Genomic DNA, 57,671 nt, shown 5'->3' on the forward strand with positions numbered 1-57,671 from the left:
TTCGTCTATAAACCCTACCTTTTTACCAGGAAGATATAATAATTTAAAAGTATCAAGAACGTACTTTAAAGAAGGAAATGTAACACAGATTCCAGCGTCTGTATCTCCGAATTTCAGGGTTCCTTTGTTCTGGTTAAGTTTTCATAATTTCCCTTTGTCAATCTATAAGAAACTCGCTTCAGATGTCCTGAAAAAGGATAAATATCTCAATATTTATTTCCACCCCTGGGAATTTGCAGAGATCAAGGACGAAGCATTCAAATTACCTGGTTTTACCGTAAAAAACTCAGGAAAAGATATGGTGGAAAGGTTTGACTCATTTGTAGGCTGGCTGAAAAGCAAAGGGCATACTTTCGGGACATTCCAGGAATTTCAAAAATACGTACAACGATGAAGATAGCTTTTGATGCCAAACGTTTTTTCCATAATACATCCGGATTAGGTAATTATTCAAGAGATCTTGTAAGAATACTTTCCGAATATGAACCGGATAATGAATACCTACTGCTCAATAAGAATAAATCTGAGCGCGGAAAGGATATTCTGGAGCATTCCAATGTGAAATTTATTCCAACTTCAAAAGGAAAGTTTTCCCGTCAGCTTAGGATGGGAAAAGACGCTCAAAAGCAAAATGCAGATATTTTCCACGGTTTATCCGGTGAATTACCTTTAAAATGGGACAAACAACCTATTAAAAAGATCGTTACCATCCATGATCTGATCTTTGTAAGATATCCGCAGTATTATTCCTTTTTTGACAGAAAAATACACTTTTGGAAGTTTAAAAAAGCCGCTGATATGGCTGATAAGATCATTGCTATTTCAGAACAGACCAAAAGAGATATTATTGACTACTTAAAAGTTCCTGAAAATAAAATTGAAGTTATTTATCAGGGTTGCCATAAAGCTTTCAAAGAAGAACAGTCTAAGGAATTGATTCAGGCATCGAAAGATAAATTCAATCTTCCGGAAAGATTTATTCTGAATGTTGGAACCATTGAAGACCGTAAAAATCTTCTGAATGTTGTAAAGGCAATCCATGGAACAAACATTCCTTTAGTTGTAGTAGGAAGAAAAACAAAATACTACCAAAAAATAGAAAGTTTCCTGAAAAAAAATAAGATGGAAAAGCAAGTGCTGTTTCTGGAAGGTGTTTCTATGGATGAACTGGCTGCGATCTATAAACTGGCTGATATTTTTGTGTATCCAAGCTTCTTTGAAGGCTTCGGAATTCCTATTATAGAGGCACTTTTCTCGAAAACTGTCGTCGTGACGAGCAATACAAGCTGTCTACCGGAAGCAGGCGGAAAAGACTCTGTTTATATTGATCCGAAAAACGAACTTGACATCAGAGCTAAAATAAAATTTCTTTGGGAAAATGAATCTGAGAGAAAACGCCGTGAGGAAAAGGGTTTCGAGTTTGTTCAGAAGTTTAATGATGAACCTATCGCCAAAGAACTGATGCATCTTTATCAAAAAATTATCTGAAAAAACTTTGCATTTTAAAAATAAATCCTACATTTGCATCATAATTCAATACAATGAAACCAATTTTTTTAGCATTACATCATTATTATCATCATCTCTGTTAGGCGGAATTGATTGATATAAGTTTGTGCTAAATCAAAAATAATTAAAAACCGTCTGAGTAAATAGGCGGTTTTTTTGTTTCCTGAATTCACCTCAGAATTTTCAATAGATCAGTTTTTATTTACTCGGGCTCAAAAAAGACGAAATGAGTAAATTAAAAATTGCAATTCAAAAAAGCGGACGACTTTACGAAGAATCTCTACAACTTCTCAAAGATTGCGGAATATTGGTCAATAATGGAAAAGACCAGCTGAAGGTTTCCGTAGACAATTTTCCGATGGAGATTATGTATCTCAGAAATTCGGATATTCCTCAGTATCTGGAAGATGGGGTAGTAGATATTGCCATTGTAGGAGAAAATCTTTTAATAGAAAAACAGAAAAATATTCAGACTGTTGAGAAGCTTGGCTTTTCAAAATGTCGAGTATCCATTGCTGTTCCAAAAGAGATTGAGACCGATGATCTGGCTTATTTTCAAGGAAAAAAGATTGCCACTTCCTATCCAAATACTCTTAGAAACTTCTTAAATCAAAAAGGTATTGAAGCTGATATTCACGTTATTTCAGGCTCTGTGGAAATTGCCCCAAACATAGGATTAGCAGACGGAATTTGTGATATTGTAAGTTCAGGAAGCACCTTATTTAAAAATGGATTAAGAGAAACAGTTACCATCCTAAAGTCAGAAGCTGTGCTTGCCCAAACTCCACAATTATCATTTGAAAAAGCAGCTGTTCTTGATAAATTTCTTTTTAGAATTAAAGCTGTTTTAAAGGCAAAGAACTCAAAATATATCCTGATGAATGTCCCCAATGACAAGATTCAAAAAATAGCTAATGTACTTCCGGTACTTAAAAGTCCTACCGTTATCCCATTAGCAGAAGAAGGCTGGAGCAGTATTCATTCTGTGATTGATCAGGAACGATTCTGGGAAGTTATTGATGAACTGAAAGAAAATGGTGCGCAGGATATTCTCATCATTCCAATCGATAAAATGGTTATTTAGAAAAACAATAAGAGTGAATATTGATTAACGAAAAGGTAAAAGTGAAAATAAAATCAATATTGTTTTAAAGCACAAAGATTTTCTCAGATAAGCTTTAATAACACCTATTAAAACATTCCACTTGCTGTAAATCCCTTTGCGCCTTAGCATTTATCAAAAATATAACGTAACAATCAACTGTTCAAAAAGTTTAAAAATAATAGAATGAAAATATACACATATCCCACAAAAGACACCTGGTTCGATCTTATAAAGCGTCCGGTGTTAGAACAACAGGAAATTTCAGCGTTGATTGCCGGGATTTTTAAAGAAGTTAAATCTAATGGTGATCAGGCTTTAATAGAATTCAATAAAAAGTTTGATAAAGCAGATACTCAAAGCATTACCGTTACCGAACAAGAAGTTCAGATTGCTGAAAATCAGATTAGTGATGATTTGAAAAAAGCAATTCAGGAAGCGAAAGAGAATATTTCAAGGTTTCACAGTGCTCAGATTCCGGATATATCTAAAATTGAAACAACAAAAGGCGTGGTTTGCTGGAGAGAAAACCGTGCGGTAGAAAGTGTGGGAATTTATATTCCCGGAGGAACAGCTCCTTTATTTTCAACGGTATTAATGCTTGCTGTACCTGCCAATCTGGCGGGATGTAAAGAAATTGTTCTTTGTACGCCACCGGATAAGAATGGCAATATTAATCCAGCTATTTTGTATGCAGCAAAACTTTGCGGAATTACGAAAATATTTAAAACAGGTGGAGCTCAAGCTATCGCAGCCATGACTTTAGGAACGGAAAGTATTCCCAAAGTTTATAAAATATTCGGTCCCGGAAATCAGTTTGTAGTTGCCGCAAAAGAATATGCCCAGCGTTATGGAGTTGCTATCGATATGCCTGCAGGACCAAGTGAAGTTCTTGTTATAGCTGATGAGCATGCCATCCCGGAATTTTGTGCGGCAGATCTTCTTTCACAAGCAGAACACGGAAGTGACAGCCAGGTTGTTTTTCTTACCACAGACCTTAAAGTGCTTAATCAGACAATCGATGCTGTTGAACAACAAATCAAAGACTTACCTAGGAATGAAATGGCAGGAAAAGCATTAGGAAACAGTAATTTTATATTATTGAACAGCCTTGAAGAAGCGTTGGAATTCAGTAATCTGTATGCTCCGGAGCACCTTATTTTAGCCATTGCAGATTTCGAAGAATATATTCCAATGGTTCAGAATGCCGGTTCAGTTTTCCTTGGAAATTATTCCTGCGAAAGTGCCGGAGACTATGCAAGCGGGACCAATCACACCCTTCCTACTAATGCTTATGCCAGGAATTATAGCGGTGTTTCTCTCGATAGTTTTGTGAAGAAAATTACATTTCAGCATTTATCAAAAGAAGGATTGATGAATTTGGGAAAAACAATAGAAGTAATGGCAGAAGCAGAAGGATTGCTTGCTCACAAAAATGCAGTGTCAATACGGTTAAAATCTTAAATTTTAATTTGTTGGAAAGCATAAGCACTTAAAAAGAAAACATTATTTAAATAAACATCAGTACAATGAACAATACAACAATCAATATCAATAGTTTAGTAAGAGAAAATATTCTGAAACTACAGCCTTATATCAGTTTCAGAGACCACAATGAATTCAATGCACCTACATTTCTGGATGCTAATGAAAGCCCGTTTGGTGAATGTAACCGTTACCCGGATTCTACGCAGAAAACACTTAAAAGTAAATTGGCAGATCTTAAAAATGTCTCGCCCAAGCAAATTGCAGTAGGAAATGGAAGTGATGAGCTTATTGATCTGATCATTAAAATATTTTGTGAGCCTAAAAAAGATTCTATCCTGATGATGAATCCTTCTTTTGCGATGTATGGATTTTATGCTACAATCAACGAAAACAAAGTTTTACAGGTAAATCTTGATGAGAACTTTGAGTTGGTAAAGGAAGACTTCCTTAAGATAACAAGCGAAAATTCACCTAAGATCTTCTTTTTATGTTCACCCAATAACCCTACGGGAAACAGTACGGAAGATATTGAGTTTTATTTACAGAATTTTAATGGAATTGTAGTGGTAGATGAAGCTTATATTGAATTTTCAGGGAAAAAATCAAGCTTAGAGCTTCTTGATCAGTACCCTAATCTGATTGTTCTTCAAACCTTTTCAAAAGCTTGGGGAATTGCAGGAGCAAGAGTAGGAATAGCGTATGCTTCTGAGGAAATTATTAAGCTCATTAATACAGTGAAAGCTCCTTATAATGTAAACGTGTTAAGTCAGGAATTGATCCTTAACAGTTTGAATAAGAACAAGCTTGAAGAAAATGTAAACAAAATCTTAACAGAAAGAGCATGGCTTCAGGATCAGTTTAAAACGATTGATTGCATTGAGAAGGTATTTCCAACAGATGCTAATTTCTTTTTAATCAAAATGAAAAATGTAAGCAAAGTATATGAACAGATGTTGGAACAGGAAATTTTGACAAGCAGAAGAGATCCGGCTATTTCAGGTTGTATCAGGATCAATATTGGAAACCGTGTGGAAAATGAAAAATTAGTTAATCTTTTACAAAATGTAACTCTATGAAAAAAGTATTGTTTATCGACAGAGACGGAACTTTGATTATCGAACCACCTACAGATTTTCAGGTAGACTCGTTGGAAAAGCTCGAATTTTATCCCGGGGTATTCAGTAATCTTTCAAAAATAGCAAATGAGCTAGATTATGAATTGGTTATGGTGACCAATCAGGATGGTTTGGGGACAGACAGTTTTCCTTTTGAAGATTTTATAAAGCCTCATGAAAAAATGATGAAAGCATTTGAAAACGAAGGCATCATTTTTAATGATATTTTGATTGATAAAAGCTTTGAACATGAAAATCTACCCACCAGAAAACCAGGAACAGGAATGATGTCGAAATATATATATGGAAGTTATGACCTGGAAAATTCATATGTAATCGGAGATAGAGATACAGATGTTCAACTTGCTAAAAATTTGGGAACTAAATCTGTTTTTCTAAACAAAAGCTTTAATGAAGAGGCGGATTTTGTAACAACCAGCTGGAATGAAATTTATCAGTTTCTAAAGACCGGAATGAGAAAGGCTAGAGTCTGCAGAAAGACCAATGAAACAGAAATAGAAGTCGAAGTAAACCTTGATGGAAAAGGCAAAGCTGAGATCTCAACAGGGCTTCACTTTTTTGATCACATGCTGGATCAGATTGCCAGACACGGAAACATGGATCTTAGAATCAACGTAAAGGGAGACCTTAATGTAGATGAACACCACACGATTGAAGATACGGGAATTGTATTGGGTGAAGCTATTGTAAAAGCATTAGGAAAGAAAAAAGGTATTGAAAGGTACGGTTTCTTGCTTCCTATGGATGATTGTCTGTCGCAGGTAGCGATTGATTTTGGGGGAAGGTCATGGCTGGTTTGGGATGCTGAGTTTAAAAGAGAGAAAATAGGAGATATGCCAACGGAAATGTTCTTTCACTTCTTCAAATCTTTTACAGATTCTTCAAAGTCTAATTTAAATATTAAAGCAGAAGGCGATAATGAGCACCACAAAATAGAATCTGTTTTCAAAGCATTTGCAAAAGCTGTTAAAATGGCAGTAAATCAATCAGATGCGAATTATAATTTACCTTCAACAAAAGGAAGCCTGTAAAGATTTTTGTCTATTTATTAAACAACTTAAAATTTATGATAGCCATAATAAAATATAACGGCGGCAATGTAAGCTCCGTACAGAATGCGCTTAACAGGCTTAGTATAAAATCTGTAGTTACCGATAATCCGGAACAGATTCTAAACGCTGAAAAAGTGATCTTTCCAGGCGTAGGTGAGGCTTCTTCCACCATGAAACTTTTAAAGGAAAAAGGACTCGATGTACTTATTCCCACATTAAAACAGCCTGTACTGGGAATATGTCTGGGGATGCAGCTGATGTGTAAAGGGAATGAAGAAGGAAATACAGAAGGATTGGGAATTTTTGATATTAACGTTAAAAAATTTCCTCCTTTGGACCTTGTTCCTCATATGGGATGGAATACCGTTTCAGCGAAGAATAATATCATGTTTGTAGGCATTGAACCAGATGATGATGTGTATTTTGTACATAGTTATTACTGCGAGTTATCGGAATTTACAACTTCGGTATGTGATTATATTTTGCCGTTCAGTGCCTCATTGCAGAAGGATAATTTTTATGCCATGCAGTTTCACCCGGAAAAGTCGGGAAGTATAGGAAGGCAGATATTAAATAACTTTATAAACTTATCATAATGAAGATTATTCCGGCTATTGATATTATTGATGGTAAATGCGTGCGTTTATCGAAAGGAGATTACAGTACAAAGAAAATATATAATGAAGATCCTGTAGAAGTTGCAAAAGAATTTGAGGATTACGGAATTCAGTTTCTTCATTTGGTAGATCTTGATGGGGCAAAATCAAAACATATTGTAAATCAGAAGGTATTGGAAAACATTGCCCAATCTACTTCGTTGAATATTGATTTTGGAGGAGGTCTGAAGACTCAGGAAGATATAGAAACAGCTTTCAGTGCTGGTGCAAAGCAGATTACGTTGGGAAGCATTGCTGTTCAGGACCCTCAGTTTTGTTATGAGGTGATTAAAAAATATGGTCCGCAAAAGATTATTCTGGGATCGGATTGTGATCATAGAAAGATTAAAACTTCAGGATGGCTGGAAGAAAGCAATCAGGATGTAATTGATTTTATTCTGGAATATCAAAAAAATGGTATTCAAACAACAATCTGTACGGATATTGCCAAAGACGGAATGCTGGAAGGACCTTCAACGGGTTTATATATTGAGATTTTGTTTAAAACTTCAGTTCAGCTGATTGCCAGTGGTGGGATTTCAGGCATCAAAGACGTCTATAAAATGAAGGATATCGGATGTTCAGGGACCATTATCGGGAAAGCAATTTATGAGGGAAAAATAAGCCTCCAACAACTTCAAAATTTTATTGAAAATGCTTAAAAAAAGAATTATTCCATGTTTGGATATTAAAGAAGGAAGTACAGTAAAGGGAATCAACTTTGAAGACCTTAAAAATGCAGGAGATCCTATAGAACTGGCTAAGAAATATGAACGGGAAGGGGCTGATGAACTGGTATTTCTTGATATTACTGCAACGCTGGAAAATAGGAAGACTTTTGTAGAATTGGTGAGAGATATTGCCAAAGAACTGAGTATTCCATTCACTGTAGGCGGCGGAATAAGCTCTATTGAAGATGTCAGGAAGCTTCTGGAAGCTGGAGCAGACAAGATCAGTATCAATTCCTCGGCAGTAAAAAAACCGCAGTTAATTTCCGATCTCGCCAATGAATTTGGCAGCCAGTGTGTAGTTGTTGCGATTGATACGAAACAAATAGGGCAAGCTGATCTTGTTCACATCAAGGGAGGAAGAGAAGCTACAGAACTTACTACGGTGGAATGGGCAAGAGAAGCAGAGGCACTGGGTGCCGGTGAAATTCTTTTAACCTCAATGGATGGTGACGGAACTAAAAAGGGGTTTGATCTTAGGATTACAAAACTGGTTTCAGAGAATATTAGAATTCCAGTCATTGCATCAGGTGGTGCGGGAAATGTAGATGATTTTATTAAAGTATTTAATGAAACTAAAGCTACAGGTGCTTTGGCAGCCAGTATTTTTCATTTTAATGAAATTGAAATTCAAGAATTAAAAAAGCAATTAAAAAATCAAAAAATAGAAGTACGATGAATATAAATTTTAATAAAGATAACGGATTGGTTCCTGTAATAATTCAGGACAACCGTACACTGCAGGTTCTCATGCTGGGGTATATGAATGATGAAGCTTTTGAGAAAACAAAGCAAGAAGGAGTCGTAACTTTTTTCAGTCGTTCCAAAAACAGATTGTGGACAAAAGGTGAAGAGTCAGGTAATTTTCTGTCCGTTAAAAGTATAGATATAGATTGTGATCAGGATACGATTTTAATCAAGGTAATACCCAAAAATGTTGTTTGTCATACAGGAAGTTTCAGCTGCTTCGGCGAAAAAAGTGATCAGGGATTTTTATATGAATTGGAAGAGAAAATTTCTCAAAGGATAGATGATAAAACAGAGGAATCCTATACCTACTCACTTTATCAGCGAGGAATTAATAAAGTGGCTCAAAAAGTAGGAGAGGAAGCTGTAGAACTCGTCATTGAGGCTAAAGACAATAATGATGAACTCTTTAAAAATGAAGCAGCAGACCTATTATATCACTTTTTGATTCTACTTAAGACAAAAGGATTTTCCCTGAAAGACATTGAAAAGATTCTTCTAAACAGAAATAAGTAAACCTTTGAATTTTCAAAGGTTTTTTTTGTGTGATAAAAAGATACGACAGGTTCTGACGTTTTGTTATAATATTTTTGTTTTTGTAGTATTAATTATTTAATAGATATTATGTTTTAGTTAAAATTTTGACTAAATGTGGTATTTATATAGTCAATGTAGTAAAAAAAATTAAATTTGTGCAAACATAAAAAACTAATCATTAAAACTCAAAAAAACATGATATGAGAAGAATCTATCTTGGTGCATATACATTATGTACGGTCTTAAGTGTGTCTGCACAAGAGGTCCTCTGGCAAAAAGACATCAAATCCTCTACTCAGGATTTCTTAAGCCAGGTGACCACAACTATCGATCAGCAATATCTTATCACGGGAAGTGCTATTCAGTCAGGAAGCGGAAAGCTGGAGACTGGAAGTAAGCAGAACAATGGCTACGATTTCCATTTGGTTAAATTAAACCAGCAGGGAGAACAGGTATGGGAAAAGTATTTCTCAGGACAAAATCACGATTATTTATCAGCAACAGTAACAACGCAGGATGGAGGATTCTTACTTGCAGGAACTTCATATTCAGGAAAAGGGCTGGATAAAAAGGAGGAAGCAAAAGGCGGTTCGGATATCTGGCTGATCAGAATTAATGAATTTGGGGATGAATTATGGCAGAAAACTTTGGGAAGCTCTTCTGATGAAGAAGCAAGATCGGTTATTCAAACCACAGATCAGGGCTTTATCGTAGCAGGTAATGTACAAAACTCTGCGAAAGGTTATGGTTCTAAAGATGTTTTGATCATTAAACTTGATAAAGATGGTAAAGAATTATCCCAAATTATCCTTGGTGGAAAAGGGCTGGATGAAGTAGAGAAAATGATTCCTACCAAAGACGGTGGAGCTTTGCTGGGAGTCTATTCAAGAAGTTCCGAGGTTCGTGATTCGGGACCTAAAACTGGTAATTCTGGCACCTCCAAAATCAGCCAGATGCCAAAAGCCAGCAGCAATTTCGGGGAAGGTGATTATTGGATCGTAAAACTCGACAAAAACGGAAAAGTAGAATGGGAGAAAAACTATGGAGGAAAAGAAGATGATCATCTTAGAACGCTTGCTTTAACCTCAAACGGTTATGTCATTGGAGGAGAATCAAGATCCGATAGATCAGGAAATAAAACAGTAGGAATCCAGGAAGGAACAGATCTTTGGCTGATTGCTTTGAACGAAAAAGGCGATGAGCAGTGGCAAAAATCCTACAGCTTTAAAAACCGTGATGTTTTAATGGGAATAAGCGTGATCCATTCCGCTGATGATAAATCTTCAAAAGGAATTTTATTAGGAGGTTATACTCAAGCCGAAGGAAGAATAGAAACTGATGATGAGACCTTTTGGATGCTATATCTTGATGGAAACGGCAATGAACAGTGGCGAAAACATGTGAAGGGAGAATCCAGAAAAAGAGAAGAAAGGCTTTCCGATTTAAAATTAAACCGAGACGGCTCCATTATCCTAGCCGGAACCAGTGCCGAGGAATTAGGCAAAGAGAACTGGAAAATTGTAAAACTGGGTGACAAACAGGTAAATGATTTGATTGAAAAATATGACATCAAGATCTACCCGAATCCTGTCACAGACTATGCTTATGTAGAAATCGGCTTTGATTTTAAAGAGGCTGATATTATGCTGTATGATATGGGCGGAAGACAGTTACAAAACCTGAAAACAAAGAATAGAGTCACTAAAATTAATACCCAGGCTTTGGTTCAAGGAGCTTATGTGATTACTATAAAAACTAATGATAACAAAACAGCGAATGCGAAGCTGATTAAGAAGTAACCATGAGAAAAAATATAATATTTGTAGCCTCGTTATTAGCTACTCAGATTTTTTATGCCCAATTGGGAAGTAAACTAAGTGATGATAAATATCTTCCTAATATGACTCCACCATCTCCAAGTGCTTATTCTTTGGGGAAGTTTGGAAACTTGGAGGTGGGAGAATTCACAGGAACTCCTAATATCAACATCCCTTTATTACAATTTAAAGGCAAAGGATTAAGTACAGATTTATCATTATCTTATACTTCAAGCGGAATAAAAGTAGATGAAAAAGAAGGGCAATTTGGTTTAGGCTGGACATTGGTTGCAGGTGGAGTTATTAACAGGATCGTGCGTAATAAGGACGATTTTATGGATCGTCAATTATTAGCTCCCGAAAATCTGAATGGAGGACCTTCTGATCCTAGAGTAGCACAATTTTTCTATGACGCAGGTAACTCAGGAAAGGATACTGAGGCAGATCTTTTTTCTTTTAGTGCAGGAAATGTTAGTGGACAGTTTGTAATTAATAGGGAAGGTGAAATTGAATTATTAACTAAGGATGATGTAAAAATTACTATACAATATGATGTAGAGCATAACCCTTATTTTATAATGAAGGATTCTAAAGGTACTACTTATTATTTTACTGCAATTGAACAAACCTCTACGAGCTCAGTGGGTGGAGGCTTACATGGTGCAACCACATTAGCAATAACAGCATGGTTTTTAACAAAAACAGAAGATATCAATGGAGAGCAGATCATATTTGAATATGAAGATGATGGACCAAGTTATACGATGTCAAAATCACAATTATTATCTTATTCCGATCCCCCATCACAAGCTTATTGTGAGAATGCAGAAAATGGAATGACTCGTGTAAGATACTATTCTAGCCCACCAACATTAGGACCTATTATAAATAACAATATAAATATTGATGGGAAAAGACTCAAAAGAATAATAAGTAATAGAACTAGTGAAAAGATAGAATTTAGTGCTAATATGGGTGAATCAATAATAACCCATTATTATAACTCAAATATTATAGAGCAGCTTACTTTTAAGTTTGACAAAACAGCTAATGACAGGCTATTTTTAAAATCTATAAGTTCATTTAGTAAAGGAAAAGATTATAGCTTTGAATATATACAACCGAATTCTTTTCCTCCAAGATTATCTTTTTCTCAGGATCATTGGGGATATTTTAACGGTAAATCAAATTCAAACATTATTCCTAAGAACATAGATTATGCCCCTAGTAATGATTATGCTGGAGCAGATAAAAATCCTGATCCGTCTACATCTGTATATGGGGTTTTAAAGAAAGTAATTTATCCTACAAAAGGATGGACAGCTATAGAATATGAACCTAACACTTATTATGGAAGTGAGATGATATATCCAAATCCTATAGATGTTCGTGAAGGACTTGTTCTTACAAGTGATGATTTTGAACTTTCTAAAACATTTGCAATTCAGCCTGCAGTTAATCAGAGTATAGTTATACAAGGGTATGGAACATTTAACTCTATTGATTGTCGTCGAGAACCAGATTTAGGAACCCGTCATCGTATAGATTTAAGTATTAGAGATCTTACTGCCAATAGGCTTGTTAGTATGGTTTCTGCAGATTCTAATGGAAATACAACAGGCATTGGAAGCTTTACTGGTGTTTATTTTTCAAGAGGAAATCCTAATTATTATAGTTTTTTTGCAGAAGCTGGACATACATATCAATTTAAGATGTCTGCAAACTGGCAATGTACCAATGGTAGTGTATCTTTAAAATATTTTAATCAGACTCCTACACAAGTACAAAAAAATATTGTGGTCGGTGGAAACCGTGTTGCTAGAATGATTGATTTTGATGGGAATCAACAGTCTATCAGAAGATATTATTATGGACCTAAAAATAATCTAAATCAATCTTCAGGAGATAAAGGATTAACACCATTCTATAGAGATTTTAGAAAATGGGAGCCTCCTTGTACTACAGGGTTAATGCCTCCATTACGTGAAGCTGTCATTACGTCTTCCAGTATTTATCCTTTATTCAATAGTGGAAGAAGTAATGTTTATTATCAATATGTAACAATCAGTTTTGGAGGTGATAACTTTGAAAAAGGAGGAGTGGAAAAAGAATTTACGGTTAAAAGAGATTATTGGGGAAATCAGATTTTTGGTTCCGAAAATGTTGGCTCTGCTCCATGGACAAACTTTGGATGGAATAATGGATATCTGAAGACTGAGAAAATTTTTGATAATCAAGGTAATACACTTAAGATAAGTGACTATTTATGGGAAAAGAAGAATGTAACCAATAATAAATCATATTATGTACGAAAAAATTACAGTCCCAATCATCCGAAAAATCCTGTATATACTTGTACCAGCGAAGATATTGTAAGACCAGATAATGGTTTCTATTGGAAATGTAAATCAGATCATCGACATTTCATGAACGTTTCTAATTGGAAATGTGTAGCATTGGGTGCAGATAATGAAAAAGTACCTTTTGCTAATAATTGCTATCAGCAGCCTTTAGGAAAACAGATTGTACATTCTTTAGCTTTAGAAAATTTAGACATTGTCGAGTACAATAATATTTCATACCAAAAATACTTAAAAAGTGTTACTACTACAGATTATGTAAATAATCAACCAATGAAATCTACGATTACTGAAAATGCCTATGACAGTAATTTTCACTATCAGCAGACTTCTAAAAAGGTAACTCATTTGGATAATAGTATTACAGAAAACGGTTATCAGTATGCCCATGAAAAAGGGAATCAAAGGTTAATCAATGCCAATATGGTTGGAGTTCCATTAGAAACGTCTACAACAGAAAGAAGAAATGTTAATGATACGTCTGGGAAAATAACTTCAAAAGTTGAGACAAAGTATGATAATCCAACCCTATTATTACCTACTTCTGTAGTATCTACTGATTTACAAAACATTGCAAAAACAGAAATCACCTATGACAAATATGATGATAAAGGCAATCTTCAACAGTATACTACCAAAGATGGTATCTCTACAGTGATTATCTGGGGATATAATAATACGTATCCAATTGCTAAAATAGAGAATGTCAGATATGCAGATGTTTCCCAATCGCTTATAACGGATCTTGTAAACGCTTCTAATATTGATGCTTCGGCGGGTAAAAATAATGATGAAACGGATCTATTAAATTCCTTTAATACTTTCAGAAATGGATTGTCCCGTTATCAGATAACGACCTACACTTATGATCCGTTGATTGGAGTAAGAAGTATCACTCCGCCATCAGGAATCAGAGAATTATATTTTTATGATTCTGCAAACAGGCTTGAGAAAGTAGTGGATGTGGATGGAAAAGTGCTGAAGGAAATGAAATACAACTATAAAAACTAATCACCGATGAAAAAACTCATAATTCCTATAGGGTTTCTGATGTTGGGCACTGTAAAAGCACAGGTATCCAATACAGAAAATTATGTTCAAACAAAAATCTACCTCGATTATAATGGAAGCGAGGCTACAAAAACCTCTGAAACAATTCAATATTTTGACGGACTTGGCAGATCTAAGCAGGTGATTGGTGTAAAAGCCTCTCCACAAGGAAAAGATGTAGTAACTCATATTGAATACGATCAGTTTGGAAGACAGGCAAAAGATTTTCTTCCCATTCCACAATCAGGAACCCAGTCCGGCGGAATTTACACCTCTCCTCTAGGAAATGCTTCTTCCATCTATGGTGGGGAGAAAATCTATTCCGAAAAAAAATTGGAGAATTCTCCTTTGGACAGAATCCAGCAACAGATTCAGGTAGGAAATGACTGGACGGAAAAACCTGTTAAATTTGACTATGATGCCAATATCCATGAAGATTATGTGAGACAATATAAAACCACCACCACATGGATTGAAGGAAGGACAGAAACTGCGATTGAACTCAATCAATATTTTCTGCCAGCACAGTTATATAAAAACACCATAACCGATGAAGATGGCAACAAAACTATAGAGTTTAAAAACGGAAAAGGGCAGGTTATTTTAGTAAGAAAAGTTGTAAGTACCTCTGAAAATGCAGATACCTACTATGTTTATAACGAATACGACCAACTTGCTTTTGTCATTCCTCCTTTAGCATCAGCACCCACTATAGATAATTCTACAAAAGAGAAGCTTTGGTACCAATACCGCTATGATGGAAGAGGCAGACTTGTAGAAAAGAAACTTCCGGGCAAAGGATGGGAATTTATGGTATATGATAAGACCGATAGACTCATCATGACCCAGGATGCTAATATGCGGGAGCAGAATAAATGGCTGATTACTAAATATGAATCATTGGGAAGAGTTGCTTATACCGGGATCATTGGTGGAGGAAGCAGAACAAGTATGCAGTCTCAGGCAGAAAACCTTATCATCGTAGAGGGAAGAAATGGTTCTGGATTTACTAAAAACGGGATGCAGATTCAATATAGCAATGGATATTTTGTTGATATTGAAACTATTTTAAGTGTTAATTATTATGACACCTATCCTCATTATGATTTTAATCCTCCCTTACCAGCGGAGCCTACTCTTACAGGTTCTCCATCACCCGAGGGAAGAAGTACCAAAGGACTTCCTGTCATGAGCTTTGTTAAGAATATTGAAGATGATAACTGGACCAAGAATTATACTTATTATGATCTGAAAGGTAGAGTCATTGGAACTCATTCTATCAATCATTTGGGAGGATATACCCGAACAGAATCTAAACTTAATTTTGTAGGAGTTCCTTTAAATACAACTACGACTCATAGAAGATTGAAAAGTGACGTCGGGATCACCATAGCAGAACGTTTTGTGTATGATTCCCAGAACAGGTTGTTGCAGCATTGGCATACGGTGGATAGTAAACCGGAGCAGTTGCTGGCAGAGAACACATATAATGAACTTTCGCAGCTTAAGAACAAAAAAGTAGGCAACAATCTCCAAAGTATCGATTACGCTTATAATATAAGAGGTTGGCTGACTGATATCAATAAGGATCAAATGGGAGTTCCGGATCTTGGAGGAAAACTGTTTTCTTATAAAATTAAATACAATCAGAAAACTGGAATCACCAATCCGGATCAAGCTCTGTTTCCCGGAAAAGATGTAAAGCCTAAATACAATGGTAATATCGCCGAAGTAGATTGGCGAGCTGTAGAATCTTTGGGAGCCAATCCACCGTTGGAACCCAAAAGATATGGTTATGCTTATGATAATCTGAACAGGCTGACCGCAGGCTATTATCAGAACCCTCAGAATCCGAACAGTAAGGAACACACGGAATCTTTAAGTTATGATCTGAATGGAAATATAACTAATCTGTACAGGACATCTGTGATGAACGGAACTACAGCCATGGTTATTGATAATCTGGTCTATAATTACGGAACGCCCGGCAATATAGGAAACCGCCTCTTGGATGTCAGGGATAACTCCATGAATAAGGCAGGTTATGAAGGAGGCGGAAAACCAATAGCCTATGATGTGAATGGAAATATGACCGATATGCTGGATAAAAACATATCAAGAATCGGCTATAATTATCTTAATTTGCCCAATGATGTCCTTATTGAAAAAAGTGATATCGAAACCACCACTGTCAAGACAAAATACACCGCTACAGGCGTAAAACTTAAAAAAGAGTTTACATCTTCCATTGTAGGCATTACAGGGGTTTCCACTACAAAAAAGACCACTGACTATCTGGATGGGTTTCAGTATCTGAAGGCTGAAACTACAAGCCCGGGTGGTGGGGGAAGTACGGAGTCTCTTTCTGAAACTTCTGTGGCAATGGAAAGGCAGGCTTTTACGCTGCAGGGTCCTATCAATCCAACAGAACCTGGTATTGATCCGCCTTTTGGAGGCGGTGGTGGAAGTTTTGAATACAAAACTCCTGATTTGCAATTTTTTCCAACTGCAGAAGGATTTTATGATTACACGAAAAATCAGTACATTTACCAATACAAGGATCACCTTGGAAATGTAAGAATAAGCTTTGGCAGAACCAGCGCAGGTGCTCTTGAAATTACGGATGCCAATGATTATTATCCATTTGGAATGAACCACCTGAAAACCGGAAATGCTTTCTTTGGACAAGGGAATTATAAAAACTATAAGTATAATGGTAAGGAGCTTCAAGAGACGGGTATGTATGATTATGGAGCGAGATTCTATATGCCGGATATTGGTAGATGGGGTGTAATTGATAATAAGGCAGAAAAATATAGTTTTACATCTCCTTATAATTATGCTGCAAATAACCCTATAATTTTTATTGATCCAGATGGAAATGAAATAATATTTGTACAAGTAATAAATGAGAATACACAAGTACATCTAAAATATAGCAAAGGAAACTTCTATTATTTAAATGGTGAGAAAAAAGGAGAGAAATATAATGGAAGAACAGATAAAGTAAGTGAAAATTTGTTTAGGCTTGCGCGATCATATCGAAAAATTGAACATTCTGGTAACAAAGTTTTAAAAGGTATGCTTCATCATTTGGAAGAAAGTGATAAAAAACACTATATTTTTGATCCAAAGGAAAAAGATGATGGTTCTGGGGTTGGAGGCACACCTCAAGGTGGCTCAAAAACAATATATAATTTTACGAGTAAATCTGAAGATGATAGGTTTGAGAATACAGAAGGGGTTCCAACATCTGAGTTGACTTCAGTTGTACATGAGATGAGGCACCAATATGATAGAGATATTGAGAATAATAAGGATTCTACTGGGTCGCCTAATGCACAAAATCCTATGGAACAAAGGGCTGTAAAAGCAGAGAATGAAGCAAGGAAATTAGAGAAGCTACCTTTGAGAACAACATATGGAGGCGAAAAAGTAAATCCTAACCCTCCAAATTATATTGTACCTACAGATGAAAAAAAGCAATAAAATAGAAAATATTATGAATGTTTTTAAGCGTGTAATTTTATGTTTCTTAATAGGAATTTCTCTTTTTTCATGTAATAATGAAAAAATTAATCCTAAATTCATAGAGAAGTTATCATCAGTAAAGAATGGGCTTCCATCTCCTTACTTTAACTATTGCTTGTATTTTAAATTGAATGATGGAAGTTTATTAGAAACAAATATTGATTTTATTTACCAATTTTATCAAGATAGAATAGTTTTAGACGATGAAAATTTTAATAAGTATTTAGAAAATTTATTAAATCAGAAAGAAATAATAAAAATAATAGATATAAAAAAGTATAATAATCAACGGTATATTTTGAACATAAGTAAATTAGATGAAAGTGTTGAAAAATTAGAAATTGATGATATAAAGAACAGATATTTGAAACTTGAAAAGGATTTTTTTATCCTACCAACAAGTAAATTTAATTTAAGTATTACTAAAACAATACTCTATAAAATGTTTATAAATGGTTATGTAGTTAATCTAAATGACTATGGAGGATATTACATTATTAAAAGATACACTAGATGATGCATTGGTTCGTATAAAAGATAATAATTTAACAAGAGTTGTCAACTATGCTTCTTCCCCATACTGGTGTGAACATGTCGTTCGTATCCACAGATAAAATAAAAAACCACTGTTTGTTCAGTGGTTTTTACTCTCTTTTCTAGAGAAACTACTATATTTACCAGTACAGAGATCACCTTGGGAATGCTAGGGTAAGCCCCAGCTGCGCAAAGTCTCATGACTTTGAGCCATTAATAAAATAATTCTTTTCCAAAGTGCTCTAAAGTCGGGAGACTTTGGAGAGCTGGGGAATTAGATGCTTCTGGACAATTTACTCAACCATTTTGTCAAAAGAGAATCATTTAGCCCGACAGATATTCTACGTAATGCTAAGCCCTATTTTAAAAAAATCGATGTGAAGAAAAACCTTTTTATGCTAGCTCCAAAAACCAAATAATGAAATATTTAATTATTTTATCTGTATGTATTAGTTTTTCAGTATATGGACAATGTGCATGTGAAAGATATGAAAAAGGGCTCGAATACATAAAACAGGATTTTATAAATAAGGGTACAGAAAAGTATTATAAAGATCTTTTAAATCCTGGAGCTTATGGAATCTCTATTTATGAAAGTTTTTTTCCGCTATATAACTCTGATAGTTATTTTAACTGGTTAAATATTGAAAAAACTAATCCATATAGAAAAAGTAAGTGTCTATCTAAAGTAAATAAAAAAAATTGGGGAAAATTTTGGAAGTCACAAGACTACTATAAAAGCCAAAATGTATTTACAAAAGATAAATTTAAAGGGCCATCTCATATAGCAGTTTTTACTAAATTGAGAAATGATTCTTTAAGAGTTGATGTCATATCCAACTCACATAATGGCTTAAAGTATTGTGGTAGTGTTAATAAATATTTATTGATTTTTGATAAACAAGATAGTATTAAAGAAGCTAAAACATGGACAGCTCATTATGAATGTTTGTAACGATTTTTAATAAATAACCACTGCAACTGTGGTGGTTTTCTTATTCTGTTTTGTATTAGAAAACACAACTAAAACCTACAGTTACGAGTCTTATAAATTGAGTTTATTTTAATTATATTTACCGCTGCGCAAAGTCTCCTGACTTTGAGCTATTAATAAAGTTAATTCTTTTCCAAAGTGCTCCAAAGTCTGGAGACTTTGGAGCACTGGTTTTTTTCTTTTATAAAATGTGAATAAAGAATTAACAAATAAAAGAAAAACTTATAGAAGAAGATTTTGAAGATGAAAAATCAATTCTAATATAAGGATGCAAAAATGTTTGATGTTTTGGGATCAAAATTGGAAAGAACTTTTGAAACTATATATATACAGAAATAGAACAACAAAGCTTAGATATAGACTGGTTTTTTACAGATAATAATGAAATTGCTTTTGTTGCATCAGCAGGAGGTAAACTCCCTGAAGCAATTGCGAAATTAGAAGAGGAAAATGAAATATTGTCTTCTTTTTTTAGAAATCTACCTGAAATATCCGATGTTATTATTAGTCCGGAACTAAAGAATATATTGCCCGATGTAAACGACACGTATTTATCAGATTTTATAAATATGGCTAAAAAAGGAATTTATGCTTTTGATAAAACTGTTTTAAATAATTTTTTAAATTCCAATTATCATTTGGTAGCCATTCCTACAATCCCTTTAAAACTAAAAGATCTATCACCAGATATAATAGAAGCTATTTTAAAAGTTAAATCTAATAAGAAACTTAAAGATCTGAAACAAATTGATGTATTTAAGTTTCATTGATAAAATAACAAAAACACTCAAAACGAGTGATTTTGTATTTTATAAAATGCTTTGCAGATTATTTTGTTGAAGGAATTATTATTCCCAGATAAATCAATATCATGGAGACAAAAAAATTATATGTTTATTTTTTAAATACCTTATCTCATTGTGGTTCATTTATTTTTGATTCCAGTAAAGAGGATATTGAATATCAGATTTTTGAAGAATTCGATATTGGAATTATTTCTTTTTTACATGAAAACTCACTGAAACAGTTGTTAGATTCAAAATTAATTACTTCTGAGGTATATAATAAATGTTTATTATTAAGAAAGCAAGTATTTGAATTACAGGAATTGGATTTATGGAAAATAGATTTAATAAAAACTAATGAAAAATGGAGTGACGTTATTTTGCTTTGTGATGAAATCAAATATATGATTTTAAGTCGCTCAATATTTTAAATGAAATAAAACCATTGCAAAATGCAGTAGGTTTATTATTCTAAACTCCATTAAAATCACCCGAGAAATACATTACCAAATTTAAACCAACTCAAAATGTAACAACCCAACTCAACATCCTACTAATATTATCAAAAAACTGACTCAAATGAGAAAAAAATGCGTGTTATTATTACTACTTCTTGCCAATTCCGTTTTTGCTCAAAAAGTATTTAATGAATTGTATTATCAAAAATTTACTCAGAAGCAATTGGAACAGGATGTGGATTTTATAAAAGAAAAGATTGTAAATGCTCACGTAAACCCTTTTACGGAAATTTCAAAAGAAGAGTTTGATAAAAAATATGCAGATATCCGAAAGTCCATGAAAGATGGAATGACCCAAAAGGACTTCTATTACCTTGCCAAGCCGTTGATTGTTACATTAAACGATGAACATAGCAGTATATCTGATTATTACGTAACAGACAGCATTAAAAACAATATGAAGGTTTTACCCCTGAAATTTAAGTATGATAGCGGTAAAATGATTTTGACGGAAAACTATTCTGATAATAAATTGAATATTGGAGATGAATTAACTTCTTTAAATAATATTCCCATCAATGAAGTTTTGAAAACCTGCGCTCAGACTATTCCCGGAGATAAAGACGAAAGAATTTCAACGGCTGTTGACAAGTTCTGGATTATGATCAATAAATTCTGCTACTTCATCAAAGATAATTATGATCTGAAATTCAAAAGCGGAAATCAAACGGTTGTCAAGAGTATTTCTTTGGAACAGTTGAGAAAAAATGCTTCAAATGCACAACAGAAAAAACAGGAAAAGTTTAAGCCTATTGATTATAAGAAAATTAAAGATGTTGGTTATCTGGCTGTGAATACCTTCAATGACAGACAAACATATCCTATTGAAGAGTGGAAAACAAAATTCGACAGCATTTTTACCCAAATTAGAAAAGATAATGTAAAAAAAATAGTCGTTGATGTACACAACAATTCAGGAGGGAATTCCGCGATTGGAGATCTCTTGATTAGTTATTTTTCAGGGAAATCCTATAATACTTATCAGGGAAGATGGAAAAAAAGCCAGGAATATGTAGACTATCTGAAAAAAGATAATGAAAGCGTACCGGATTATGAAAAACTTAAGAACGGAGACTATTATCCAATGAAATCATATTCCATAAAACCATCAAAAAATCCATTGAAATTTAACGGAAAGACCTATGTGATCGTTGGAAAAAATACGTTTTCAAGTGCAATGATGTTCGGAACAATCGTTTTGGATAATAAACTGGCAGAAGTAGTAGGAGAGGTACCGGAAAGTGGTCATCCTAATCATTTTGGTGAACTTATTGAATTCCAGACACCCAATACAAAACTTGATTTCCGTTTTGGCGTTAAAGAATGGATAAGACCGGCAGGAAATATTACTCCGAATAAGCTTATTCCTAAAAAAATCATTGATTTAAATAATAAAACAGAAGAACAGATTATTGAACAACTTTAATCTGATTTAAATAAATGAAAAGCAGAACAGAAATCAATCCTGTTCTGTTTTTTTATAAAGTTAAGATACTTATCTGTCAATCAGGATATTTTTCACAAGCGTTTGGTCACCTACTTTTAAAATACCGATATACAAACCTTTTTCGAATGTTGAAACATTGATGTTGGTTTGATTATTGACTTTAAGCAAAGACCTTCCTGCTAAATTGGTCAGTTCAAAGCTGAACTTATCGTTTTTTTCCGGAAGTTCAATATTTAAAACACTGTTTGCCGGATTGGGATATATTTTTGCTGCTTCTAATGAGTTAGCAGAAGCAGTTTTATTCGTTAGCGTAGTGGAAGCGGTGGCAAAATGCTGTAATGCTCCTACAGTTGCTTTTCCTATATTATAAACATAAACAGGGTCTACGTTGGCAAAAGTATCTTTGGTAGTATGTGGATAGCTGCTTCGTATTCTTTCAAAAAAACCTGTAATCACTTCACCTTTCTGTTCAAAAGGAATATAATCTGTATCTTCCGCAGGATCTACAGCTGTCTGAAGAGGAGAATAAAGTGCCGTACAGTTTCTAAGCTGTTGCGTCACAGCAGCAGATGCCGCATTATTGCTTGAAAGCCCGCCTTGGTCTTCATCACAATATACCGTATTGTTATTATTTCCCTTTACACCGCCTACCTGATCCAGATTAAATACCAGTTTTATATCCAGTTTACGCACTCCGCCCTGATAAACAACATTATTTACATAGTGAGAACTCCCTATTAATCCCTGTTCCTCTCCGGAGAAATGAATGAATTTAATAGAATAATCTGTAGGGACATCTTTTAATATTCTTGCCGCTTCCAGAATAATGGAGGTTCCGCTTCCATTATCATTTACTCCCGGACCATAAATGGTATCAAAATGTCCACAAATAATCACGTATTTGTTAGGATAAAGAGTTCCGGTTTTAGTGATAATCAGGTTTTTGGAAGTTGCCGATCCGTAGGTAAAAGGACTTTCTACTATTTGACTTGCCGCGTATCCGTAAGAAAGATATTTGTTTTTGATCCAGTTTAAAGCGTTTGTATTAGCTACAGTTCCTGTTTTTTTGATTCCCAGATTTCCAAAATCCTGAAGGTTTGCCGTAATGTTAGCTTGGGTCACCATATCAGCCCTGTCTTTATAAGCCTGAATAAAATTTTGAGCAGCAACACCCTGTATCATCAATACAGCGCATGCCAATGTGGTAATTCTTTTCATATAATTTATTTTGTTTGGTAAAGCGAATGTAGTAAATAAATCACAATGAAGTGTTTAAAATTTTATGGATTCCATAATTATTTTGTGAAAAAAATAAAAGAATACTATTTAATGATTTGATAGACAATATATTACTACAAAAAAAACCTCTGAACGAATTCAAAGGTTAGCTATTTACGTGAAATGTCTTATAAATTATCTGGCTACAAGAACTTTTCTTACTACAGTTTGATCTCCTGATCTTAAAATTCCTACATAGGCACCGTTTTCCAGATTTGAAACATCAACTGTTGTCTGATTCTCACTTGTAAGCAATGATCGTCCCTGAAAATCTGTAATTTCAAAACTGAAGTTCTTTATTTTAGCATCTGGAAGTTCGATATTAACTGTATTTTTTACCGGGTTAGGGTAGATTTGTAAACCTTCCAAAGTTTTTTTGGAAATGGTTTCATGGGTTCCTAAAGTTTCCAAAGCTACAGCGAAATGTTGTAATGCTCCTACAGAAGCCTTTCCAATTTTATAAATATATACCGGATCAGTATTGGCAAAAGTATCATTAGGCGAATGAGGCAAATCACTTCTTATCCTTTCAAAAAAGCCTGTAATGACTTCACCTTTCTGTTCAAAAGGAATATAATCCGTGTCTTCCGCAGGATCTACTTCTGTCTGCAAAGGAGAGTATAATGCTGTACAGTTTCTTAATTGCTGAGTTACAGCCGCAGAAGCCGCATTATTACTGGAAAGTCCAGCCTGATCTTGATCACAGTATACCACATTATTGCTGGCACTGTTGCTCATTTTTCCTCCTACCTGATCCAGATTGAAGACCAGTTTAATATCCATTACTCGGGTATTTCCCTGATAGGCTACATTATTGGCATAATGATAACTGCCTTTTAATCCTTGTTCTTCTCCGGAGAAATGGATGAATTTTATTGAATACTCTGTAGAAACCGTTCTCAAAATTCTTGCTGCTTCAAGAATAATGGAAGTTCCGCTGCCATTATCGTTTACACCAGGTCCGTTAATGGAATCAAAATGTCCGCAAATGATCACATATTTATTGGGATATAATGTTCCTTTTTTAGTGATGATAAGGTTTTTTGAATTAATCCCTGAAAAGCTGAAAGGATCTTCTACGATCTGATCAGCGGTATATCCATAGGATAAATATTTTTCTTTAAGCCAGTTTAAGGCAGCTGTATTTGCCGGAGAACCGGTAGTCTTTACTCCAAGGGCAGCAAACTGCTGTAAATTCGTGATGATATCCGATTGGGAAACTGCTTCAGCCCTGTCTTTATATGCCTGAATAAAACTTTGAGCCCCAATACTTTGCATTGCTATTGATGTGAATAAAAATACAGCGATTTTTTTCATTTTATACTTTATCTGTTTTTCGGGTGCTAATATAGTAATTAATCACTGTTTTCCGTAGATATTTGATGTGTATTATTTTATTTGATTTGTGAATTAATAATTTTATTGTTTTAAAAATACTTATTACCAGTGAATCACTTTTAATGGATCAGTCTCAAAAGTTTTGGATGTAGTGCTAAGATTGTAAATTTGGAGGATGTATATTCCTGATGAATAGTAAAACTCTTACTTCCTGATTTTTTTAGTAGAGCACTTTGAATCAGTCTAAAAAACCGGGGATCATATTTTTAGGATTTATGGGATTTAATTTAATGCAAAATTTTATAACCTTATCTCATATTTTTAAGAAAGTAAAGGATTGAATTAATTTCATTGATTCATTTTAAACGAATGCCCATCCATGACGCTTTTTCAAAGACAAAGCCATACTTCTTAGCTTCCTGAAAGAAACATTTGAATCATCTTTCTTTGTGATTAAAAGGACTGTATAAAACAAAAAATCCCGGAAAAAATCCGGGACTTATATTGATAACAAAAATAGTATTCTACATTATTTTACTTGATCTACAACTGCTTTGAAAGCTTCAGGGTGATTCATTGCTAAATCTGCTAAAACTTTTCTGTTAAGCTCGATGTTGTTCTTTTTAAGAGCTCCCATAAATTGAGAGTAAGACATTCCGTGCTCTCTAGTTCCCGCGTTGATACGAGTGATCCAAAGTGCTCTGAAATTTCTCTTTTTCTCTTTTCTACCACGGTAAGCATATTGCATTGCTTTTTCTACCGCGTTTTTAGCTACAGTCCAAACGTTCTTTCTTCTTCCGAAGAAACCTTTAGCTTGCTTAAAAATTTTCTTTCTGCGAGCTCTTGAAGCTACTGCATTTACTGATCTTGGCATAATTTAAATTGTTTTTTTGAAAAGGGCGGTAACTGATGTTACTCTTATTGGCACCGTTTCAGGGTTGAAATTTTGAATTTGTTTTTGAATTCTTATAAACCGAATATAGATTTATAAAAACTACTTAATTGCTAATTGACGTTGAACGCTTTTTTCGTCCACTTTAGCTACGTAAGAAGTAGTAGTAAGATTTCTCTTCTGCTTAGTTTCTTTCTTAGTTAAGATGTGGCTTTTGTAAGCGTTTTTTCTTTTGATCTTACCAGATCCGGTAAGAGCAAAACGTTTCTTAGCACCTGATTTCGTTTTTAATTTTGGCATTGTTCTGCTTTTTTATTGTTTTTGTTATCAATATCTGTTTTGGCTATCCCTGAAGACACCAGGAATAATAGTGTGCAAAAGTACGAAAAAAATATCAATCTTTCCTTTCTAAAACAAGAGTTTCTAAAAATATCTTACTTTTTGGGGAGATTACAACAGTTAATTCACCGTTTTTATAGGCAATATCAGTCTCAAAATCTGTATTTTTTCCTGTTGATTTTTTTACATTCCAGATGCCTGGAGGGATCTGATGAAGAGATAAAGTATATTTTTTATCTTGATCCATCACTTTTAAAAGTTTATTGTTTGAAAACAGACTTATTTCATTCGAAGAAGAACCGAAAAGGTATGCTGGAATGGACAGGGTGGGTCCGTTTTGTTGGATTCCCGTATTCTTTCCGTATTTATTAAAGAACAAAGTATATTCCTGATCTTTTTCCCTAGTTTTTACTTTAACATAATCATTGTTAAAAGTTTTATTAGCCTTCAATTGATCTCCTATATTAAAATTAAGTTCACCACCAATATGGAAAATGATAATATCCGGATTTTGTTTCATGACATAGCTGGCATCACCCAATTCATGGGCTAAAGCTCCGTTTCCAAAGTTTTTAGGCGGATGTCTTGGGATATAGTAATCGTTCAGCCCAAGCATATCCAGAGTAGGAAGCTCGGAAGCATAAGGAATACATCCGGCAGCTGTTACTGCAACCAAAGTTTGATTAGGAAATGTTTTCTTTAATGTTTCTCCCAGATTCATTCCTCTGAACTCCCATCTTTCGTCAATGGCGCGGTCATTGTCAGGTATTTTACATTGTATTAAAGCATTAATAAGTAATAATATAATGAAAGTACTCCTTACTTTTCTTGATTCTAAGTTGATCTTTTTGAGATAAGAAAGTCCGAAAATAATAGAAAATACCCATATAATAAGAACGACATAATAATGTCTGAACGCAGGAAAGATATCACCACCCACCATTGTTACATAGCCAACCCATGCTGCGGTAATCAATAATAAATAATACCCGAAAAGATGTTTGTGCTTCACAAGGAAATAGAGAGAAGCTAACCCCAATCCTGATAGGAATAAAGTTCCAAAGAAAGCCTTAAAATTATAAAAACCACCTCTCAGAATATGATGAAAAGTCACCTTTACCTTTACCAAAGCGGTATTAGGAACTAATTCTCCATAAAAATTATAGCGGAATGCGAGCTGCCCTAGTAAAAATAAGGTAGGAATGATCGCTGTTGCTAAACCAATAGTAATCAATTCTTTTCTGTTTTTTCTAAAACTCAAGAGTAAAAATCCGGAAGTTAAAATCGTAAACAGAAATCCGTCAGGTCTGGTAAGTGCTAAAAGACCAAGACATAAGGATAAAAGATAGACTGTTTTAAAGCTTTTATCGTTAATAATTTTAGATACTTCAATAACGATTAAAGTTAATAGAAAAGCATACAAAGGCTGCTCAAGACCTCCGATTGCCCAAATAGGAAAACATGGAGTAGTCACAAGTAAAGATACTCCCAGGAAAACATATTCCTTCTTTATGTTTTTATCTTTAAAATAATAAAGAATACTTCCTAAAGTTCCCAGAGAGCATAGAATACCCAGAACTCTTGCAGCAAGAATAAGATCCATTCCTAATTTTCCCAATGCTGAAACGCCCAGAACCCAAAGTAAATTCGAGTAACCTTCCACAGGATGACCATCGTTCCAGGTAAGACCTTTTCCATCTATAAAACGCTGAGCGTAACGGAGTGATATCAGGCTGTCATCAGAGAAAAAGGGAAAGTAATAATAACATCCAAGAAAAAAAACGATAGCAGCAAGGAAAAAAAAGGATAAATATCCTAATCTCATGGTTAATATGTATTTATAAAGGTTTCCTAAACTTTTTAGGAATAGCAGATGCAAAATAACGAAAATAAAAAAAGCTACAGATCATTTTATCTGTAGCTTTTCTGAGATCTGTAAAGAATTTATGACTTAATAAACTCAAGAAGATCTTTGTTTATTGTTTCAGCTTCCGTAGTAGGCATCCCGTGTGGAAAACCTGGATAAGAAATTAATTTTCCGTTTTTAAGCAGAGTAGCAGCTACTTTACCTGTTGTTTCAAAAGGTACAATCTGGTCATCTTCACCATGCATCACCAATACCGGAACGTCTACACTTTTAAGATCTTCAGTAAAATCTGTTTCGGAGAATGCTTTTACACAATCATAATGCGCCTTGATGGAACCGTTCATTCCCTGTCGCCACCAGTTTCTCTGAATTCCTTCAGACACTTTTGCCCCTTCTCTGTTATATCCATAAAAAGGGAAGGTAATATCTATAAAAAACTGGGCTCTGTTGTTAGCCGTATTATTTCTGATATCATCAAAAACAGAAATAGGAACCCCATTCGGGTTATTTTCATTTTGGACCATGATTGGAGTTACCGCGCTTACCAATACGGCTTTCGCAACTCTTCCTTTACCATGTTTTGCAACATATCTTATCACTTCACCGCCCCCTGTGGAATGTCCAACATGAATAACGTCTTTTAAATCCAAAGCTGCTACAATTTCAGCAACATCGGAAGCATAAGTATCCATATCATGTCCGTAAGGAGTTTGTTCAGACCTTCCGTGACCTCTTCTGTCGTGGGCAATCACTCTAAATCCTTTTTCCAGAAAGAAAAACATCTGAGCATCCCAATCGTCACTTGATAGTGGCCATCCGTGATGGAAGAATATAGTTTGACCCTTTCCCCAGTCTTTATAGTAAATCTCTGTTCCGTCTTTCAATGTAAGTTTGCTCATAGGTTCATTTTTTTATGATTAATACAAATAGTTTGGTTGTTATTTTATATTCACAAACGTAGATGGAAAATCTTTCCTGTACGCTGATCTAAGATAATATAATTGATCAAATTATAAAAGAGGCGGGCGGTACATTAACGATAATTTAACAGCAGAATTGGAAATGTAATAATTTATAAAACAATATTTTGTGAAATAGTAACAAGATAAAATATGGCTGATAGTGGGGATTGTTTCAAGTGTTGTATCTCTCTAATATTGCTTAATAAGACGAAAAGAATTTTGAAGTATGAAAATAACAGCATTCAGTATTTTTGTGTGTTGACCTCCGTTACGGCATGTACACAGGAAAAAAAAGATAATCTTCCCTGGAATCCTTCAAAAACAAAAACAATCAATACAGTTCCATTTTTAACGAATCAGCATAATTTTGTGTATGTGGATAAAACAAATCTGAAGCCCGTTACCAATCAAAAATTCAGAAACGCTTCCGTATTTACTCCCACAGGTTTTGCAGTAGTTGAAAGTGACAAAAACCAATATGCCGTCATTAACGAAACAGGAAAAATAATATTAGATTTTTCAGCAAGCCCAATCAGTCTGGATGTCATCAACGGGCTTACATTTTATAAAAAGGATATTGAATACGAAAAGAAAATGCCAGTCTGGAAATGGGATTGGAATATCTTAGGAGGTGATATCAAAAAAGAACAGACTTATCATCAATTTGAGATCGGCGTTTTAGAAACCAAACAGGTCTTACTTCAAAAAGATGTGCCGTATCTGGAGGACAGCTATTCTCTGAATTTTGTTTCCGTAGATGAAAACCATATTTTCTGGAACGGAACTCTTTATCAAATCAAAAAAGGACATTTAAGTAAAATTGAAAACAACATTGCCGAACTGCTGGAAGACAAGCGTTATATCAAAGGTTCCGGGAACTCTTTTTCTATCTATGGTTTGGATCAAAAGAAAGTTATTCACAAGGGTTTAAAAGGCACAGAAACTCTTTCAATCAAGTTTGGGAAGGAAGATATTGTTTTGAAAGAAATTAATAAAGAACGTTATGAACCGGAAGTTCCCAAGCTTTTAACAGATAATAATGATATTTACCCTTTTCCGCAATATGAAAAGGCATTTCCAAAAGAAATCGCAAAGGCTACTACAGCTCAGATTGATTTCATTAAAAAGACTTCCCTTGTATATTCTATAACCCATTCACCTTACTTTTTGCTGGGTGTCTTTAATTATGATCATGATATATGGGCGTTCGACTGGCTTTATATTGATACGAAGGGAAATGTTACAGATTCTATTGAAAAGTATAATTTTAAGGTGCTGGATCAGCTTGGAAATATCGTCTGGCCCGACAGAAAAATGATTATACCTACTCAATTTGTCGATAAAAGCTGGAAATTCGGAAAGATCACTTCTTATACGGGGATGAATGATCTGTATCTTATTCCGATTGAAGATAAAAATAAGCTGAGAACGGTAGGATTATGGAATAGTGATAAGAATCTCTGGGAAATCAAACCTGACTATTATGCTATTTCAGTGTTGGATACAGAAAAACAGATTTACGCGCTTCAAAAAGAGAAAGACGGTTTGTACACATTGTATGACAATAAAAATAAAAAAAGTATTGGTTCAAAAGCCTATACCTCTGTCAATTCCGATGGTTGGGTCAATGTTAAGCTTAATTCTGATGAAAATATGTACTATTATATCGATATTTACTCCGGAAAAGAATATAAAGAGAATTAAAACAACTTCAAAATACAATAAATTATGATTTTAAGAAAGTTATTACCTGTTCTTGCCTGTACCGTAAGCCTTTCATCTTTTGCACAAATGAGAACGGGAGTATATTTTTCTACAGATAAAAAATACAAAGAAATTATTGAAGATATTGGAAATCCACTACCGGGAAAGTCTGTGATGATCGCCCAGACGTTTGTTCCTAATCATGGAAGCTATGTCTGGTACCTGAACGAAAGCAAAGCTAAAAACGAAGGATATTTAGACAACAATCCAAAAGATTTACATGCAGGTATTTTTCTGGAAGATCATGGTGGATTAATTCAGCAAATCACTTTTAAGGACTTTGCAAAAGGTTTGTCACAACCCAGGTACCTCATTAATTTCTGTGAAATTGGTGACGCCAATAACGATGGCTTTCCTGAGTTTTATCTTACTTATTTTGAAGAATCAGACGGGCTGGATGCTAAGCCTTTGAAAGTAATTGTATACACAAGTATAAGTAAAAAAGAATTTTCGAAATCTAAAATTACAGGCTGGATTCCGTTTCAGGAAGAAAATCAATACCGGGAAGAAAAAGATGAAAATTTCAAATTGTTGCCCAATGCAATAAGAATGAAAGCTGAAAAGATCTTAAAGGCTGCTAAAAAAGGATTAAACTAGAACTTGTGAGGTATAATACATTAAAAACCATTATTATCAGGGATATTTTCATGAGAAACCTTTCATTATCTTTAAATTAAAAATATGGTAGTGAAAGATTTCATGATTTTAACTTCATTCTTAACTCTTTTTGGTTGTAAAACTGATGCTCAGAAATTACAGATATCTACCATTTACACGGAACCGGCTCGGGTTATAAGAGAAGTTCCGGGAACAGATTCCACACATACTTTTGCTACACAGAAAGAAATCGTAGAACGTCTTGACCCCAAGATCTCTATGCTGTTTAAAAATGCGGAAAGCTTACAATTTCGGATTCAGGGGAACATAAGTTCCGGTGGGCATTCCATTAATCAGATAAGAAAAATTCGTTTTGAAAAAGGAGCACAAGTTGGGAATAGTATAACATTAAGATATTTTGTTGAAATCAAGAAAAAACCAGGCAAAGAAAGTGCAAAAGTAAAGGGGTATAATTATGTAAAAGATGAAAATTACCAAATACCGAAAGATGTTAAGATCATAAACGTTGAACTGTATGAACACCACATCAATACATTTGAGACAAAACCTAAGCTTATTGCTCAGCAAACCTTTAATTTCTTTGTGAAAATCTAACTGTTTGGAACTCCTTCTTAGTGTTTAAAGGAGAGTCATTTAAAAAATTAAATTAGTAATCAATGTCAAATGCTGATAAAATAATAGAAGAAATAGGGCTGTATTTAGAAAAATCAAGTCTCAAAAAATCAACAATTACCAAAGAAGAATTAATCGCTTTCATTGAAGAAAAATGGGCGGAAGCAGATGATGAAAAATACAATATTCATCAGGCAAGTATTTATATCGGAAGGATGACCAATGAATATATTTGGGCAAAAGATTTTGATAATATGATGCGCTGGCTGGCAGAAGACGAAAAACATACCTCTTCTCAAAAACATGAGCCTTATATCATCAATTACTATAAAGGACAATGTTGTTTAGAGTGTGGAAATGAAGAAAAAGCTCTGGAGTTTTTCAATCTTTCGTATGCCGAAAATCCGGATTATATTTTTGATAGAGCTCCTTTTTGCTATGAATTCTTTAATAAGCATCTTGAAAATCCAAGAGAGCTAAAATCTCCAACAGAAGATGACGAACCGGAAATAGATTTCTATATTCAATTAGAGTACTGGGAAAAATTCTTTGGAGAAGAAGGAGAGCTTTGCTATAGCTTTTTAGATAAAGATAGTGAAATCACGGAAAAAGCAACCACTTTACAGGAAAATGGTATTGAATACCTGCAAGAGAATCAGGAGCGGATATTACAAAATATGCTGGGAGAACTTTTAAAGATTTATCCTGAATTACAGAAGGCTTATGGCTATTCGGAAGATTACAAAAAAGATTTCATGCCTGATCTAAAAACGATTAAAGGCTTTTCTGGTTTATTATCACCAACGGTTTTCTATGTGACATCAGTGGTGAAAGATGATTATCCATACATCGGTTTTAGCTTTAATTGTTCATGGGATAATGAACATGATCTGGGTTTTATGATCCATAAAGATCGAGTGGTTGAGATTGGCGATGCTGCCTTGGCTTTTGATATATATACTGCGGAAAATGATGCTCAGTTAAATTAGAATATATGAAGAAAGAATTAGCAAACCCGCCATCAAATGAACGTGACCGCGAATTGTGGATGCAGCATGGGGCAGGATATATTATTTTCGAAAACATTAGGAAGTATGCCATTGATAGACTGTCTGCTGAGATTGACGAAAACCTCCGTGAAGCTCATTTAAAAACCATTGACAATACTATTTACGGAATGATGATGCAAATGGACGGGATTTTTGATCCTCTGGAAAATGAAAACTATCGCTTAGCATTACAAACCAATATTGTTTTATATAAAGATGAGGAAGTGATTGAAGAACTCAATACTCTTGATGGCGATGGAATGTGCATGGGATTTCATGGATGGATTGAAAACGATTTTGGGAGTAATGAAATTGTAAATCATTAAATTAATATATCTGATTTCTGAATATAAAAACCCTATTAATCAATTATTTACCAAATATGAGTCTTACTTCAGAACAACAAAGTTTTATGAATGCTCATTTCCAGGAAAACATTACGGAGGGAGAGTTGAATGAGTCAAAATTTAAAGAATTAAAGACTTCCGAAGAATTACATTACCTGAAATATTCAGAGAACCTGTCTAAATAATACAGCATCTTTAATAAAATAACACTATGAAAAGTAAGCTTGCTTTCTCGTTTTTAAGTGCCGTTTTAGTAACGGTTCTCAGTTGTAAAGATCCTGAAAGAAAAAAAACAAATTTCCCGAATACCCTGAAAAATACCCATTGGATTATTGAGGCTGGCGGATTGGTAAAGCCGGATGGAGCAAAAGACTATTACCTTTCTAAGAGGATAGATACTGCACTTATTTTAAATTTTCATGCCATAGATTTTCTGGATGCTGAGAAATTCAAAAGTTATGATAGCTGGGAATGTGGAAATGACTGCTTTACAGAAGTACATGGAAGATATTATTTTACAGAAAGCAATAGGATAGATATGGAGGTTGATAGCATTACCCATTGGGGAACTTGTGATGAGCCTAAACAAATTTTTAAACCTGTAAAAGAAATGTCATTTAATATTGCAAAAGATGGAAAGCAACTGAGGCTGATAAGAAGTAAATAGATGTAATAGAAGATATAAGATTAAGGCTCAACGTGTAATTGTTAATTAAAACAACTTCCAGCCTCTTTCTTCCAACTTCCAGCTTCAACGCATCAGAGGTATTTTTCCTATATTTACGTTCTTTAAGGTAATAAAATCCAATAGATATAAAGGTTTGATATACAGATTATTATTTATATTCATTTTATGTGTTTGTCCGTTTTTTGCTCAGGCGCAAGATGCTTTAAGCAGATTAGAAAAGGAATATAACAATGCTTCAGACAAAACAATAGAGCAGCTAAATCTGGCTCCAAAATATGCGAAAGCATTATTCCTGCAAAATTTAAAAGCAAAATCTTATCAGGTTTTGGAAGCTAATATTCCTATTGCCACAAAGCAGGCTGACGGGAAATATGCTACCATTTTGTATGCTGTTCAGGCAATGAATTATCGATTGGATAATAAAGAATCCGAATCTTCAAAAAGCCTGGAAAAAGCAAAGATATATAGCTTAAAAACAAACAGTAATGAAGCTAAAGGCTATTTTGAATACGCAAAAGGATGGATTCTGGTAAGAAATAACAAAACTACCGATGCCGTTGCAGCCTACCTTAAAGCGATAGATTATTACGAAAATTCACCCACAACTTCTACACTTTACGGAAGATTTGGGAATGTAGCTAAAGAGTTATCCACCATCTATTCTAACCTGAATGAGTATCAGCTGGAAGAGAAATATAGCAAACAGTTTATGCTATTGGCTTCCAAACAGAATGATCCCAACCTTACCTTTGATGCCTATATGCGAATGGGGTATGTGTACGAACAAAAGTACATTCAAAATCCTTCAGATATTACCTTGAGAAATAAGGCAGAACAGTATTATGTGCTGGCGATCACTACTTTCAATAAAAGTAAGGATGCAATGCTTAATAAGAGTAACCTTTCTTATGCAGCCATCAACCTTGCCAATTTATATATTGGTTTTGATCGTGAAAAAGCGATGAAATATGCCCAGATAGCCAACAAAGTAAGTCTGGAAACCGGAGAACCCATTCATATTGCTTCTTCTTTTGGAATCCTCGCGGAACTGGCAACACAGGATAAAAACTATGATCTGGCAAAATCTTACTTTTTAAAAGCCTCCATGGAAATCGGGCGGGGGCCGGTGAGAGATCATAATATTGAATTGTCTATTCTTGAATCTTTATCCGATATCAGTGAAGAACAAGGAAATTACAAAGAAGCATTAACTTATTATAAAAGTTATGTAGAAAAATACAAAAGCATTTATGATCAGGAAAAGCTGGATATAACCAAAAGACTGGAATCCCAGTTTGAGAAAGAAAGACAGGAACAAAAATATATAAAACTACAGCTGGAAAGTGATAAAAAAGCACAACAGATTAAGCTGATCAATATCCTTAGAGCACAGCGTGAACAAGTCTACAATAACCTAAAATTGGTTGAAGAAAACCAACGGGAAAGACTCAAGTTTTCAGAGCTTGAATCCGAGAAAAAAGAACAGCAGCTTCGTTTGGCAAAACTGGAAACCCAACAGAAAAATAATGATATTAACAGTTATAAAAAGTTATTGACCTTCAAGGAAAAGATCAATACTTACTATATTACTTTTATTTTCATTTTCATTGTTTTGATCATCTTATTGCTGTATGCTTATAAACAGCGTGTAAAATCGATGAAACAAAGAGATGAGCTGCATAATTTGGCGCTGGAAAAAGAAAAACAGAACTCCAAAATCTCTACGCTTACCGCCTTGCTTGAAGGGCAGGAGCAGGAACGTGGTCGTTTAGCCCGTGATCTCCATGATGGGTTGGGAGGTTTACTTTCAGGCACGAAACTTCAGTTATCATCTTTAAATTCTCAGCAATCCGGAAATATAGAAGAAGGAATTTCAAAATCTATTAACCAGATTGATGGTGCGGTGGAAGAGCTAAGACGTGTAGCGCATAATTTAATGCCTGATTTATTGCTTAAATACGGTTTAGAAGCAGCCATCCAGGAATTTGCATCCCGAATGTCCAGCAGCTCATTAGACATTCATCCCGAATTTATCAATTACAGTAATTCCATGTCGGAAGAAAAGCAGTTGATCATGTACAGAATCATTCAGGAATTGGTCAATAACGCTATAAAGCATGCCAATACTTCCGAAATCATTATTCAGATCAGTGAAGAGGACAACGTATTGAATCTTACCGTGGAAGACAATGGAAAAGGCTTTGATCCCACCCAATTAGACAAACGAAAAACAGCAGGTTTTCATAATATAGAATCAAGAGTCCAATTTTTAAAAGGTACGATGAATATCAGATCCGAATTGAATATTGGTACCAGTATAGAACTTCAAATCCCTATTAATTAAACATGATAAAAGTAGCCATAACAGATGACCATCCACTTTTGCTGGAAGGACTGAAAAATATCTTAGGAAGCAGCGATACCATCGATGTGGTAAACTGTTTCAAAAGCGTTTCAGAAATGAATGAAGGCTTGGCAAAAAACAATGTCGATATCTTATTGCTGGACATTAACCTGGCAGATATTAATAGCATCGAATTGATAAAACCTCTAAAGAAAAAGTATGAAAATCTCCAGATTATTATGCTTAGCGTTCACAATGAACTGCCCGTAATCAATAGTACTCTTGCAGAAGGAGCATTGGGATACATTCAGAAAAATGCTTCGGTTTCTGAGATTCTGGAAGGAATTAATACCGTATATACAGGTAATAGGTTCTTATGTTCACAAACCACTTCTGTTTTAGAGAAAAAATCACCGGAAGGATTACATCAGGTTCCGAAGCTGACGAGAAGAGAAAAAGAGATTTTAGCAGAAGCTGCAAAAGGGCTTACAACCAATCAAATGGCAGAAAAGCTTTTTATCAGCCCCCATACTGTAGAAAGTCACAGAAAAAATCTTATTGAAAAATTTCAAACCACTAATCTTAGTTCAGCAATTAAACTGGCAATTGAATATGGGTTGATTATCGAATAATATTTGATTATAAAACATTACACAAAATTCACAGTTGATACTGTGAATTTTTATTTTTAGCATCATTACAATCTATAAACCTATCTGATTAAAACATAAAGCAACAGAGACTAAGTTTCACTTCATCAGAATCGATCTCAATAGATTCACTTCTTAGCCCACTTAAAATAAAGCATCAATAAAAATAAAACTTTTCGTTTATAAAAATTTCAGACCATAAATTCCTACATCAACAAGCAAAAAGGTCTGCTTACATCGTAATAGCAGACCTTTTCTATATAATTTAAAATTAGGTGTTCAATTATTAATCTCTGAATCTCAGTGCCGCCTTAAACAGGTCTTTCTTTCCTGTTAAATCATAATCATCATTATATACAGGCGCATACATCAAAACAAAAACATTCCCGTTAAAATCTTTCAAATTGACAGGTTGTGATGCCATCACATCATAAAATCTTGTAACTGTACGGCTAGCAGTCCATTGCTTTAAGTTTCCTTTAGGATTCTTATCAAATCTATGATCTTTTGCATCCGTATAATACCAATATGAAGGTGCCTGATCCATTAGAAACATTTCTTTATCCTTGTTATATAATTCCTCAGCCATACCTGTATTCTGAAACCACGGAACTTCAGCGTTGTAAACGCCCAATGCTGCTGCATAAATATCTTTATCCGTAGTAGCTCCGATTAAAAAACCTTCCAGATTATTCGACGTAAATTCAAATTGGAAAGGTATTTTTTTCAATACATAAACATCATTTACAGGCTCAATTACTTTTCCATCCTGCTTGATTACCACTTTTAACGATTGTGCAAAAGTGATAATGCCAATCAAAGAAAAAAGAACGGCTAAACTTATTTTTTTCATGGTTGATCATTAAATAACTGCTGCAAAGATATTAGACTTTATCCCCATAAACACTGGCTGATTTCAGGGGTTTTTTATTTTTCCGAACTTATCAGAAGTAATATCTCTTAGAAAGTATGATCCCGTTTTGTCTAAAGTAAATTGGGCTTCAATATAATCTTTATATAAGCTGTCTTCTGTTTCTTACCTTTTGACGGAGCTGAATTTGCCGGATATACTTCTGCATAGAAAGTTTCATCATTTGCCCAAAAAGCTTTTGTTTCATCTGCAATTTTGAAAGTAGTAAAATTTACATAAAAAAGACTTTCCTGACCAGAGCCTTGCCCCGGATATTTACTGATCTCAAAATTACTTCCTACATCATCATTTGACCCAATGTAGGAAATCCGGTTTTTATCGGGAAGTATATGAGGAAAGCCACCTGTAAAAAGAACAAAATCTTCCGTTGATTTAACATTATAAAAAGTATAATACGTATCAGAAACCTCTACCGAGTTTTCTTTGAAGATCTCTAAATTCAGGGAAGGAGACCTCCCTATATATTCATTTGATAACTGTCCGTCTTCAGTAGATACATTTTCATGTTGAGCAATCACTGTTTCCTTAGCATTTCCAGTGTAGATCCAATTCCCGTCCTTCAGTTTTATCAATGGATTTTTTACTAAAGCTTCATCCATTCTGCCTTTTGAAGCTGTCTTAAATTCCTGTTCAGAAACCTCGGTTATTGTTCCGTATTTATTGAATGATTTATTCTTTAAATCCTCACTTCCTTTCAGTCTGCTGCTTCTGATTTCATAAAGATCTATCCCTTGCAGAGTAAGCTGAGATGCCGGAGTAAATTCTGATTTCAAAACAAAAGCTTCGATGCTGTTCGAAATATTGTTATTGATGCTGTAATGAATAGAGTAGAAGTCGTCAAACTCTTCAAAGCCGTAATAATTATCAAACTTATTATAAGCTACTTTAAGACGATGAGCATCCTGATGTGGAGATACAAAAAATTGTACAGAATCAAGCTTAGAAAATAATTCAAAAGGCACATCCTGCACATTATCTACACCTTTTATTTTTTTGAAATCAGCAAATGTTATAATTTGTTGTGAAGCTCCGGTTTCAGCTTTACTTGTTTCTGCTGAACCATTTTTCGAATGACAACCTGTTATGGTTACCATTGAGGATATCAATAAAGGATATATGATTTTCATTTTTTCTGCAAAAATATCGGTAATCCTACAGCCGACAAATAAAACTGTAGAAAATGGCTGAAAACAGGGATATAATAAATGATCTATTTTAGGGAATTTTACAAAAGATAAATTAAAGGTATTGTAAACCGTTTTATATAGATGAAAAACATAATAATCAATTGCTCATTTCTAATAGCTATACTCGCTTCCTGTTCACCTGCTACAGATAAAAAGACAAATACGTCAGATGTTGCAGCAACAAAAAAAGCAGATACTGTGGCTACTCCTACTTCTGCAAAAAAACAGACCATAAAACCTGAAATGGCAAATGATTTTTCGACATTGGTTCCTATTGATGTGCTGAACCCCAAAAGTACAAATGTGCATGAAAAATACGGAATAGAATTCTCCGGAAACTGTTATTCATGCGATTTAGCAAGCTTGTCCATCACCAATAATACCATGATATGGACGAATGTTTGTGATGAAAAGGACACCTTTACCATTAATGATTTCTCATTCACTAACGAAGGAGACAAAACGATTATAAAAACTTCAGAAAGAACTTATATTTTAACGCAAATAGATAAAGCTCCCGTTTATGAACTTGTCATAGAAGGACAGAAACTGGAATTAAAGAATAAAAGAGTATCGAAATATTTTACAACACAAAAAGCTTTACCTCTTTTTACAGAACACGACTGCGGGGATTTTGAAGGATAATATCATCTTATAAATCCTAAGGCAGACACCATGAAAAACTAATTATAACAACAGAGTAGTCTTAAAAGTTAGGGGAGTATCTTGTACATTTAAATGGTTAGCTTGTATAAAAAACACAAAATAATATATAGCCATTTTGTTTGTAGTAAGCCAAGAAAAATAGGGTATTCACCATATTTCAGTCTCCCCGGCTTTTATGCTAAATTCACAGCTTAACTTTTTCCATGAAAACTTGAAACAAAAAAACCTCAAAATACTTTGAGGTTTTATATTGTAAATAATAATTGAATTATTTTGCTGGTTTTTTAGGACTCATCATCATAATCATTCTCTTCCCTTCAAGTTTAGGAAGCTGGTCTACTTTTCCTACGTGCTCTAGTTCCTGAGCAAGCTTTAAAAGCAAAATCTCTCCCTGGTCTTTAAAGATAATCGAACGTCCTTTAAAAAATACGTAGGTTTTTAATTTAGAACCTTCTTCAAGGAATTTCTCAGCATGCTTCTTTTTGAATTCATAATCATGGTCGTCAGTCTGAGGTCCGAAACGAATCTCTTTTACTACCACTTTTACCTGCTTAGCTTTAAGTTCCTTCTGCTTTTTCTTTTGCTCATATAAGAATTTCTTATATTCTAATATTCTTGCAATGAAAGGTTCTGCCTTGTCAGAAATTACTACTAGATCCAATTCTTGTTCCGCAGCAATCTGTCTTGCTTTGTCAATTGGATAAATTCCTGGCTCTACGTTATCGCCCACCAAACGAAGCTCTCTCACACGAATTTTATCGTTGATCAAGTGAGCGTCCTCTTGTACCGGACGTCTTTGTGGGCCCCTGTTGTTAAATCTTTGTGCTATTGTATTATAATTTTATTGGTTAACTACTTATTTATAAAAGGATTGAGAGCTTATAGATATTAATCTCTCAATACCTTCTTTTTTTTTATTCTTAATTAGATCGCAGCTGCTTTTTTAAAGTAAGCTACAAAATCTTCAAGCTTCATTGCTCCCAGATCTCCTTCACCACGTCTTCTTACAGAAATTGTGCCTTCTTTCTCTTCATTTTCTCCTACTACAAGCATGAAAGGAATTTTCTTCAATTCAGCATCACGGATCTTTTTACCAGTCTTCTCGTTTCTGTCATCAATCAGACCGCTAATATCGTGATTTTCCAAAAATTGTGAAACTTTTTTTGAATAATCTACGTACTTTTCACTGATCGGCAGAATAATAAACTGATCCGGGCTTAACCATAGTGGGAAATCACCTGCTGTATTCTCTAATAAAATAGCGATGAAACGCTCCATAGAACCGAATGGTGCTCTGTGGATCATTACCGGTCTGTGTTTTTCATTATCATTTCCGATATAATGAAGGTCAAACCTTTCTGGTAAGTTGTAATCTACCTGAATGGTTCCAAGCTGCCATTTTCTTCCTAAAGCATCTTTCACCATGAAGTCAAGCTTAGGACCATAGAATGCCGCTTCTCCGTATTCTACTACTGTTTTTAAACCTTTCTTCTGAGCTGCATTGATGATCGCGCTTTCCGCTTTCTCCCAGTTTTCATCAGTACCGATATACTTTTGCTTGTTTTCAGGATCTCTTAATGATACCTGAGTTACAAAATCTTCAAACCCTAAAGACTTGAAAACATAAAGTGTAAGATCAATTACTTTTTCGAATTCTTCAGAAAGTTGATCCGGAGTACAGAAAAGGTGAGCATCATCCTGAGTAAACCCACGAACCCTTGTTAATCCGTGAAGTTCTCCACTTTGTTCATATCTGTATACCGTACCGAATTCTGCATATCTTTTCGGAAGGTCTCTGTAGCTCCATTGTGAAGTTTTGTAGATCTCACAGTGGTGCGGACAGTTCATTGGCTTCAGTAAGAATTCTTCTCCTTCATTTGGAGTTTTAATCGGCTGGAAGCTGTCTTCCCCGTATTTATCCCAGTGTCCTGAAGTTACATACAATTCTTTTGCCCCAATGTGCGGAGACATTACAAATTCATACCCTCCTTTTTTCTGAGCATCAGAAAGGAAGTTTTCCAATTTTCTTCTTAAAGCAGTTCCTTTTGGTAACCATAAAGGTAAACCAGCTCCTACTTTTTCAGAGAATGCAAAAATTCCAAGCTCTTTACCAAGCTTTCTGTGGTCTCTTCTTTTAGCTTCTTCCAATCTTTCAAGATATTCAGTAAGTTCTTTCTGCTTAGGGAAAGAAATACCATATACTCTTGTTAGCTGAGGATTTTTTTCATTTCCTCTCCAGTAAGCTCCTGCAGCATTTAAAATCTTAACCGCTTTTACAATTCCTGTGTTTGGAATATGTCCTCCACGACATAAATCTGTGAAGTTATCATGAGTTACAAAAGTGATTTCTCCATCATTAAGATTAGAGATCAATTCTACTTTGTAAGGGTTATCTGCATATGTTTTTAAAGCATCTTCTTTAGATACAGGGTATAAAGAGAAAGTAGAACCTTTTTTAGCGTTCTCAAGAATTTTCTTCTCAATTTTCTCAAAATCCTTTTCAGATAAGCTTTCATCACCGAAATCTACATCATAGTAGAATCCGCTTTCAATTGCCGGACCAATGGTCAACTTAGCATTCGGATAAAACTCAAGGATTGCCTGCGCCAAAAGGTGAGCAGAAGAATGCCAGAAAGCCTTCTTACCCATATCATCATTCCAGGTCAAAAGCTGTACCGTAGAATCCGTGGTTATAGGTGTGGTCGTTTCTACTTGTTTGTCATTAACAATTGCGGAAATGGTATTTCTAGCCAATCCCTCGCTTATAGATTTTGCCACATCTAGGGGAGTCACTGCTCCCTCGAATTCTTTGACACTATTGTCTGGAAGTGTAATTTTTATCATTGTTTACTAAGAAATTTTAAGATGCAAAAATACGCATTTTTTAGATAAAATACTATATTAGCACCTATTTAGAATAAGAATTAATATTATAGATGAAAAAGATATTCGTAGTTTTTGTTTCACTGGCTTCCACATTCACCTTTGCACAGAAAAATACCTCTAAGTTTTCAGTAACTTACAATAAAAATGTAGAAACCTATTTTCTTGCTGAGATTCTTTCAGCGGAGCATCGAAGAACCAATAAAGACTTTGAATTGTATAAAATAAAAGAATGCTCAGAATATCAGCCTATTGTAAAAAATGCTTTGGAGAAATACAGCCATTTGAAAAATTCCGATATTGCCATTTTAACAGCCAAATTGAATGATGCTTTGATCGAAAAATTCGGTTCTGGGAACGATATTCTTCTGAAACCACTCATGTATCATAAAGAATTTCCGTCAACGGGATGGATCAGTAACTATCAATTTAACAACAATAATCTAACCAAAGAACAGAATAAAGAAGCTACTGATTTAATTAGAAATTACCTTTCGGAACTCTCAAAATTCTATAATCAGGAGAATCTTGAACAGTTTTTTAAAGAAAATAAAAACTTTTATGCTGGTGGAATAAATGAATACAACAAACAGATCCCGGTTGGTTTTATTGATGCGATGGAACAGTTTTATGGTGAAAGTTTTAATACCTATACCATTCTTGTCTCTCCAATAATGATGTGGCCTATTAACAATAATGAAGGACGCGGAATTGCAACAGATGTAGTTTTAAAATCAGGAAAAAAGAATATTTATGAGGTTGCAAGCCCTTTTGTAAGAGTTGAAAAACAGGGTGAGTTTGGCTATGACAACCAATTTCAGGCTAGATTTTTAAGCGTTCATGAGTTCGGACATTCTTTTGTGAATAAAGATGTTTACAAGCATAAGGATCAACTTGAAAAATTCAAAGAGCTGTTTGAAAATTCAAAATTAAAAGAGGCGATGATCAAAACCGGAGGATATGGAGACTACCAGACCTGCGTTGCTGAGCATTTGGTGAGATTAGGAGAAATTCAGACAGCAATACTTCAAAAAGATCTTGAAAGAGCAAAAAAACTGAAAGCTTATCACCTGAAAGAAAACTTTATATTTCTTCCACAGCTGGAAGAAAAAATTAAAGAATACAATGCCAACAGGAAAAAATATAAAACTTTTGGAGATTTTGTACCTCAATTATTAGAAATTTTTGAAAATACAGATATTGAATCTATCAATAATATGCTGGCTCAAAACAAATAATAAAATTATAAATTGTCATCGGTTATGAATACTATAAACATTGATTTACACTGTGATTTGCTCTACTATTTATTGAGATCAAATTCAACTATAGACGATAAAGAAATTGGCTGTTCCTTACCTTATCTAAAAGATGGGAATGTAAAGCTGCAGGTAATGGCAATTTATTCAGGAACAGGTGCCAACAGCACTGTTTATGGAATAGAACAAAGCAAATTATTCTCAGATTTAATTCAAAATGAAAATTTTTTCCTTTTTGATTCTAAAAATTATAAAGCTCCTGAAAATAAAAACCGTGTCGGAGTGATTGCTTCCATCGAAAACGCATCTTCTTTCTGTGACGAGCATGAAAGTCTGGAATCAGGTTTTAAAAAGCTGGAAACCATTATCGAAAATACTCAAAAAGTTTTTTATATCGGGATTACCCATCATCTGGAAAACCGTTTCGGAGGAGGAAATAATGCCACAGCGGGATTAAAAGAAGATGGTAAAGTATTGATTGATTATATTTCAGATAAAAAAATTGCAATTGATCTGGCGCACACGAGTGATCAGCTGGCACATGATATTTTCAATTATATTGATCAGAAAAACTATTCAATTCCTATTCTGGCAAGCCATTCTAACTTCAGATCAATTTATAAAAATAACAGAAATCTTCCTGATGAACTGGCAAAAGAAGTTATCAACAGAAAAGGTTTAATCGGACTGAATTTTATTAAAGATTATGTAGATCTTGAGAACCCGGAAAGATTATACGAACATATTCAGTACGGCTTGGACCTTGGAGGTGAAAATAGTCTCGCTTATGGAGCAGATTATTTCTATTGGAAAGATCATCCGGATACATCCCGCCATCCGTTTTTCTTCGAGGAGCATTCTAACGCATCGGTTTATCCTGCAATCAATAAAGAAATGGAAGAAAGGTTTTCTACTGAATTGATGGAAAAAATCAGTCATAGAAATACTTTGCATTTTATAGAAAGTATTTTTAAATAGGTTGATACCTTAAAAGATACTTCTACAAAATTGGCGAAAAGTTTAAAGCTTATCAAAAGTTGATTATAATTTCGGCTGGCTCAAAGAGCCAGCCGAAAATTTTTATATTAAAACAGTTTGTTTAATTTTGCTTAAATTAATACGATTTAAGTATCTTTATTTTAAATATTTACAGGATTTAATTGAAGTTTGTTTTTGTGTGGTGTTTCCGTATGTTATTCTAAAATTTATGTGTGTAATTCACAATGAAAAATTCATAATTGACCCATAAGAGGAAAGCGTTTCAGATTAATTTTTTCTTTTATATTTCACTTTTTGTTTGATGATTTCAATTACATCTACATTCTGAACCTTAGATTTGATCCATCCATGAATGTCTATATAAAATAAAGATCTTCTGTAATACTCATTGTGAGAAAACTCTTCCAATTTTTTATCAAACGCTTCAAATGCCTTTTGTCTCTGATCCAAAACCTGATTATTCACATTCTTAAAAAACTGAATACTTTCGAAGTGAAACTCTTCCGGCTTTTTCATTTTTTTAGCAAATTTCAGCGTAGAAGCTATAAATTCATCATAATCTTCATCGTTTCCGGACTCATATTTAGACATTAGAATTAAAATACGAGTATGAAATAAAAGATCTTCCTGAACATTTCCTTTGGATTCTATCACTCTCATAGAGTATTCGATAGACTTTTTATACATCTTACTCCCAAAGAACATGGCTGCCATTTTTAAGTAAAGAATCATAAAATGATGTTCATCAATCCTTTCCCGAAGTTTCTCCATTTTTAATTCAATCTCAGGAATAAGCTTTGTTCCGGTAAAAAATTCACCTTTTACAAAATGAATGTTCATCAGAGTATTGTAATGAGTGAGAAAAATAAGAGATTGCAGGTTCTCATTCTGAGCGAAGTTTTCAGCATGTACCATCTTATTAAAATCCGCAAAATGTTCTTCCAGAATATCAATATTTCCGTACAGGAACAGGATTTTCAATAAATAGGTATTTCCTTTGATATACCAAACCGGATGACTGTAAATCATTTCCGGACTCTTATGAAAGAGATCAACCCATTGATAGGCATATTTTAAAGTATACTTATAATCCTGTAACAACTGATTTTTCCAGACATGTGCTTTAAAATACCAAAGCTTTTCGGTGAAATTCAATTTATCAAACCTGATATTTTTAATCTGATCATTAAAAAATTCCATAACTTCCTCACGATCTGTATTATTTTTTACGTAGCCATGTGTCAACATTTCACTGTATAATTTCAATGAAAGATTGGAAAGTTTTGTAGTATATCGATTCTGCTTACTTAATTCCTGAGATTGCCTGATCAGTTCTTCCGCACGTCCTTCAATACTTCTTGTAATAAATTGAGATTCAATGACTTTTTCGAGATCTATAACTTCGGAAGCAATACTTTTCTCATCCAGTTCCAAAGCGGTCTGTTTCGTCTTGTCTAAAATTTTTAAAGCCTGTTTATAAAGTCCTTTTTGGTATAGAATATTGGCAAAATCCAATTGTTCACGCAGCTGTATACGATAATTCTGATGGCTCGGGTTCATGCGGAGACTCACAAGAATCTGTTTGTAAAGGTGTGCCTTAAGATTGGAAAGCTGTTGTTTCGTAGATATTTTTTTATCAATAATAACGGCTTCATCATATTCTTTCATCTTATCCATTTCGGAAAAAAGAAGTAAAAATTTGGCGTCTACATTAATTCCCAGACGGTTAACGTACAACTTAAACTGTCTTTTTTCGGAAGTGGTCAATGACTTTACCAGTACAAACAAAAAATCTTTCTGCAATTCTGCCATTGTAAATTTTTAGGATTTAAATGATTAAATATCAATATGATAAAACTAATTCTTCAACAATTGAATATTGTAATTTTCAGGAAAAATAAAAATCAAAAAATATTGCAAGCTGTAGTTTTGGATCAAAATTAAGTAAAAAACTTCATTTATGAATTCCGAAAAAATTGAAATTTTTGATACCACACTGCGAGATGGAGAACAGGTTCCCGGATGTAAACTAAACACGGAACAAAAACTGATTATAGCTGAAAAGCTTGATGAACTGGGCGTTGATATCATTGAAGCAGGTTTTCCGATTTCCAGCCCCGGAGATTTTGAATCTGTTTCTGAAATTTCAAAACTCGTAAGAAATGCAAAGGTCTGCGGGCTTACAAGAGCGAATAAAAAAGACATTGATGCCGCAGGTGAAGCTTTAAGATTTGCAAAGAAACCAAGAATACATACAGGAATCGGAACGTCTGATTCTCATATTAAGTATAAATTCAACTCAACAAGGGAAAACATCATTGAACGTGCTGCTGAAGCTGTAAGATATGCCAAAAGCTATGTGGAAGACGTGGAATTCTACGCAGAAGATGCCGGAAGAACAGATAATGAATACCTGGCAAGGGTTTGTGAAGCTGTAATCAAAGCCGGAGCCACCGTTTTAAATATTCCTGATACTACAGGATATTGCCTGCCGGAAGAATACGGACAGAAAATAAAATATCTGAGAGAGAATGTAAAAGGCATTGAAAAAGCGGTTTTATCATGCCATTGCCATAACGATTTGGGACTCGCAACCGCTAATTCAATTTCCGGAGCTATTAACGGAGCCCGCCAGATTGAATGTACAATCAACGGATTGGGAGAAAGAGCTGGAAATACGGCGTTGGAAGAAGTTGTAATGATCTTAAAACAACATAAAGACTTACATCTGTATACCGATGTGAATTCAAGGATGCTGAATGAAATGAGTGCTATGGTTTCTGATCTGATGGGCATGTCTGTACAGCCCAATAAGGCTATTGTAGGAGCAAATGCATTTGCACACAGCTCGGGAATTCATCAGGATGGAGTGATCAAAAACAGAGAAACTTACGAAATCATTGATCCGGCTGAAGTGGGAGTGAATGAATCATCTATTATTCTTACTGCAAGAAGCGGACGTTCTGCACTTGCCTACAGATTTAAGCATATTGGTTTTGATGTTACGAAGAATGAACTGGATTATCTGTATCAGGAATTTCTAAAAATAGCCGATCTGAAAAAAGAGGTATGTAATGATGACTTAGCTCTGATCATGGAAGTTTGCAGCAGAAAAATAGGATAGAGTTTGATATAATTCAAGTAAAAGTAAAAATGAACAACGATAAAAAGACACTTTTTGATAAAGTTTGGGACGCTCATGTTGTAGATACTGTTCCGGACGGACCACAAATCGTATATATAGACAAACATCTGATTCACGAAGTGACCAGCCCGCAGGCTTTTGCAGAGCTTGAATCTAGGAATCTGGAAGTTTTCAGACCTGAACAAATTGTCGCAACAGCAGATCACAATGTTCCTACATTGCATCAGGAACAACCGATCCGTGATGAGTTATCAAGAAATCAGATTCAGCAGTTAACAGAGAACTGCCAGAAAAATAATATTGAATTATTCGGATTGGGACATCAGTACCAGGGTATTGTTCACATTATTGCACCTGAATTGGGTATTACACAGCCGGGAATGAGCATTGTTTGTGGTGATAGCCATACTTCCACACATGGAGCTTTTGGAGCTATAGCTTTTGGAATCGGAACCAGTCAGGTTGCTCAGGTATTTGCCAGCCAGTGTTTGCTGCTGAATAAGCCAAAATCTATGAGAATTACCGTGAATGGGAAACTTAATGAAAATGTTCAGCCTAAAGATGTGATTCTTTATATCATTTCAAAGATCGGAACAGATGGCGGAACAGGTTATTTCTGTGAATATGCCGGAAACGTCTTCGAAGAAATGTCGATGGAAGGAAGGATGACGGTTTGTAATATGAGCATCGAAATGGGTGCTCGCGGTGGAATGATTGCTCCTGATGAAACCACTTTCAATTATGTACAAGGAAGAAAATTTGCTCCAAAAGGTGAGGATTGGGATGAAAAAGTAGCCTACTGGAACACTTTGAAAACTGATGAAGGAGCTGTTTTTGATAAGGAATTAAGCTTTAATGCATCAGATATCTATCCGATGATTACTTATGGAACGAATCCTGGTATGGGAATATCAATTCATGAAACCATTCCTGCTCCACAAAATGAATCAGAAGCGAAAGCGCTGCAATATATGGGACTGGAAGCAGGGCAGGCGCCTTCCAGTATAAAAGTTAATTATGTATTTATTGGAAGCTGTACCAACGCAAGAATTGAAGATTTCCGTTCTGCAGCACAGTATATTAAAGGAAAAAATAAGTCAGAAGCTGTAAAAGCATTAATTGTTCCCGGTTCTCAACAGGTTGTAAAGCAAATCTACGAAGAAGGATTGGATAAAATTTTCAATGATGCAGGATTCCAGATCAGGCAGCCAGGATGTTCAGCCTGTCTTGCAATGAATGACGATAAAATTCCCGAAGGAGAATACTGTGTTTCTACCTCCAACAGAAATTTTGAAGGAAGACAGGGGCAAGGAGCGAGAACCATTCTAGCAAGTCCGCTTACAGCTGCAAAAGCCGCAATAGAAGGTAGAATTTCTGCTTTTGAAAGTTTAAATTAAAAAGAATACATGCAAAAATTAGTTATAATAAAATCCAGCGCAGTACCGTTGCCTGCAGAAAATATAGATACAGACCAGATTATTCCGGCAAGATTCCTTAAAAGTATAGACAGAAAAGGTTTTGGTGAAAATCTTTTCAGAGATTGGAGGTTTAATATTCACACCAATGAACCTAATTCTGATTTTGTTTTAAATAATCCAAAATTCAATGGTGAAATCCTCGTGGCAGGTAACAATTTTGGATGTGGCAGCAGCCGTGAACATGCAGCCTGGGCATTGACAGATTATGGTTTTAAAGTAATTATATCCAGTTATTTTGCAGATATTTTTAAAGGAAATGCTCTCAATAACGGACTTCTTCCGGTAAAAGTCTCTGAAGAATTTTTAAAGGAAATTTTAGAAGGAATTAATGAAAATCCAAATAATGAAATTGCCATTGATGTAGAATTACAATCCATCAGCTTTAAAGATACCACTGAAACTTTTGAACTGGATTCCTATAAAAAAATATGCCTATTGAATGGCTATGACGATATTGATTTCTTAATCAGCAAGAAACAGGCGATCACTAATTTTGAACTAAAAACACAGAAAAAAAATGAGCAACAATTATTTTAAAATCGCAGTTCTTCCCGGAGACGGAATAGGTCCTGAAATTATCGGTGAAAGCATCAAAATATTAGATGTAATTGCAGACGTTTTTCAATACAAATTTCATTTTGATTACGGACTGATCGGTGCGGAAGCTATTTTTAAAACAGGAAATCCTTTACCTGATGAAACGTTAACTATTTGCAAGGAATCTGATGCTGTACTTTTTGGGGCAATAGGAGATCCTGCATTTGATAACAATCCTGAAGCCAAAGTAAGACCTGAACAAGGGTTATTAAAACTTCGTAAAGAGTTAGGATTATTTGCCAATATCCGCCCTTTGAAAACGTATGCTTCTCTGATTGACAAGAGTCCATTGAAGAGAGAAATTATTGAAGGTGCTGATATTCAGATTTTCAGGGAATTAGTAAGCGGTATTTATTTTGGTGAAAAATTTACAGATCCGGATGGTGCTTATGCTTATGATATCTGTAAGTACAGCAGAGAAGATATTCTACCGATTGCTCATATGGCATTTCAGGAAGCGCAGAAAAGAAATAAAAAGCTGACTTTAATTGACAAAGCGAATGTGCTGGATACTTCAAGATTATGGAGAAAAATCTGTCAGGAAATCGCGTCTGAATACCCTGATGTACAATTGGATTATATGTTTGTCGATAATGCAGCAATGCAGTTGATCCTTAACCCGAAACAGTTTGATGTTATTTTGACAGAAAATATGTTCGGTGATATTATTTCTGATGAAGCAAGCGTAATCGGTGGTTCTATCGGTTTGCTTCCGTCAGCATCAGTAGGAGAGAATAATGCTTTATTTGAGCCTATTCACGGTTCTTATCCACAGGCGAAAGGAAAAGGAATTGCCAATCCTATTGCTTCTATTTTAAGTGTAGCAATGATGCTGGATCATCTTAACCTGCATGCCGCAGCTCATAAACTGAGACAATCCGTAGAGCATGCCATTGAAAATAAATATGTTACGGTAGATCTTAACAGCAAACAATATTATTCTACCAGCGAAGTGGGAAGCTTCATTGCGGATCATATCAAATATTCTGAAAAATCATATTACAATTTTGAAAATGTAAAAATCGGTAAATCTACCATTGTATAAATAAAAAAGTTCACTTAGATAGATAGTTAGAAGAAAAGTTCTGTTTCGTATGATACAGAGCCTTTCGACTTTTTAAATGAAAATATTTTTACGATAATTTTGAAATAGCAGTAATAAAATGGTGATCAGTCTCGAAAATTGTGGATTGAATCAGTACAATTGATTCAAGCTTTGCTTCTTAAAATACAACACCAGATAATAGAAATCCTTTGCGTTAAATTTTAAAATTAAACAGATCTAAATATTCTAAGCCCCACAACTTTTGTGCTTGAGCCTAAAAAAGGTTCTGACTCATGCGAGACAGAACCTTTTTATTCTAAACTGAAATTAAAATCAAACTTGATGGGTTTTCTTAATCCTTTGTATTATCCGTTTTTCCTGATTTGTTTTTAGAAGATTTCTGAATGTCTTCCTTATCAATGTCAGGGGGATTAACCTTTTTCGATGAAGCAGGAATATTCTGGAAATCCTGATTCTGATTTTTAGTCTCTGCGGTATTAGCAGATTCTTTCTTTTTGCTGTTTCCTTTTGAGTCCATTGCCTGAATTATTTTTAGAGTCCAAGAACACCGATCTTTCCGGTTTTATCTTCTATAGTATAATTCAAAGCTTTTGCCAAAACGAAAATATTATCAAGGTTTTCCATTAATTGCTTGCGTCCTTCGGTTCTCAGTTGGTTCTGATCAATAGATTTAATCGCCGTTTCCTTCGCTTTTGTGGTTACATTTTTAATGTCTTTTTCAGAAATTCTATTAAAAAATGAATCATCCAGCGATTGAATTTCCACACTTGGTGTAATTCTGATGTCTGCGTCAGGAAGTTCTGCAATGATCAGTTTTTTATTAATGGAATCCACTTCAAGCTTCATCTTATTAAGATCATAAGAAACCTGAGCATTGGTTTTGGTGTAGGTAATGATACTGTTGCTTGAAACTTCTTTTCCAAGAAATTCATAGCCCATTTTGGTTTTCTGCATAGAAGAATTATTCTGTTCTATCACCACCATCTTATTCATCTTGGAGATCTGGTTGGTCAGAATATAATAATCTGATTTTTCCGTTTTCTTTCCAAGGTTAAGACAGGATTTTAGACCAAAAAAGAGCAGCGCCATCACGCCGGCACCGGCTACAAATGATAATATTGTTTTATAATTTCTCAAAATCTATTTAAAAATATCTTTAATTACAGATGAATCATTCTTTTTCAGGATTTCAACCATATCTCTTTCAATATATCCGGTAGTTGGCATTTCTATAATTCTTCCGGCTTCCTTGCCATATCTTTTAAGGATAATAGTAGGAACTTTCTGAATATTGTATAGAGATTCATCCCCTGTTGGAGATTCTTTTTTACGGTTTACTGCAATAATCGTCAGCTTACTTTCAGGAAATCCAACTTCTTCCAATATTTTCATTAATCTTGGAATGTCTCTGTGGCTGTCTTCACACCAGGTTCCCATGAAAACAATGATATCGTAAGACCCAAGTCTTTCTTTTTTCAGCTCACTGATTGCTTTTTGATCCAAAGCATATTCATCGTGCTCTTTTACATACCAATCTGCATAGGGAGCCTTTAAGAACTGCTCTTTCAGCTGATGTCCCAAAAGCATTTTACCGTCTTTTTCTGTATCTACTTCGCGGTTTACCACTACTTTTTGAGCGCTAAGCTGCTGAGTAGCTAAGAATAAACCTGAAACGGCAACAAGGTTTGTAATAAATTTTTTCATATTTTATTTCTCAATAATTGACTTTAGATCAGCAGGAGAGTAGTATTTGTTTTTTAATACTTTATGATCTGCCTTTCTGTAAACGTTAAACTTTTCACCAGACTTTTCATAAAAAGATTCTACCTCCTTTTCTTTATAGAATTCAACGGTTTCATTAGCCTGCTCTTCATTGTCACATGCTTTAGACATATTGGAACGCTGAACTTCGTTGAATAGTTCTACAAATTTATTGCCAAGACCGAATTCCAGAACGGCACCACTCAAAACATATTGTAAATCACAAAGAGCATCAGCAATTTCTACGATATTGTTGTCTGCAATTGCCTGCTTAAGTTCATTTAATTCTTCCTGTAAAAGTTCAACTCTAAGGTTACATCTTTCAGGAGAAGGAATTTGTGGGGTGTCTAGAATAGGGGCTTTGAAAGTAGTATGGAATTCTGCTACTTGGTTCAAACTATCAATTTTATCCATGAATTTTTTTATTTATGACAAAGATAGAAAACGATTTGCTAATGGTGAAATGTCTGATGTAAATAAGCACGATAATTTGTGATCGATTATCTTTATTAATCGGTAGTAAAAAAATGATTGGCAAGAGAAAATCTGAAACGATAAAAAAAACACAACTTTAACGTTGTGGTTTTGTCTTTGTAATGTGTTCAATTTCAGTTATTCCAGTTCCTGATACTCCCGGATCCCTGAGATTTGTAAGATTTCTAATCCCGGTTGTCTTTCCCCATAGCTGAATACGCAAATGTATTTTGACTGGCATGATGAGCAATCGGTTCCAAAATAAAGGGTGGGTAGATCATTTACTGTAAGCTCTCCCAAATGTATCATTCTCTGTGAGGTTTCTGCGACCATTCCGTTTTTTAATAATTCGGATTTAGGTACAATATTATCTTCGTGATACACCTGAATGATTGGAAATCCTGATTGATAGGGAGAAATTTTAACAGTATTTTCATGATGACAGTTGCAGCATGTAAATTGAGTAGTCGCAGCCGGAATTGCTTCATCGTTAACAAATCTGTCTTTTGCAAGCACCGCTTTTTTACCTATGTTTATTTTTTTTGATATTGAATACATCTGAATTTATTTTTACTGTATAACGGTTCCTACACTATTAGGGTATTTGCCGCTTGGACTTTTTTTGATGGTAATTTTTACATAACCTTCTTCTGCTAATTTATTCCATGTTTTTTGATAACCTGTTGCGATATCAACCGGTATTTTCCACATAGTTTGCTTGCCTTTGCCTTCCATATTAAACCAAGGGATGATATCCGCAGTTTGTGATTTGAAAGGAAGTGCATTGTTTACGACATCTATTTCATAATAGAAATCATATTTGTTTTCCGGCTGATTTAATGCTCTTTGAGTAAAGGTGTAAACATATCCGTTAATAATAGGGCTTGTAAAACTTCCTCCCAAGGTAGGAACACCCGTTCCGTCATAGTTTCCGATAGCACCGCTATATCTGTCGAATTTTTGTCCGGCTACGAAAGGTACATCATCTACAATATTATATCCTCCGTTTGCTGGCGGCCAACCTCCGTTTAGGTTGTTTGCTTTGAAAAGGGCTTCAAGTTCGCTCCATTTTCCCTGTTTATATAAATCGTATGCCTGATTTCTGATGGTTGCGTTTACCGTTCCGTCTGTATCATAGGTGGTAGCCAGTTCATCAGCGTTTTTGTAGAATACAATTTTTACAGGATTGTTGTCAACTTCTTCATCTCTATCTGAGCTACAGGCGATAGAAAAAGAGGCAATCGTTAAAACAAAAAAGTACTTAAATAAATGTTTCATATAATAAATTTTAAATTATGTAAAAAATTAATTAAGTATTATCGGGGAATGCTGGGGTACTTTACCATTGCAGGTTTGTAATAATGGTTTAAATATAAGGAGGAGTAAAAATTGCACCTTGAAAATTAGAATAACTTTTAAAGTATAACCAATCAACTTCTGTCAACGAAATAAACCTATATATTGCCTAAAAAGCACAGGTGAAATTCCCTTAAATACAAATTAGAGTGCGGTACAACTAAAAGCAGTGTATTGAATGGTAAATTTAATTAAAAAGTCAATCTCTGGTGAAATTATTTACAATAAAACGTTATTTAAGAATTAATTGCATGAATATTAGTTATTTGTATTAAAATATTTAATGTTATACATGCTTGATTTTAAATCATACAACTTATTTAAAGCTAAAAAGCTGCCCTTTAAAGAGCAGCTTTTTCGTTTTTTATGGTAAGTATGGTTTATTCCTTGATGAAGATCTTGGAGAATTTTCCAATCTGAATTACGTAATTTCCTTTTACCAATATTCTTACGTCAATTGTTCCTCGCTGAAGATTTCCTGACATTACCAGTTTCCCGGACATATCATAGATTTTATAATTTTCGGATTTTGTATTGGATAAAGTAAGAATGTCTTTTACAGGATTTGGATATAGTTTTATTTCTGTTGCTTTTGTAAATTCAGTTTCTACAGTGGATAGTTTTCCTGATTCGGTTACAGATATATTGGCTTTATTTACATTAAAGAAAATATGATTACTTCCCTTTACCATAATTCTTCCGGAAGTAGTTGCCGTATCTGGAATTGTTACGGATTCTGAACCGTCATTTGGAGTTTCTGCCAATAGGGTAGTCCAGGTATTTCCATTATCTGTAGACCAGAGAATATCTACATTGTCAGCATTAATGTTGTTTGCGGTGGTACCTGCAGCATTCCACGTCACGGTTTGTGAACTTCCTCCTGTGTAAGAGATTGCATCATTTTGTGAAGTAACGATAAAAGGACCTGCCGCTGCATTTACAGTGATTTTTGCATCATCCGAGTTATTTCCTGCACCTCCTAATCTGTTATCTCTAACGGTAAATCTGAAATTTAAGTTCCTTGATACTAAAGATAAGGCTTCTACGTCTATTTCTGCTCCCATTGTTTTGGTTGAGCCGGCTAACACCGATGACATTCGTGGGAAATATCTTACAGGAGATGTTGTAGGTGTCCATGATCTGAAAGTTGGTCCTAAAGTTTTTGTAGGAGTAGCCGCAGAATTGCTTCCTGTCTGAGAAGAAGTTCCTCTGTCCATCTGTTCCCAGATATAAGTAAGTGAATCTCCGTCAGCATCCGTTCCGGAACCCGTAAGCACAAAGGGAGTACCCTTAGGAATAGTATAATCCTGTCCCGCATCTGCTGTAGGAATTGAATTTCCGGTAGGTGAGTTTACAGAACATGTTTTTGTTTTAATATTATTGGTAATTTGTTCAATACTGCGGGCATGAAAGAATGGATCTGAATGAGGCTGAACATCATATCCCGTAATCCCAGCATATCCCATAATAGTAGATCCTGAACCTGGTTCTACAGGCTGTAAATCTGTCTGCGTGCTGTAAGACCAGGTATGGTTTCCACCGAACTGATGTCCCATTTCATGAGCTACAAAATCAATATCGAAAGTATCCCCTGAAGGAATTCCATTAGACGGAGAAGTATATCCGGCTCCTTTATAATTATCAGGATAAGTTCCCATGTCAAGATAGGTTCCCATATCGTCACTGCATATACAGCCGATGCACCCTGCATCACCACCACCTCCTGTAGCTCCAAGCAAATGACCAATATCAAAGTTTTCATTTCCAATAGTAGAACTCAGTGCATTCATAAGCTCAAGGTTCCATTTATTCATTTGTACGGATGGTGAGAATGGATCTGTTGAAGCATTAGTATAAACAATGACATCATTATTGGGAATCAAAACCATTCTTGCGGCAAAATCATTTTCAAAAATACCATTTACGCGGGTAAGCGTATTGTTCATTGCTGCTAAAGCCTGGGCTTTGGTACCCCCGAAGAACGCTGCATATTCTCCTGTACAGGCAAGAGCAAGTCTGAAGGTTCTTAAAGTAGCATCATTAGCATTTCTTGCGCTGATAGCACCGGAAGCATCTTTTTGAGCTGTTTCAAGAACTTTACATTCAAGTTTGTTGAGATTATCTTTTCTGTCAGATCTTTTATAGACTATATATGTTGACTGATCTTTGGTATAAGGTTCAATAAAAACTGCCGATTTATCCCCATAAATTTCCATGGAAGAAAGCCCTAAAGAAGAAATACTGAAATAAATCGTTGAAGAAGGATCTTCCACGCCTTGTCCTACATAAGATTTGATATCAGGATATCTGGCTGCCAGCTCAGGAGTAAAGTTTGAGTTTTCAGTTACCCTGAAAGCCTCCATTCTTCCCTTTGAGTTTGGAAAAGAAATGGTAACTCCTGATTTTTCCGTTAATCTTTTTGGTGTTTTTGCCAAAGAATTCTTTAAACCATCAATATCCAGATGAAAAACTCGTGGATTATCAATACTTTTCATGTTTTCAAGAATGGGCGAGGAATTTTTCTCAGATCTTTTAGACCATAGACGGTCTGTTTGCGCAAAAGAAACGCCAGATAACACCAGCATCCCCATCATTAATAATTGTTTTTTCATGTTGCCGTGAATTTTTGCAGTTCAAAACTAACAAAAATAATAGTAAAAAAATAATTTTTCTTTAGAATAATTTAAAATAAGAATAAGCAAAATGCATAACATATTGAATATAAATAAAAAGGCTGCTCTGAGTAGAGCAGCCTTCACATCGTTTAAAATTTTAATAGACTATTAGTTCTTAATGAATCTTTGAGCCTTTTCTCCAACTTGGAGCATATAAGCGCCTTTTACAAGGTTACTTACATTCACTGTACCTCTTTGAAGTTTTCCTGAGTCAATTAGTTTTCCACCCATATCGAAGATTTTGTAATCTTCAGATGACGTATTTGAAATATGCATGATATCTTTTGCAGGGTTTGGATATAGCTTAATACCAGTGATCAAATTGTTGGTATTAGAAAGATCTCCTCTTCCTGAAGAAACAATATTCAATGTATAATCTTCAACCTGTCCGTATGTGTAAGCTTCACATGAAGATGTAGGGATTGAGCTGTATTTCATCATTACTCTCATTCTTG

The 57,671-nt window shown here is 34.6% G+C and carries 53 protein-coding genes (2 of these 53 only partly in view); 34 read left to right on the forward strand and 19 right to left on the reverse strand.

Features of this window, described 5'->3' with window-relative positions:
- The 18 genes from AC5YGG_RS09030 to AC5YGG_RS09115 all read left to right on the forward strand — a co-directional run.
- A protein-coding gene (locus tag AC5YGG_RS09030) for a polysaccharide deacetylase family protein (protein WP_496144184.1) crosses the window boundary here: on the forward strand, nt 1-394 show its 3' portion. 383 nt of this gene lie to the left of the window's left edge; the window shows 394 of its 777 coding nt (coding positions 384-777); its start codon lies beyond the left edge, outside the window; the stop codon is at nt 392-394.
- A complete protein-coding gene (locus AC5YGG_RS09035; protein WP_496144185.1) occupies nt 391-1,488 on the forward strand; it encodes a glycosyltransferase family 4 protein in 1,098 nt (365 codons plus the stop codon). Before AC5YGG_RS09030 ends, AC5YGG_RS09035 begins: the two co-directional genes overlap by 4 nt.
- A gap of 247 nt (nt 1,489-1,735) precedes the next feature.
- Nucleotides 1,736-2,593, forward strand: coding sequence for an ATP phosphoribosyltransferase (gene hisG / locus AC5YGG_RS09040; RefSeq protein ID WP_496144186.1), 858 nt, complete (start codon nt 1,736-1,738; stop codon nt 2,591-2,593).
- Between the two features lie 204 nt (nt 2,594-2,797).
- Nucleotides 2,798-4,075, forward strand: coding sequence for a histidinol dehydrogenase (hisD, locus tag AC5YGG_RS09045; RefSeq protein ID WP_496144187.1), 1,278 nt, complete (start codon nt 2,798-2,800; stop codon nt 4,073-4,075).
- A 65-nt stretch (nt 4,076-4,140) separates the two neighbouring features.
- Entirely contained in the window at nt 4,141-5,175 is a 1,035-nt protein-coding gene (hisC, locus tag AC5YGG_RS09050) for a histidinol-phosphate transaminase (protein WP_496144188.1), read from the forward strand.
- The gene (gene hisB / locus AC5YGG_RS09055; RefSeq protein WP_496144189.1) at nt 5,172-6,266 is read left to right on the forward strand and encodes a bifunctional histidinol-phosphatase/imidazoleglycerol-phosphate dehydratase HisB; all 1,095 of its coding nucleotides are present in this window, start codon (nt 5,172-5,174) and stop codon (nt 6,264-6,266) included. Before hisC ends, hisB begins: the two co-directional genes overlap by 4 nt.
- 35 nt (nt 6,267-6,301) lie before the next feature.
- On the forward strand, nt 6,302-6,883 hold the full coding sequence (gene hisH, locus AC5YGG_RS09060) for an imidazole glycerol phosphate synthase subunit HisH (protein WP_496144190.1): 582 nt from the start codon (nt 6,302-6,304) through the stop codon (nt 6,881-6,883).
- Nucleotides 6,883-7,605 carry a 1-(5-phosphoribosyl)-5-[(5-phosphoribosylamino)methylideneamino]imidazole-4-carboxamide isomerase gene (gene hisA / locus AC5YGG_RS09065; protein ID WP_496144191.1) on the forward strand — a complete coding sequence of 241 codons (723 nt, stop codon included), beginning with the start codon at nt 6,883-6,885 and terminating at the stop codon, nt 7,603-7,605. The genes hisH and hisA overlap by 1 nt, the downstream gene beginning before the upstream one ends.
- On the forward strand, nt 7,598-8,350 hold the full coding sequence (gene hisF, locus AC5YGG_RS09070) for an imidazole glycerol phosphate synthase subunit HisF (protein ID WP_496144192.1): 753 nt from the start codon (nt 7,598-7,600) through the stop codon (nt 8,348-8,350). The genes hisA and hisF overlap by 8 nt, the downstream gene beginning before the upstream one ends.
- Nucleotides 8,347-8,934, forward strand: coding sequence for a bifunctional phosphoribosyl-AMP cyclohydrolase/phosphoribosyl-ATP diphosphatase HisIE (hisIE, locus tag AC5YGG_RS09075; protein ID WP_496144193.1), 588 nt, complete (start codon nt 8,347-8,349; stop codon nt 8,932-8,934). The genes hisF and hisIE overlap by 4 nt, the downstream gene beginning before the upstream one ends.
- Nucleotides 8,935-9,155: 221 nt before the next feature.
- Nucleotides 9,156-10,754 carry a T9SS type A sorting domain-containing protein gene (locus tag AC5YGG_RS09080; RefSeq protein ID WP_496144194.1) on the forward strand — a complete coding sequence of 533 codons (1,599 nt, stop codon included), beginning with the start codon at nt 9,156-9,158 and terminating at the stop codon, nt 10,752-10,754.
- 2 nt (nt 10,755-10,756) lie between these two features.
- Complete coding sequence (locus AC5YGG_RS09085; protein ID WP_496144195.1) at nt 10,757-14,143, forward strand: hypothetical protein; 3,387 nt, start codon at nt 10,757-10,759, stop codon at nt 14,141-14,143.
- Nucleotides 14,144-14,149: 6 nt separating this feature from the next.
- Nucleotides 14,150-17,671, forward strand: a complete 3,522-nt coding sequence (locus tag AC5YGG_RS09090) for a DUF6443 domain-containing protein (RefSeq protein WP_496144196.1) — start codon at nt 14,150-14,152, stop codon at nt 17,669-17,671.
- Entirely contained in the window at nt 17,655-18,230 is a 576-nt protein-coding gene (locus AC5YGG_RS09095; protein ID WP_496144197.1) for a hypothetical protein, read from the forward strand. Before AC5YGG_RS09090 ends, AC5YGG_RS09095 begins: the two co-directional genes overlap by 17 nt.
- A 435-nt stretch (nt 18,231-18,665) precedes the next feature.
- Nucleotides 18,666-19,202, forward strand: coding sequence for a hypothetical protein (locus tag AC5YGG_RS09100; RefSeq protein ID WP_496144198.1), 537 nt, complete (start codon nt 18,666-18,668; stop codon nt 19,200-19,202).
- Nucleotides 19,203-19,810: 608 nt separating this feature from the next.
- Complete coding sequence (locus tag AC5YGG_RS09105) at nt 19,811-20,011, forward strand: hypothetical protein (protein WP_496144199.1); 201 nt, start codon at nt 19,811-19,813, stop codon at nt 20,009-20,011.
- 101 nt (nt 20,012-20,112) lie between these two features.
- Nucleotides 20,113-20,457, forward strand: coding sequence for a hypothetical protein (locus AC5YGG_RS09110; protein ID WP_496144200.1), 345 nt, complete (start codon nt 20,113-20,115; stop codon nt 20,455-20,457).
- Nucleotides 20,458-20,605: 148 nt separating this feature from the next.
- On the forward strand, nt 20,606-21,970 hold the full coding sequence (locus AC5YGG_RS09115; protein WP_496144201.1) for a S41 family peptidase: 1,365 nt from the start codon (nt 20,606-20,608) through the stop codon (nt 21,968-21,970).
- 69 nt (nt 21,971-22,039) lie between these two features.
- Here the strand turns inward: AC5YGG_RS09115 and AC5YGG_RS09120 are convergent, their stop codons facing one another.
- The 6 genes from AC5YGG_RS09120 to AC5YGG_RS09145 all read right to left on the reverse strand — a co-directional run bounded on the left by AC5YGG_RS09120 (nt 22,040) and on the right by AC5YGG_RS09145 (nt 28,604).
- Nucleotides 22,040-23,209: a M28 family peptidase gene (locus tag AC5YGG_RS09120; RefSeq protein ID WP_496144202.1), complete on the reverse strand. Its 1,170-nt coding sequence runs from the start codon at nt 23,207-23,209 to the stop codon at nt 22,040-22,042.
- Between the two features lie 195 nt (nt 23,210-23,404).
- On the reverse strand, nt 23,405-24,586 hold the full coding sequence (locus AC5YGG_RS09125) for a M28 family peptidase (protein WP_496144203.1): 1,182 nt from the start codon (nt 24,584-24,586) through the stop codon (nt 23,405-23,407).
- A 550-nt stretch (nt 24,587-25,136) separates the two neighbouring features.
- Complete coding sequence (gene rplT / locus AC5YGG_RS09130; RefSeq protein WP_034694451.1) at nt 25,137-25,481, reverse strand: 50S ribosomal protein L20; 345 nt, start codon at nt 25,479-25,481, stop codon at nt 25,137-25,139.
- Between the two features lie 120 nt (nt 25,482-25,601).
- Nucleotides 25,602-25,799 (reverse strand): 50S ribosomal protein L35, encoded by a 198-nt coding sequence (gene rpmI / locus AC5YGG_RS09135; protein ID WP_002979658.1) that lies wholly within the window; start codon nt 25,797-25,799, stop codon nt 25,602-25,604.
- Between the two features lie 94 nt (nt 25,800-25,893).
- Nucleotides 25,894-27,663 carry a DUF8728 domain-containing protein gene (locus tag AC5YGG_RS09140; RefSeq protein ID WP_496144204.1) on the reverse strand — a complete coding sequence of 590 codons (1,770 nt, stop codon included), beginning with the start codon at nt 27,661-27,663 and terminating at the stop codon, nt 25,894-25,896.
- A gap of 119 nt (nt 27,664-27,782) precedes the next feature.
- A complete protein-coding gene (locus AC5YGG_RS09145) occupies nt 27,783-28,604 on the reverse strand; it encodes an alpha/beta fold hydrolase (protein ID WP_496144205.1) in 822 nt (273 codons plus the stop codon).
- Between the two features lie 282 nt (nt 28,605-28,886).
- Here AC5YGG_RS09145 and AC5YGG_RS09150 point away from each other — a divergent pair, with 282 nt between their 5' ends.
- The 9 genes from AC5YGG_RS09150 to AC5YGG_RS09190 all read left to right on the forward strand — a co-directional run bounded on the left by AC5YGG_RS09150 (nt 28,887) and on the right by AC5YGG_RS09190 (nt 36,721).
- The gene (locus AC5YGG_RS09150) at nt 28,887-30,371 is read left to right on the forward strand and encodes a hypothetical protein (protein ID WP_496144206.1); all 1,485 of its coding nucleotides are present in this window, start codon (nt 28,887-28,889) and stop codon (nt 30,369-30,371) included.
- A 24-nt stretch (nt 30,372-30,395) separates the two neighbouring features.
- Nucleotides 30,396-31,028 (forward strand): hypothetical protein, encoded by a 633-nt coding sequence (locus AC5YGG_RS09155; protein WP_496144207.1) that lies wholly within the window; start codon nt 30,396-30,398, stop codon nt 31,026-31,028.
- A gap of 84 nt (nt 31,029-31,112) precedes the next feature.
- Nucleotides 31,113-31,643, forward strand: coding sequence for a hypothetical protein (locus tag AC5YGG_RS09160; protein WP_496144208.1), 531 nt, complete (start codon nt 31,113-31,115; stop codon nt 31,641-31,643).
- Between the two features lie 62 nt (nt 31,644-31,705).
- Complete coding sequence (locus tag AC5YGG_RS09165; RefSeq protein ID WP_496144209.1) at nt 31,706-32,650, forward strand: DUF6985 domain-containing protein; 945 nt, start codon at nt 31,706-31,708, stop codon at nt 32,648-32,650.
- A gap of 5 nt (nt 32,651-32,655) precedes the next feature.
- The gene (locus tag AC5YGG_RS09170; RefSeq protein ID WP_496144210.1) at nt 32,656-33,036 is read left to right on the forward strand and encodes a hypothetical protein; all 381 of its coding nucleotides are present in this window, start codon (nt 32,656-32,658) and stop codon (nt 33,034-33,036) included.
- Nucleotides 33,037-33,092: 56 nt separating this feature from the next.
- A complete protein-coding gene (locus tag AC5YGG_RS09175; protein WP_496144211.1) occupies nt 33,093-33,242 on the forward strand; it encodes a hypothetical protein in 150 nt (49 codons plus the stop codon).
- A gap of 26 nt (nt 33,243-33,268) precedes the next feature.
- Entirely contained in the window at nt 33,269-33,724 is a 456-nt protein-coding gene (locus AC5YGG_RS09180) for a hypothetical protein (RefSeq protein ID WP_496144212.1), read from the forward strand.
- Between the two features lie 154 nt (nt 33,725-33,878).
- Nucleotides 33,879-36,089, forward strand: a complete 2,211-nt coding sequence (locus AC5YGG_RS09185) for a tetratricopeptide repeat-containing sensor histidine kinase (RefSeq protein WP_496144213.1) — start codon at nt 33,879-33,881, stop codon at nt 36,087-36,089.
- A 2-nt stretch (nt 36,090-36,091) separates the two neighbouring features.
- A complete protein-coding gene (locus AC5YGG_RS09190) occupies nt 36,092-36,721 on the forward strand; it encodes a response regulator (RefSeq protein WP_496144214.1) in 630 nt (209 codons plus the stop codon).
- A 304-nt stretch (nt 36,722-37,025) separates the two neighbouring features.
- Here AC5YGG_RS09190 and AC5YGG_RS09195 read toward each other — a convergent pair whose 3' ends face one another.
- Together AC5YGG_RS09195 and AC5YGG_RS09200 are read right to left on the reverse strand one after the other, a co-directional pair.
- Nucleotides 37,026-37,592: a hypothetical protein gene (locus AC5YGG_RS09195; RefSeq protein ID WP_496144215.1), complete on the reverse strand. Its 567-nt coding sequence runs from the start codon at nt 37,590-37,592 to the stop codon at nt 37,026-37,028.
- A 131-nt stretch (nt 37,593-37,723) separates the two neighbouring features.
- Nucleotides 37,724-38,797 carry a resolvase gene (locus AC5YGG_RS09200; RefSeq protein WP_496144216.1) on the reverse strand — a complete coding sequence of 358 codons (1,074 nt, stop codon included), beginning with the start codon at nt 38,795-38,797 and terminating at the stop codon, nt 37,724-37,726.
- A 141-nt stretch (nt 38,798-38,938) separates the two neighbouring features.
- Here AC5YGG_RS09200 and AC5YGG_RS09205 point away from each other — a divergent pair, with 141 nt between their 5' ends.
- Nucleotides 38,939-39,502 (forward strand): hypothetical protein, encoded by a 564-nt coding sequence (locus AC5YGG_RS09205; RefSeq protein WP_496144217.1) that lies wholly within the window; start codon nt 38,939-38,941, stop codon nt 39,500-39,502.
- Between the two features lie 289 nt (nt 39,503-39,791).
- On the opposite strand, the gene infC is transcribed toward AC5YGG_RS09205, so the two are convergent.
- Nucleotides 39,792-40,292 (reverse strand): translation initiation factor IF-3, encoded by a 501-nt coding sequence (gene infC, locus AC5YGG_RS09210; RefSeq protein WP_172625635.1) that lies wholly within the window; start codon nt 40,290-40,292, stop codon nt 39,792-39,794.
- A gap of 155 nt (nt 40,293-40,447) precedes the next feature.
- Nucleotides 40,448-42,367, reverse strand: a complete 1,920-nt coding sequence (gene thrS / locus AC5YGG_RS09215) for a threonine--tRNA ligase (RefSeq protein WP_496144218.1) — start codon at nt 42,365-42,367, stop codon at nt 40,448-40,450.
- A gap of 92 nt (nt 42,368-42,459) precedes the next feature.
- Between thrS and AC5YGG_RS09220 the strand changes: the two genes are divergently transcribed.
- Together AC5YGG_RS09220 and AC5YGG_RS09225 are read left to right on the forward strand one after the other, a co-directional pair.
- Complete coding sequence (locus AC5YGG_RS09220; RefSeq protein ID WP_496144219.1) at nt 42,460-43,644, forward strand: DUF4932 domain-containing protein; 1,185 nt, start codon at nt 42,460-42,462, stop codon at nt 43,642-43,644.
- A 24-nt stretch (nt 43,645-43,668) separates the two neighbouring features.
- Nucleotides 43,669-44,643, forward strand: coding sequence for a dipeptidase (locus tag AC5YGG_RS09225; RefSeq protein ID WP_496144220.1), 975 nt, complete (start codon nt 43,669-43,671; stop codon nt 44,641-44,643).
- A 288-nt stretch (nt 44,644-44,931) separates the two neighbouring features.
- Here AC5YGG_RS09225 and AC5YGG_RS09230 read toward each other — a convergent pair whose 3' ends face one another.
- Entirely contained in the window at nt 44,932-46,476 is a 1,545-nt protein-coding gene (locus tag AC5YGG_RS09230; protein WP_496144221.1) for a hypothetical protein, read from the reverse strand.
- Nucleotides 46,477-46,624: 148 nt separating this feature from the next.
- Here AC5YGG_RS09230 and AC5YGG_RS09235 point away from each other — a divergent pair, with 148 nt between their 5' ends.
- Genes AC5YGG_RS09235 through leuB form a run of 4 tightly spaced genes read left to right on the forward strand, consistent with a single transcriptional unit; the run spans nt 46,625 to nt 50,929 of the window.
- Nucleotides 46,625-47,788 carry a 2-isopropylmalate synthase gene (locus AC5YGG_RS09235; RefSeq protein ID WP_496144222.1) on the forward strand — a complete coding sequence of 388 codons (1,164 nt, stop codon included), beginning with the start codon at nt 46,625-46,627 and terminating at the stop codon, nt 47,786-47,788.
- A gap of 29 nt (nt 47,789-47,817) precedes the next feature.
- A complete protein-coding gene (leuC, locus tag AC5YGG_RS09240; protein ID WP_496144223.1) occupies nt 47,818-49,206 on the forward strand; it encodes a 3-isopropylmalate dehydratase large subunit in 1,389 nt (462 codons plus the stop codon).
- Between the two features lie 9 nt (nt 49,207-49,215).
- Nucleotides 49,216-49,824 carry a 3-isopropylmalate dehydratase small subunit gene (gene leuD, locus AC5YGG_RS09245; protein WP_496144224.1) on the forward strand — a complete coding sequence of 203 codons (609 nt, stop codon included), beginning with the start codon at nt 49,216-49,218 and terminating at the stop codon, nt 49,822-49,824.
- A complete protein-coding gene (gene leuB / locus AC5YGG_RS09250) occupies nt 49,805-50,929 on the forward strand; it encodes a 3-isopropylmalate dehydrogenase (RefSeq protein WP_496144225.1) in 1,125 nt (374 codons plus the stop codon). Before leuD ends, leuB begins: the two co-directional genes overlap by 20 nt.
- A 352-nt stretch (nt 50,930-51,281) precedes the next feature.
- Here the strand turns inward: leuB and AC5YGG_RS09255 are convergent, their stop codons facing one another.
- The 8 genes from AC5YGG_RS09255 to AC5YGG_RS09290 form a co-directional block, all read right to left on the reverse strand.
- Nucleotides 51,282-51,467 (reverse strand): hypothetical protein, encoded by a 186-nt coding sequence (locus AC5YGG_RS09255; protein WP_496144226.1) that lies wholly within the window; start codon nt 51,465-51,467, stop codon nt 51,282-51,284.
- A 14-nt stretch (nt 51,468-51,481) separates the two neighbouring features.
- Nucleotides 51,482-52,087, reverse strand: a complete 606-nt coding sequence (locus AC5YGG_RS09260; protein WP_496144227.1) for a DUF4230 domain-containing protein — start codon at nt 52,085-52,087, stop codon at nt 51,482-51,484.
- A gap of 3 nt (nt 52,088-52,090) precedes the next feature.
- Nucleotides 52,091-52,654 (reverse strand): thioredoxin family protein, encoded by a 564-nt coding sequence (locus tag AC5YGG_RS09265; RefSeq protein WP_496144228.1) that lies wholly within the window; start codon nt 52,652-52,654, stop codon nt 52,091-52,093.
- A 3-nt stretch (nt 52,655-52,657) separates the two neighbouring features.
- On the reverse strand, nt 52,658-53,125 hold the full coding sequence (locus AC5YGG_RS09270) for a pyrophosphohydrolase domain-containing protein (RefSeq protein ID WP_065394492.1): 468 nt from the start codon (nt 53,123-53,125) through the stop codon (nt 52,658-52,660).
- A 198-nt stretch (nt 53,126-53,323) separates the two neighbouring features.
- Nucleotides 53,324-53,743 (reverse strand): hypothetical protein, encoded by a 420-nt coding sequence (locus AC5YGG_RS09275; protein WP_496144229.1) that lies wholly within the window; start codon nt 53,741-53,743, stop codon nt 53,324-53,326.
- 12 nt (nt 53,744-53,755) lie between these two features.
- Entirely contained in the window at nt 53,756-54,463 is a 708-nt protein-coding gene (locus AC5YGG_RS09280; RefSeq protein ID WP_496144230.1) for a hypothetical protein, read from the reverse strand.
- Between the two features lie 458 nt (nt 54,464-54,921).
- On the reverse strand, nt 54,922-57,153 hold the full coding sequence (locus AC5YGG_RS09285) for a zinc-dependent metalloprotease (RefSeq protein WP_496144231.1): 2,232 nt from the start codon (nt 57,151-57,153) through the stop codon (nt 54,922-54,924).
- 171 nt (nt 57,154-57,324) lie between these two features.
- Nucleotides 57,325-57,671 carry the 3' portion of a reprolysin-like metallopeptidase gene (locus AC5YGG_RS09290; protein ID WP_496144232.1) on the reverse strand. It continues 2,587 nt past the right edge of the window, so the window shows 347 of its 2,934 coding nt (coding positions 2,588-2,934); its start codon lies beyond the right edge, outside the window — the gene reads right to left on this strand; the stop codon is at nt 57,325-57,327.

It is taken from the genome of Chryseobacterium sp. CS2K3, from assembly GCF_059515185.1.

What these genes read in the sequence shown, in the direction of transcription:
- AC5YGG_RS09125 (WP_496144203.1), bottom strand. Translation starts at nt 24,586, where the DNA reads ATGAAAAAAATCGCTGTATTTTTATTCACATCAATAGCAATGCAAAGT.
- AC5YGG_RS09120 (WP_496144202.1), bottom strand. Translation starts at nt 23,209, where the DNA reads ATGAAAAGAATTACCACATTGGCATGCGCTGTATTGATGATACAGGGT.
- AC5YGG_RS09085 (WP_496144195.1), top strand. Translation starts at nt 10,757, where the DNA reads ATGAGAAAAAATATAATATTTGTAGCCTCGTTATTAGCTACTCAGATT.
- AC5YGG_RS09115 (WP_496144201.1), top strand. Translation starts at nt 20,606, where the DNA reads ATGAGAAAAAAATGCGTGTTATTATTACTACTTCTTGCCAATTCCGTT.
- AC5YGG_RS09160 (WP_496144208.1), top strand. Translation starts at nt 31,113, where the DNA reads ATGGTAGTGAAAGATTTCATGATTTTAACTTCATTCTTAACTCTTTTT.
- hisH (WP_496144190.1), top strand. Translation starts at nt 6,302, where the DNA reads ATGATAGCCATAATAAAATATAACGGCGGCAATGTAAGCTCCGTACAG.
- AC5YGG_RS09265 (WP_496144228.1), bottom strand. Translation starts at nt 52,654, where the DNA reads ATGAAAAAATTTATTACAAACCTTGTTGCCGTTTCAGGTTTATTCTTA.
- AC5YGG_RS09175 (WP_496144211.1), top strand. Translation starts at nt 33,093, where the DNA reads ATGAGTCTTACTTCAGAACAACAAAGTTTTATGAATGCTCATTTCCAG.
- hisB (WP_496144189.1), top strand. Translation starts at nt 5,172, where the DNA reads ATGAAAAAAGTATTGTTTATCGACAGAGACGGAACTTTGATTATCGAA.
- hisF (WP_496144192.1), top strand. Translation starts at nt 7,598, where the DNA reads ATGCTTAAAAAAAGAATTATTCCATGTTTGGATATTAAAGAAGGAAGT.
- AC5YGG_RS09080 (WP_496144194.1), top strand. Translation starts at nt 9,156, where the DNA reads ATGAGAAGAATCTATCTTGGTGCATATACATTATGTACGGTCTTAAGT.
- AC5YGG_RS09095 (WP_496144197.1), top strand. Translation starts at nt 17,655, where the DNA reads ATGAAAAAAAGCAATAAAATAGAAAATATTATGAATGTTTTTAAGCGT.
- leuD (WP_496144224.1), top strand. Translation starts at nt 49,216, where the DNA reads ATGCAAAAATTAGTTATAATAAAATCCAGCGCAGTACCGTTGCCTGCA.
- AC5YGG_RS09165 (WP_496144209.1), top strand. Translation starts at nt 31,706, where the DNA reads ATGTCAAATGCTGATAAAATAATAGAAGAAATAGGGCTGTATTTAGAA.
- AC5YGG_RS09205 (WP_496144217.1), top strand. Translation starts at nt 38,939, where the DNA reads ATGAAAAACATAATAATCAATTGCTCATTTCTAATAGCTATACTCGCT.
- AC5YGG_RS09225 (WP_496144220.1), top strand. Translation starts at nt 43,669, where the DNA reads ATGAATACTATAAACATTGATTTACACTGTGATTTGCTCTACTATTTA.
- AC5YGG_RS09235 (WP_496144222.1), top strand. Translation starts at nt 46,625, where the DNA reads ATGAATTCCGAAAAAATTGAAATTTTTGATACCACACTGCGAGATGGA.
- hisIE (WP_496144193.1), top strand. Translation starts at nt 8,347, where the DNA reads ATGAATATAAATTTTAATAAAGATAACGGATTGGTTCCTGTAATAATT.
- AC5YGG_RS09190 (WP_496144214.1), top strand. Translation starts at nt 36,092, where the DNA reads ATGATAAAAGTAGCCATAACAGATGACCATCCACTTTTGCTGGAAGGA.
- leuC (WP_496144223.1), top strand. Translation starts at nt 47,818, where the DNA reads ATGAACAACGATAAAAAGACACTTTTTGATAAAGTTTGGGACGCTCAT.
- AC5YGG_RS09275 (WP_496144229.1), bottom strand. Translation starts at nt 53,743, where the DNA reads ATGTATTCAATATCAAAAAAAATAAACATAGGTAAAAAAGCGGTGCTT.
- AC5YGG_RS09145 (WP_496144205.1), bottom strand. Translation starts at nt 28,604, where the DNA reads ATGAGCAAACTTACATTGAAAGACGGAACAGAGATTTACTATAAAGAC.
- AC5YGG_RS09100 (WP_496144198.1), top strand. Translation starts at nt 18,666, where the DNA reads ATGAAATATTTAATTATTTTATCTGTATGTATTAGTTTTTCAGTATAT.
- AC5YGG_RS09280 (WP_496144230.1), bottom strand. Translation starts at nt 54,463, where the DNA reads ATGAAACATTTATTTAAGTACTTTTTTGTTTTAACGATTGCCTCTTTT.
- AC5YGG_RS09230 (WP_496144221.1), bottom strand. Translation starts at nt 46,476, where the DNA reads ATGGCAGAATTGCAGAAAGATTTTTTGTTTGTACTGGTAAAGTCATTG.
- AC5YGG_RS09270 (WP_065394492.1), bottom strand. Translation starts at nt 53,125, where the DNA reads ATGGATAAAATTGATAGTTTGAACCAAGTAGCAGAATTCCATACTACT.
- hisC (WP_496144188.1), top strand. Translation starts at nt 4,141, where the DNA reads ATGAACAATACAACAATCAATATCAATAGTTTAGTAAGAGAAAATATT.
- AC5YGG_RS09090 (WP_496144196.1), top strand. Translation starts at nt 14,150, where the DNA reads ATGAAAAAACTCATAATTCCTATAGGGTTTCTGATGTTGGGCACTGTA.
- AC5YGG_RS09180 (WP_496144212.1), top strand. Translation starts at nt 33,269, where the DNA reads ATGAAAAGTAAGCTTGCTTTCTCGTTTTTAAGTGCCGTTTTAGTAACG.
- AC5YGG_RS09155 (WP_496144207.1), top strand. Translation starts at nt 30,396, where the DNA reads ATGATTTTAAGAAAGTTATTACCTGTTCTTGCCTGTACCGTAAGCCTT.
- rplT (WP_034694451.1), bottom strand. Translation starts at nt 25,481, where the DNA reads ATGCCAAGATCAGTAAATGCAGTAGCTTCAAGAGCTCGCAGAAAGAAA.
- AC5YGG_RS09255 (WP_496144226.1), bottom strand. Translation starts at nt 51,467, where the DNA reads ATGGACTCAAAAGGAAACAGCAAAAAGAAAGAATCTGCTAATACCGCA.
- AC5YGG_RS09105 (WP_496144199.1), top strand. Translation starts at nt 19,811, where the DNA reads ATGGCTAAAAAAGGAATTTATGCTTTTGATAAAACTGTTTTAAATAAT.
- AC5YGG_RS09285 (WP_496144231.1), bottom strand. Translation starts at nt 57,153, where the DNA reads ATGAAAAAACAATTATTAATGATGGGGATGCTGGTGTTATCTGGCGTT.
- rpmI (WP_002979658.1), bottom strand. Translation starts at nt 25,799, where the DNA reads ATGCCAAAATTAAAAACGAAATCAGGTGCTAAGAAACGTTTTGCTCTT.
- hisA (WP_496144191.1), top strand. Translation starts at nt 6,883, where the DNA reads ATGAAGATTATTCCGGCTATTGATATTATTGATGGTAAATGCGTGCGT.
- AC5YGG_RS09110 (WP_496144200.1), top strand. Translation starts at nt 20,113, where the DNA reads ATGGAGACAAAAAAATTATATGTTTATTTTTTAAATACCTTATCTCAT.
- AC5YGG_RS09170 (WP_496144210.1), top strand. Translation starts at nt 32,656, where the DNA reads ATGAAGAAAGAATTAGCAAACCCGCCATCAAATGAACGTGACCGCGAA.
- AC5YGG_RS09200 (WP_496144216.1), bottom strand. Translation starts at nt 38,797, where the DNA reads ATGAAAATCATATATCCTTTATTGATATCCTCAATGGTAACCATAACA.
- AC5YGG_RS09195 (WP_496144215.1), bottom strand. Translation starts at nt 37,592, where the DNA reads ATGAAAAAAATAAGTTTAGCCGTTCTTTTTTCTTTGATTGGCATTATC.
- hisG (WP_496144186.1), top strand. Translation starts at nt 1,736, where the DNA reads ATGAGTAAATTAAAAATTGCAATTCAAAAAAGCGGACGACTTTACGAA.
- AC5YGG_RS09140 (WP_496144204.1), bottom strand. Translation starts at nt 27,663, where the DNA reads ATGAGATTAGGATATTTATCCTTTTTTTTCCTTGCTGCTATCGTTTTT.
- thrS (WP_496144218.1), bottom strand. Translation starts at nt 42,367, where the DNA reads ATGATAAAAATTACACTTCCAGACAATAGTGTCAAAGAATTCGAGGGA.
- AC5YGG_RS09035 (WP_496144185.1), top strand. Translation starts at nt 391, where the DNA reads ATGAAGATAGCTTTTGATGCCAAACGTTTTTTCCATAATACATCCGGA.
- hisD (WP_496144187.1), top strand. Translation starts at nt 2,798, where the DNA reads ATGAAAATATACACATATCCCACAAAAGACACCTGGTTCGATCTTATA.
- AC5YGG_RS09220 (WP_496144219.1), top strand. Translation starts at nt 42,460, where the DNA reads ATGAAAAAGATATTCGTAGTTTTTGTTTCACTGGCTTCCACATTCACC.
- leuB (WP_496144225.1), top strand. Translation starts at nt 49,805, where the DNA reads ATGAGCAACAATTATTTTAAAATCGCAGTTCTTCCCGGAGACGGAATA.